Origin of the sequence: Paenibacillus sp. Soil522, from assembly GCF_001428245.1 — a bacterium.
Lineage (GTDB): Bacteria > Bacillota > Bacilli > Paenibacillales > Paenibacillaceae > Pristimantibacillus.
Genome location: NZ_LMRV01000033.1, coordinates 1 through 57,671, shown reverse-complemented (window position 1 = coordinate 57,671; position 57,671 = coordinate 1). Strand labels below are relative to the sequence as shown.

Annotated in this window: 35 protein-coding genes and 8 pseudogenes (1 of these 43 running past the window's edge); 10 read left to right on the top strand and 33 right to left on the bottom strand. The window is 48.2% G+C overall.

The genetic code is table 11. The annotated features are described in order from the left end of the window. Positions 1–1,576, bottom strand: partial view of a glycoside hydrolase family 2 protein gene (locus ASG81_RS09110; RefSeq protein WP_056632250.1) — the 5' portion only. The gene continues 875 nt to the left of window position 1, outside the view; 1,576 of the gene's 2,451 nt are visible here — the first part of the coding sequence; it begins with the start codon at positions 1,574–1,576; the stop codon falls past the left edge of the window. Between the two features lie 151 nt (positions 1,577–1,727). Between ASG81_RS09110 and ASG81_RS09105 the strand changes: the two genes are divergently transcribed. Further along, positions 1,728–2,567 carry a helix-turn-helix transcriptional regulator gene (locus ASG81_RS09105; protein WP_056632245.1) on the top strand — a complete coding sequence of 280 codons (840 nt, stop codon included), beginning with the start codon at positions 1,728–1,730 and terminating at the stop codon, positions 2,565–2,567. Between the two features lie 191 nt (positions 2,568–2,758). Continuing rightward, positions 2,759–3,085: a hypothetical protein gene (locus ASG81_RS30730; protein WP_162255010.1), complete on the top strand. Its 327-nt coding sequence runs from the start codon at positions 2,759–2,761 to the stop codon at positions 3,083–3,085. Positions 3,086–3,431: 346 nt separating this feature from the next. Here ASG81_RS30730 and ASG81_RS32615 read toward each other — a convergent pair. Further along, positions 3,432–3,584: pseudogene (locus tag ASG81_RS32615) on the bottom strand (IS4 family transposase); the annotation flags it as partial. Positions 3,585–3,654: 70 nt separating this feature from the next. Further along, positions 3,655–4,208: pseudogene (sigK, locus tag ASG81_RS31925) on the bottom strand (RNA polymerase sporulation sigma factor SigK). 363 nt (positions 4,209–4,571) lie between these two features. Between sigK (ASG81_RS31925) and ASG81_RS09090 the strand changes: the two are divergent. Continuing rightward, positions 4,572–5,132 (top strand): annotated as a pseudogene (locus tag ASG81_RS09090) (GNAT family N-acetyltransferase). A gap of 154 nt (positions 5,133–5,286) precedes the next feature. On the opposite strand, the gene ASG81_RS09085 reads toward ASG81_RS09090, so the two are convergent. From ASG81_RS09085 to ASG81_RS32610, 4 genes and pseudogenes are all read right to left on the bottom strand, one after another. Further along, positions 5,287–5,856, bottom strand: coding sequence for an SF0329 family protein (locus ASG81_RS09085; protein ID WP_056632240.1), 570 nt, complete (start codon positions 5,854–5,856; stop codon positions 5,287–5,289). Between the two features lie 676 nt (positions 5,857–6,532). Next, a complete protein-coding gene (locus ASG81_RS09075) occupies positions 6,533–7,408 on the bottom strand; it encodes an SDR family NAD(P)-dependent oxidoreductase (protein WP_200961463.1) in 876 nt (291 codons plus the stop codon). 203 nt (positions 7,409–7,611) lie between these two features. After that, a complete protein-coding gene (locus ASG81_RS30720; protein ID WP_155971369.1) occupies positions 7,612–7,779 on the bottom strand; it encodes a hypothetical protein in 168 nt (55 codons plus the stop codon). Between the two features lie 44 nt (positions 7,780–7,823). Next, positions 7,824–8,030: pseudogene (locus tag ASG81_RS32610) on the bottom strand (IS30 family transposase); the annotation flags it as partial. Here ASG81_RS32610 and ASG81_RS32605 point away from each other — a divergent pair. Beyond that, a pseudogene (locus ASG81_RS32605) lies at positions 8,027–8,245 on the top strand (transposase); the annotation flags it as partial. The pseudogenes ASG81_RS32610 and ASG81_RS32605 sit on opposite strands and share 4 nt — an antisense overlap. 86 nt (positions 8,246–8,331) lie before the next feature. Here the strand turns inward: ASG81_RS32605 and sigK (ASG81_RS09070) are convergent. Together sigK (ASG81_RS09070) and ASG81_RS09065 are read right to left on the bottom strand one after the other, a co-directional pair. Then, complete coding sequence (gene sigK / locus ASG81_RS09070) at positions 8,332–8,880, bottom strand: RNA polymerase sporulation sigma factor SigK (protein WP_081417215.1); 549 nt, start codon at positions 8,878–8,880, stop codon at positions 8,332–8,334. After that, on the bottom strand, positions 8,870–10,846 hold the full coding sequence (locus tag ASG81_RS09065; RefSeq protein WP_056632233.1) for an alpha-amylase family glycosyl hydrolase: 1,977 nt from the start codon (positions 10,844–10,846) through the stop codon (positions 8,870–8,872). Before ASG81_RS09065 ends, sigK (ASG81_RS09070) begins: the two co-directional genes overlap by 11 nt. Before the next feature lie 232 nt (positions 10,847–11,078). On the opposite strand from ASG81_RS09065, the gene ASG81_RS09060 reads away from it, so the two are divergent. Continuing rightward, complete coding sequence (locus ASG81_RS09060; RefSeq protein ID WP_056632231.1) at positions 11,079–12,266, top strand: ATP-grasp domain-containing protein; 1,188 nt, start codon at positions 11,079–11,081, stop codon at positions 12,264–12,266. Further along, positions 12,263–13,015 carry an esterase family protein gene (locus tag ASG81_RS09055; RefSeq protein WP_056632229.1) on the top strand — a complete coding sequence of 251 codons (753 nt, stop codon included), beginning with the start codon at positions 12,263–12,265 and terminating at the stop codon, positions 13,013–13,015. Before ASG81_RS09060 ends, ASG81_RS09055 begins: the two co-directional genes overlap by 4 nt. A gap of 104 nt (positions 13,016–13,119) precedes the next feature. On the opposite strand, the gene sigK (ASG81_RS09050) is transcribed toward ASG81_RS09055, so the two are convergent. From sigK (ASG81_RS09050) to ASG81_RS08980, 15 genes and pseudogenes are all read right to left on the bottom strand, one after another. After that, the gene (gene sigK, locus ASG81_RS09050; protein ID WP_081417214.1) at positions 13,120–13,641 is read right to left on the bottom strand and encodes an RNA polymerase sporulation sigma factor SigK; all 522 of its coding nucleotides are present in this window, start codon (positions 13,639–13,641) and stop codon (positions 13,120–13,122) included. After that, on the bottom strand, positions 13,634–13,813 hold the full coding sequence (locus ASG81_RS32600; RefSeq protein ID WP_056632226.1) for a hypothetical protein: 180 nt from the start codon (positions 13,811–13,813) through the stop codon (positions 13,634–13,636). The genes sigK (ASG81_RS09050) and ASG81_RS32600 overlap by 8 nt, the downstream gene beginning before the upstream one ends. 627 nt (positions 13,814–14,440) lie before the next feature. Beyond that, positions 14,441–16,690: an AAA family ATPase gene (locus ASG81_RS09040; protein WP_056632225.1), complete on the bottom strand. Its 2,250-nt coding sequence runs from the start codon at positions 16,688–16,690 to the stop codon at positions 14,441–14,443. A 273-nt stretch (positions 16,691–16,963) separates the two neighbouring features. Next, positions 16,964–17,636: pseudogene (gene sigK, locus ASG81_RS09035) on the bottom strand (RNA polymerase sporulation sigma factor SigK). A 605-nt stretch (positions 17,637–18,241) separates the two neighbouring features. Continuing rightward, complete coding sequence (locus ASG81_RS09030; protein ID WP_056632223.1) at positions 18,242–26,602, bottom strand: GH36-type glycosyl hydrolase domain-containing protein; 8,361 nt, start codon at positions 26,600–26,602, stop codon at positions 18,242–18,244. A gap of 210 nt (positions 26,603–26,812) precedes the next feature. Next, a complete protein-coding gene (locus ASG81_RS09025) occupies positions 26,813–28,306 on the bottom strand; it encodes a GMC oxidoreductase (protein WP_056632221.1) in 1,494 nt (497 codons plus the stop codon). Positions 28,307–28,503: 197 nt separating this feature from the next. After that, positions 28,504–28,857, bottom strand: coding sequence for a hypothetical protein (locus ASG81_RS09020; RefSeq protein WP_056632218.1), 354 nt, complete (start codon positions 28,855–28,857; stop codon positions 28,504–28,506). A gap of 73 nt (positions 28,858–28,930) precedes the next feature. Further along, positions 28,931–29,902, bottom strand: a complete 972-nt coding sequence (locus ASG81_RS09015; RefSeq protein WP_056632216.1) for an ABC transporter permease — start codon at positions 29,900–29,902, stop codon at positions 28,931–28,933. After that, positions 29,895–30,806: an ABC transporter ATP-binding protein gene (locus tag ASG81_RS09010; RefSeq protein ID WP_056632213.1), complete on the bottom strand. Its 912-nt coding sequence runs from the start codon at positions 30,804–30,806 to the stop codon at positions 29,895–29,897. Before ASG81_RS09010 ends, ASG81_RS09015 begins: the two co-directional genes overlap by 8 nt. Then, positions 30,803–31,591 carry an SGNH/GDSL hydrolase family protein gene (locus ASG81_RS09005; protein WP_056632211.1) on the bottom strand — a complete coding sequence of 263 codons (789 nt, stop codon included), beginning with the start codon at positions 31,589–31,591 and terminating at the stop codon, positions 30,803–30,805. The genes ASG81_RS09010 and ASG81_RS09005 overlap by 4 nt, the downstream gene beginning before the upstream one ends. 28 nt (positions 31,592–31,619) lie before the next feature. After that, complete coding sequence (locus ASG81_RS09000) at positions 31,620–32,348, bottom strand: uracil-DNA glycosylase family protein (protein ID WP_056632209.1); 729 nt, start codon at positions 32,346–32,348, stop codon at positions 31,620–31,622. A 30-nt stretch (positions 32,349–32,378) separates the two neighbouring features. Further along, a complete protein-coding gene (locus ASG81_RS08995) occupies positions 32,379–34,160 on the bottom strand; it encodes a glycerophosphodiester phosphodiesterase (RefSeq protein WP_056632206.1) in 1,782 nt (593 codons plus the stop codon). A 235-nt stretch (positions 34,161–34,395) separates the two neighbouring features. Further along, a complete protein-coding gene (locus ASG81_RS08990; RefSeq protein WP_056632203.1) occupies positions 34,396–35,730 on the bottom strand; it encodes a DUF445 domain-containing protein in 1,335 nt (444 codons plus the stop codon). Further along, positions 35,730–37,010, bottom strand: a complete 1,281-nt coding sequence (locus tag ASG81_RS08985; RefSeq protein ID WP_155971367.1) for a DUF445 domain-containing protein — start codon at positions 37,008–37,010, stop codon at positions 35,730–35,732. The genes ASG81_RS08990 and ASG81_RS08985 overlap by 1 nt, the downstream gene beginning before the upstream one ends. Positions 37,011–37,213: 203 nt before the next feature. Next, a complete protein-coding gene (locus tag ASG81_RS08980) occupies positions 37,214–39,535 on the bottom strand; it encodes a glycoside hydrolase family 95 protein (protein WP_056632198.1) in 2,322 nt (773 codons plus the stop codon). A gap of 101 nt (positions 39,536–39,636) precedes the next feature. On the opposite strand from ASG81_RS08980, the gene ASG81_RS08975 reads away from it, so the two are divergent. Beyond that, positions 39,637–40,470: a helix-turn-helix domain-containing protein gene (locus tag ASG81_RS08975; RefSeq protein WP_056632193.1), complete on the top strand. Its 834-nt coding sequence runs from the start codon at positions 39,637–39,639 to the stop codon at positions 40,468–40,470. A gap of 241 nt (positions 40,471–40,711) precedes the next feature. Next, on the top strand, positions 40,712–42,148 hold the full coding sequence (locus ASG81_RS08970; RefSeq protein WP_056632189.1) for a glycosyl hydrolase family 28 protein: 1,437 nt from the start codon (positions 40,712–40,714) through the stop codon (positions 42,146–42,148). Positions 42,149–42,319: 171 nt separating this feature from the next. On the opposite strand, the gene ASG81_RS08965 is transcribed toward ASG81_RS08970, so the two are convergent. From ASG81_RS08965 to ASG81_RS08935, 7 genes are all read right to left on the bottom strand, one after another. Continuing rightward, entirely contained in the window at positions 42,320–43,150 is an 831-nt protein-coding gene (locus ASG81_RS08965) for a carbohydrate ABC transporter permease (protein WP_056632187.1), read from the bottom strand. A 1-nt stretch (position 43,151) separates the two neighbouring features. Beyond that, positions 43,152–44,057 carry a carbohydrate ABC transporter permease gene (locus ASG81_RS08960; protein ID WP_056632184.1) on the bottom strand — a complete coding sequence of 302 codons (906 nt, stop codon included), beginning with the start codon at positions 44,055–44,057 and terminating at the stop codon, positions 43,152–43,154. 82 nt (positions 44,058–44,139) lie between these two features. Then, positions 44,140–45,489, bottom strand: coding sequence for an ABC transporter substrate-binding protein (locus ASG81_RS08955; RefSeq protein ID WP_056632181.1), 1,350 nt, complete (start codon positions 45,487–45,489; stop codon positions 44,140–44,142). Positions 45,490–45,698: 209 nt separating this feature from the next. Further along, positions 45,699–47,294: a response regulator gene (locus ASG81_RS08950; protein WP_056632179.1), complete on the bottom strand. Its 1,596-nt coding sequence runs from the start codon at positions 47,292–47,294 to the stop codon at positions 45,699–45,701. 1 nt (position 47,295) lies between these two features. Then, positions 47,296–49,053, bottom strand: a complete 1,758-nt coding sequence (locus ASG81_RS08945; RefSeq protein ID WP_056632176.1) for a cache domain-containing sensor histidine kinase — start codon at positions 49,051–49,053, stop codon at positions 47,296–47,298. Positions 49,054–49,363: 310 nt separating this feature from the next. Next, positions 49,364–50,938 carry a glycoside hydrolase family 43 protein gene (locus ASG81_RS08940; protein WP_056632173.1) on the bottom strand — a complete coding sequence of 525 codons (1,575 nt, stop codon included), beginning with the start codon at positions 50,936–50,938 and terminating at the stop codon, positions 49,364–49,366. A 30-nt stretch (positions 50,939–50,968) separates the two neighbouring features. Next, positions 50,969–52,159 carry a glycoside hydrolase family 88 protein gene (locus ASG81_RS08935; RefSeq protein WP_056632170.1) on the bottom strand — a complete coding sequence of 397 codons (1,191 nt, stop codon included), beginning with the start codon at positions 52,157–52,159 and terminating at the stop codon, positions 50,969–50,971. Positions 52,160–52,526: 367 nt separating this feature from the next. Between ASG81_RS08935 and ASG81_RS08930 the strand changes: the two genes are divergently transcribed. Together ASG81_RS08930 and ASG81_RS08925 are read left to right on the top strand one after the other, a co-directional pair. Continuing rightward, a complete protein-coding gene (locus ASG81_RS08930; RefSeq protein WP_056632169.1) occupies positions 52,527–53,213 on the top strand; it encodes a response regulator transcription factor in 687 nt (228 codons plus the stop codon). Next, positions 53,210–54,742: a sensor histidine kinase gene (locus tag ASG81_RS08925; RefSeq protein WP_056632166.1), complete on the top strand. Its 1,533-nt coding sequence runs from the start codon at positions 53,210–53,212 to the stop codon at positions 54,740–54,742. Before ASG81_RS08930 ends, ASG81_RS08925 begins: the two co-directional genes overlap by 4 nt. A 1,165-nt stretch (positions 54,743–55,907) precedes the next feature. Here ASG81_RS08925 and ASG81_RS08915 read toward each other — a convergent pair. Together ASG81_RS08915 and ASG81_RS08910 are read right to left on the bottom strand one after the other, a co-directional pair. Beyond that, positions 55,908–56,684, bottom strand: a pseudogene (locus ASG81_RS08915) (transposase); the annotation flags it as partial. Positions 56,685–56,688: 4 nt separating this feature from the next. Beyond that, a pseudogene (locus ASG81_RS08910) lies at positions 56,689–57,549 on the bottom strand (IS110 family transposase); the annotation flags it as partial. Positions 57,550–57,671 lie beyond the last annotated feature (122 nt).

The window sequence follows — 57,671 nt, the reverse complement described above, 5'->3', positions numbered from 1 at the left end:
AACCCATATTAGATGCTATGCTGCCATGATGGAAGCCGCACCATAATGCCTTGCCAGATCTCCAGCGCGGGTTGCTCTCCACTCCGTCCGTATAGCCTGGCTCATATTCTCCCGGCCTTACCGCTATGGCACTGCCGTACTCCGACACGAAGCTAGGGAAGCCTGGATCAATATATAATGAGGCTCCGTCTCCGTTATAGCCTGCGATGTCTCCGAGCACATCGAACCCTTGCCGCTGTGCGCCGCCAACAGAGGCAGGGCGCGACGGATCAAGGCGATGCGACTCTTCTACGAGCCGGACGATAAGCGCGCGCGCGTCATCCATAACCTCGGCATCGCTGAAAAACGGTTCATTGCTCATGCTCCATGTAATGATGCTGGGATGATTGCGATTTGTACGGATCATCTCTTGCAGCGTCCTCATGCAGCTGGCTTCGAACTCTTCTTTATCTTCTTCACGAACCGGATACGCGCTGCTTGCCCAATAACCTTCCGTGTTAGCGCCCCCGATTCCCCAGTAGCAGAGCTCCGACCAGAACAACAGTCCTTGCTTGTCGCACTCTGCTGAGAAATGTGTATGATGCGGGTAGTGAGAGCCTCTTATAAAATTCATGCCGCAGTCCTTGATCAGCTTAACATCGCGTGCAATGCCGGCTCTTGTTACGGCGTCGCCCCACCCGGCATGATCCTGATGCACATTGGCGCCGATGATGTCATAATGCTCCCCGTTCAAGAAGAAACCTTCCTTGGCATCAAAGGTAATCGAGCGCACCCCGAAATTGGTTTCATATTCGTCTTGCAGCGCATCGTCCACATACACATAGCTCTTTAATCGGTATAGGTTAGGCGAATCCGGATGCCATAACATTGGCTCAGCCAACAGCTGTTGCTGACTAAATTCAAAGCTTTGTCCCGTTTCAATGGACTGCCGGCTCCTCATCTCACAAATGTCCGTACCTTGGTATTCCACGACGGATACAAGCAAGCAGTCCGCCGTGTTCGCCGCTTCGTTCACGACTTCGGTTTTGACCTTCAAAGCAGCGCTTTCAGCGGAAACATCGGAAGCCGTAACGAAAGTGCCATACCAAGCGACGTGCACGCGCTCGGTAACAATGAGGCTGACGTCACGGTAGATGCCTCCGTTAAACACATGCTCTCCCGCTCGCGGAGCAAGACGAGGATTCCACAGATTATTCAACCGCACAAAGAGCAAATTATCTCCCTCATGTACGAGTTCCGATATGTCGATATGGAATGCCGTATATCCGCCCTTATGATTGCCGGCCCATTCGCCGTTGACATAGATGTCGGCATCCTGGAACGCCCCCTGAAACTCTAGCGATATTCTCTTGCCTAGCCATTCCGACTGAATGGCAAAATGCTTGCGATAGCACCCGTAGCCTACATAAAATTCATTCTCCATGAAATAAGGAATGCCGAACGAATGCGGAATCCCGATATCATACCAGCTCGAATCATCGAATGAAACTTCTTTGCCCTCGGCAATATCCCCATACATAAAGGTCCAATCGTTGTTGATTAACGTCTGATGCCTTTTGGTCAAGCTTGTTGCCATGCTTTGTTTTCATCCCTTCCAGTAGTAAAATAAATATATGATTTTATGTTTCTAGTATAATTAGAATATGAACCATTTTATATAACTCTATTTTAATATTTTTAAAACTATATTATGATTTGTTTAAATAACTTTATTAGAGGTGATCTCCTTGTCTGAACGAGAATTCTACTTGCCTAACTTCTCTGAGTTTCGTTTCTTCTGCTTTCCTCATTCCGTTGGCAATTTCGTGCAGCCAACGGATCATAACGTAAATCGCCCCGACGGCGTCAGAGATTACAGCCTGCATTATGTGGCAAGCGGAAGCGGGTATATAGAGCTCGATGGCGAAACGTTCCAGCTTCGCGAAGGAGATGTGTTCTGGCATATTCCAAATGACAGAATGCGGTATTATCGTTCGGAAGAGGAACCGTGGAATATTTTTTGGATACAAATGTACGGCAGCACGCTGCCTGCGTTTGTCGCGGAGAACGGCTATCATCAATCGGGCATTTGGAACATCAAGGACGGCAGTCTGCTCGAGAGTAATTTCATAAGCCTTCTCGATGAAATCGAACAAAACAACTTTTTGCGCCCTTCGCGCATATCCGCACTCACTTATAGCGTGCTTATTGAATTTCTTAGCAGCGCCACTCCATTCTCTCATTACCGCGGGGTAGACAATGCCGAGAAAATGCTGGCCTTGCTGCCCGAGATGCAGCGCAAAGCCCATCTTCCGTTCATTCTCGAGGATTGGGCTGCTGCAACCGGCTATACTCCGAATTATTTTTGCAGCTTATTCAAGAAAGTAACGAGGATGACACCCGTCTCCTATATTACGAAATGCAGAATTCAGCTAAGCAAGCATTTATTGGTTAGCCATCCGATCATCCCGATTAAAGAAGTCGCGAAACGAGCCGGCTATCCGGGCTTCAGCTATTTCAACAAAAAATTTATGGAGTCCGAGGGAATGACACCGGGTGAATTCAGAAGCAATCATATGAAAGGATAAATGCTATAGCGTACAAAAAACAACCGATCTTCTCTACTTTTTCACTAGCATTTCGGCATAACAAACCTAGTAATTGTTCGTCCTTCAACTCACATAAACGTGCCTGGCTGAGCATATACCTATAGGCTCAGCTCCTCGCTCTCAATAAGCAATTTGCGCATGCGGACAGCCCTATTGCCGCCGATTCAAAAGTGGTGCTTCCACCGCCGGAATTACCGGCTGCTCAGCCTGCGCTGCCACCATTCTCATCCGTTGAAGGACCTGATTATCTAGACAGCCGGATACCTCTAATACCCATCGATAAAATGGAACAAACGGATTACGACGTGCTCATCGTCGGCAGCGGCGCCGGAGGCGGTGCCGCGCTCTGGCGTTTGTGCGAGCAATGGGGGCGGGAAGGCAAACGGATCGGCGTCATAGAGGCTGGAATGCCTTGCTTCCCACTCATTCAGGCAATATTACGACGCTTATCGGGGAACAAGTCTACAAGCTCAAATTCGGCAATGTCGATGTCGTAGGGAAATACGTTCCGGAAGACCGTGAGGTATCCATCATCCTCGCTCTTGACAACGTTTTCCAGGCCGTAAATTAGAAAGGTCGAACGCCTCTTAAAGATAGCACTTTCCATTTGGATGAATTATGTAAATATATCACGTGAGTAAGTGGTTGGGCGACTAGCCGGTTAAACGATTGCTTCTCTTCGTCGCCTTCCTTTGGATTCTCAGCTCGGCTTTTGCTTCATCCGTCGCAACCACTGGGTGTAGGGCTGCCACAGTAATTTCGTCATCCATCGGTTCAGTTGTAACAGATTATGCTCAACCTTCATCTTCTAGATTCACGAGCAAGAGCATGTGAATCAAGAGGCTCCAAGCATGTATTCCTCTTGAGGCGTATGACAGAAATAGAGATATCTTTCTCGCAATAGCGATCGAATGCCGCGTAGTCGATGTATCCGCGGTCAAACACATACGTGACGCCTGGTTCATCGACAAGCTCGTCGAGCTGCCATCTTCTAGCTTTAGCTATCTAAATTGTTTCAAATTAAAAACACGTCCTAGTCGACGTGTTTTTAATGAAAACTTCAGTTTTACCGCTTCGCCTTATAAAACTCATGATAAAGCTTCATCAACGCCCTTTTCTCTATCCTTGAAACATAACTCCGCGAGATCCCAAGCTCCTTCGCAATCTCCCGCTGCGTCCGCTCATCCCCGCCATGCTCACGACTTCCTTCTCCCGGTCATCCAATATATCGAGGTTTTTATATATCTTGCTTTTCTCAATCTTCAGCTGCACCTTATCGACAATATCATCGGCCTCTGTGCCGAGGATATCTATAAGCGTAATTTCGTTTCCTTCCTTATCCGTGCCGATCGGGTCATGCAAAGAAACGTCCTTCCGAGTTTTCTTAAGCGACCGCAGATGCATAAGTATTTCATTCTCGATACAACGAGCCGCGAACGTCGCGAGCTTCGTGCCTTTGCCGGTTTGGAAGCTCTCGATTGCCTTAATCAATCCAATCGTACCGATCGAGATTAGATCCTCCAGATCTTCCCCTGTATTATCGAATTTTTTGACGTTGTGGACACAACCCGATGTAAAACTAAACGTGAACTCAATCCAGTTCGTCCCTTCTTTCTTCAATCTAACAATACTTTCTTCCAAACTTTTATTCCCTTGTAGAGACTGGAAGCCTTTTAACTGGTCTAGGCTATACAGTTCTGCATTTCCACTCTCCGTTGCTTCCTTATATTCCGTCTCTGAAATCATACCGCTAGCCAACAGTCTAATTAAGCTTGTATTAAGTTCCTTCAACTTTTTAATGCGCCTTTGAAGTAACTGCACTTGCTTTTCTGATTGTTTTCTTGCTTGTAAGGTCTTTACCTCAAGCCAAGCCTTATGCTTTGACAAGATGTAAATAACTACCCCTACGGCTAGGCTTGTTTGCTAGAAAAGGATTAATTAGGTCCTGAATAGAATTATATTTTGATAATGATTTGATTAGAAATGAGGGGGCCAGGAATTGTGTCGGTCAATAGAAAAGTTGAGTTTCCTTCATTAGAAACAGAAAGACTAAATCTTAGGCTTTTAACACTACAAGATTCCAGAGCAGTATTTAAACATTTCTCAGATGAAGAAATTACAAGATTTATGGATATTGAATCATGTAAGGATATAAAAGAAGCTGAGGAAATTATTAGATTTCATCTAGAGGATTCGGGCTGTCGGTGGGGGCTGTTTGACAAAAACAATAATAGTTTAATCGGTACATGTGGATACCACTATTTAAGAAAAACGAATGATGTCTTTATAGCAGAAGTCGGATTCGATTTATCTAAGTGATACTGGGGCAAAGGATTAATCTCTGAAGTAATGAAAGTAGTAATTGATTTCGGATATACAAAAATGGGACTAACGATTATTGATGCAACTGTTGAACCAGAGAATGAAAGGTCAATTAGTTTATTGAGGAAATTAGGATTCAAAAGGGAAATTGAACTTAGAGATAATTTAATATATTTTTATTTGAATCGAAACAGTTTCGAAGATAGCAGGGAAGTAATCTGATTTTTTTGTTTAAATAACATCATTGTACGATAACATTTCTAAAAACAAAAAGAGGGGTTCTTCGCCCCTCTTTACTATTTCCGCCAATACAGATATCTGTATAATGAGTAAAAGAAAAAGCAGCCCCTGGTAAAGGTGAATGAGTAATTTATTTTCATAACGTACTAAGCCGTAGTTCATAAAAATACTGCACAATTGGATGCTTTAACTTCATCTTCTCGCTCATATTTAAAATTCGCTTTTTTCCAGCTCGTCTGTCCACCAAAGCTAGAATATTCAATAAGATATTATTGCTCTCTATGCTTTCCTCTATAGAAATGGATAAAAACTTATTAGCTATAACGATAAAATTTGATTTACTTAATGATGACTGTGCCGACAAAAGCTCCTTTGCATATTCTGATTTTTTTCTACTTCTTACAATTACTTTTAGACGATCCTCCGGAACTATCCCCTTGGTATCTTTTCTGACTGCTTCAATTTCTTCATTGTTGATAGGAATTTGGATATCTGAATCATTCTTAATTTCCAGCTCCGTCTGATACCATCTGATTAAGTTAGTTGTATCACTCATATTAAGTACGTTCTTTTTATCTACTGCAATATAACAAAGCCCTGCTTTATCGGGTAAATAACGGTAGCTCGTTGCACGGTATTCGACCCTTCCATATAACGCAGGACAGAGAAAACTCTCCAGATTTTGTTTCAATTTGCTCCAGGCCATGTACTACTCCTTGTTCTATATTAATAACTACCTATTGAGGCGGTTGTTCTATTATCCATAATACTATAACCAACATCAATCCTCTATGTTCGAATGAAAATACCTCCATCGCTGAGGGGAAAGCAACTTAATGCTTGCTATCAATGTGGTTACCATTCAACTCTTATTTTAACTATTAACTCTTTAGGATAGTTCATAAAAAAAAGCCTGCTTTCTCAGCAGACCTTGTTCAAGCAGTTACTTTTCAATGTCCTCCCGTTATATCCGTACTACACTCAACATGTGTTGAGTTGACAGGGAGTACAGGCTTTTATTACTAACGGAATGGCATTTGCCCACGACTTTATAGGCGCCTTATACGGCGTCTTTTCTTTTGCGCAGGAACGTATTCCCGACGTCCTACAACGCCATATGCGGCGATTCCGGGCGGCTGATAATAAGAAAAACGGGGCAGCTCACGCCGTCCCGTCCCTATGTTTTTCGATATATGCCGCGATTTCCGCAAGTAACGAAGCCTTGGCGCGGCTTTCAGCCGCCGGGCGGTGTCTTCAATCGCCGGAGCGGCGTACCCTCCACGTCTGCCCACTCCAAGGGCGCTTCGCCACCTCTGAGCGTGGCGGGGGAAGGAACTCCGTTCCTGTGCAACACCGGTCGAGTAGGTCGGCTACGCGTCGCTTTACAGAGCCCTTTTCTGAGCCGTTGCAAACTCTTGCCCAGCCTTGGTGCCCCCATCAACCAAGATGTCGACCCCAGTCAGGTAGCCGGGTGCTTCGCTTGCGCAGAACGCGATAACAGCCGCGACCTCCTCGGGCTTGCCGAATCGCTTGATTGCTGCCGACTTCACTAGGTCGCCTGCGCCGTGGTTCTCCTCTAGACGCCCCATCGCTGTATCGAAGCTCCCTGGAGAGATAGAAACAACCCGGGCTCCTCGCTCGCCGAACCTGGCCGCAAGGAAACGGCTGTACCAGTGGACAAAGTTCTTGCTGATCGCGTAGGCCAGTCCGGGTTTCAGCTTTCGGCCGACGAACCTCGCGCGACTGACGATTGCTTTCTCGAAGTCGTCGGGTCGTTGCTCGGCAAGGCGGAAAGCACGGAGCGGGATGAGGAGCTTGGGAATGCTATGCCCGGCGGTTGATGCCACATTGACGAGTGCGTCACCGTCGGCAGCCCGCGCGAAGAATGCCTGCGCAATGTTGACGGTGCCGGTTGCGTTTATGCGGGCAATGCGTTCAGCCGTACCCATGTGCGGACTGATTCCAGCGGTGTGGACTACTGCACGAACGTGACTTCCTTCGGACTCCGCGCGCTGAAACAGTTGCTCGACGGATGCCTTGTCGGTGATGTCGCAAACCACGCCAATTGCTTTAACTCCGGCCATGGCCAGCTCGCGCACCGCATCATCGAGGCGCGTCTGGTCGAGGTCTGCCAGCACGATTCGGTGGTCGTGACCCATGAGTCTTGCCGTTGCTAGCCCCATGCCGCCGGTCCCGCCGGTGATGATTGCAGTAGCCTGCAGCGCATCCGTGGCCGTCTCAAAGCTCCTTTCGGTCATCGGTTCTCTCCTGTTGCGTGGACTTGGCCCCGAGTGTTATATGATTTTTGAAAAAGAGTGCTTAATATACTCATAATATCTATCAACCAACCACACCTCCTCTAATGATTACTAGATTTAGGTATTTCCATAATTGCCAAACAATATACTCGAACTAGTAACAAGAACATGCGTACTAAATCGTATTTTAGTGCCATTAATTATCAGTTCCAAAGGTGCAGCGCATCACCAGCTTGCATCATTTCTATCTGGAAAAAAGGAAACACAAACATCATCGGACCGGCAACGAGCACGGCCAGCGCCATCCATGCGGATAAACCCGGAAATTTGGCGATGTCTACGCTGATGTAGACATCGCCTTGGTAGCACAAGCTTTGCTTTTGCCACGGCTGGATACCACTGTATCGAGTTCCTAATGACCAAACGTTTTCCGTTTACCAACCTCTTTGGGGCGCTGGCTGATTGAAGTACCAACAAGGAAACGGCCTCGTGTTTCCGTAGATTTACGGCTCTTCCCTTTTTGTTGCAAAAGACGAATCTCACCCGATGCAAGAAGACCTGCATAGAGCTATCTGTAGATGGTCTTAAAACAAACGATTCGCTTTGCTTCTTTCCTGCGTCTACTTCGCGGACCGTATTCCTTCCTTGCAACGAGGCTCCAACGAAAACGGCAATGGTCTCCTGTGGGAGTTCTTTCCCAAGGGACACGATTTCACAGAGGTCAGTGATGAGGAATTGGCTGATGCCATTCGCCTAATTAACAACCCTCCTCAAAAATGTCTGGGCTGGAAGTCCGCTCACGTATCTTTAATGGCCGAAGTGTCGCACTTAGCTTGACAAACCGTCATATAAAAAGCCACGTTCTAGGACGTGGCCATCATGCTTAACTTTATAACATAAACGGACATTTTTAAAAATAATTATTATCTCTTCGCCTTATAAAACTCATGATATAGCTTCATCAGCGCCCTCTTCTCAATCCGCGATACATAGCTACGCGAAATTCCCAATTCCTTCGCAATCTCCCGCTGTGTCCGCTCATCACCGCCATGTTCGAGCCCGAAACGGCCGATGACGACTTCCTTCTCGCGATCATCCAATATATCGAGGTTTTTATATATCTTCGATTTCTCAATCTTCAACTGCACCTTATCGACAATATCATCGGCCTCCGTACCGAGGATATCTATAAGCGTAATTTCATTGCCTTCCTTATCCGTGCCGATCGGATCGTGAAGTGAAACGTCTTTCCGTGTTTTCTTCAAGGAACGCAAATGCATAAGTATTTCGTTTTCAATACAACGAGCGGCGAATGTAGCAAGCTTCGTACCTTTACCGGTCTGAAAGCTCTCGATTGCTTTGATTAGACCGATCGTTCCGATCGAAATCAAATCCTCTAAATCCTCACCAGTATTGTCGAATTTTTTGACGTTATGAACACAACCCAATGTAATTTGAGTTTTACAACTGATACATCACCCTAAACACCATCGCCGTACGGCTAGCGAGCTGTAATTCGAGCTTACCAGCCGCCCATTTGAACTGCGAGCGCGGTCCAAAACCGCCAAAACGCGCGTCGTCCGTATCAAAAATCAGTTCAACAGGCGTTGAGTCAAAACTGACAAATTTCGTGTCCGTCGGATGGAAATTGAAAGCAAAGAGCAAATCGCCCTTCTGGTAGGCTAGCAATTTATCGTCGTTTTGAATCCACTTCTGTTGCAGGCTTGCGGTCTTCTGTAAAAATTTTGAATCGTGCTCCAGCGCAATCATCGCATTGTCAAAATCGAGCAAATACTGAAAGCGAAGCTCTGGATTGGTCGCAAGCGACCATTGCCGCCGCGCATGGTCAAACGAGTCGCCATTACCCTCGCGCGGAAAATCGAGCCATTCAGGATGGCCAAATTCATTGCCCATAAAGTTCAAATAGCCCTCGCCTGCAAGCGAAAAAGTGACAAGCCGCAAAACTTTATGCAGCGCGATCGCACGGTCAATAATCAGCGACTGCGAATGAACATCCATCGAACAGTAGAGCTCAGCATCCGCGAGCCACATCATGAGCGTCTTGTCGCCGACAAGCGCCTGATCGTGACTTTCCGCATAGCCGATATTTTTCTCTCCTGGCCGCCGCGTCGTCAGCTCCCACCAAAGCCCCATCAGGTTCAGCTGATCATCCGATTTCGTCTTGAGCTGCTTGATCCAGTAGTCAGGAATGCCCATGGACAGACGATAGTCAAATCCAATGCCACCATCAGCCAGCGGGAGCGCCATACCTGGCATCGCAGACATATCTTCAGCAATCGTCAGCGCTGATGGATTGACCTCGCGGATCAGCTCATTTGCGAGCATCAGATAGACGATTGCCTCGATGTCCTTATCCATTGAGAAATATTTCTCATAGCTGTCAAAGCCCGTCCCGAGCCCATGATGGTGGTAAAGCATACTCGTCACGCCGTCAAAGCGGAAGCCGTCAAAATGATAAACTTCGAGCCAAAATTTCAGATTCGATAGCAGAAAATGAATGACCTCGTCCTTGCCATAGTTAAAAAGCTTTGTGTTCCAAGCCTCGTGCTCTCCGCGATCGCCCTCGTGGAAATATTGCGACGTCGTGCCGTCAAATAAATTCAGTCCTTCGCCCACATTTTTCACCGCGTGCGAATGGACGACGTCTAATAGGACACGCAGCCCCAGCCCGTGCGCTGTGTCGATCAATTCCATCAGTTCGTCAGGCGTTCCAAAACGGGAGCTGATTGCATAAAAATTTGATACCTGATAGCCGAAGCTCGCGTAGAGCGGATGCTCCATAATCGCCATCAGCTGGATGGTGTTGTAGCCAGCCGCCTTGATCCGCGGCAGCACGTCGCGCGTAAATTCCTCGTAGCTATTGATCTTATGCTCCTCTGAAGAGATACCAATGTGCGCCTCATAAATCAGCGGCGCTTCAGTTGACAGGTCGGGCGCGGCATTTTTGAACTGATAGGTTGGCTGCATAATCACACCATCAAATTGATAATTATCATTTTGTATGGCGTAGCTGATGTAACTCGGCACGCGATAGAGCGGCTCACCATCCACGATCAGTTGAACCTTAACCTTCGAGCCGATTGGTAGGCTGCCCGGCATGCGCAGCTCCCAAACACCGCCATTCAGCCGCGTCATCTCGTGCGAAAGCCCATTCCAGCTGTTGAAATCGCCGACCAGATACATCATCTCCGCATTCGGCGCCCATTCACGGAAAGTCCAGCTGTCGCCGTCCTGATGAAAACCGAAATATTTGTAGCCATTCGCAAAATCCGAAAGTGTCTGATTTTCACCACTCAACAGCCGATTTTTCGTCCGCTCAAATTCCGACATCCGTAGCCGCAAGTCTCCCTCAAACGGTGCCAGCCACTGGTCAATCTCCAAAATTTTTAATGATTCGTTTATCGTCGCAACTTCCATAGTCACACCTCACTATTGTATCTATTGTATCTATGGTACATTTGCAGCATCTCTTGGTGCGTTCTCTCTTTCTCTATAAAGAATTATTCGCCCAGTAGTTAAACACTCCTGCCCTTAACATTAATTCAATAAAAACGGGAGCTCATCATATGATCTTTACAATATATTTTCTTGAAATCATGGAATCTTTAGGATAAAATTTCAAAACTGGAGTCTGAGGGGGACAAAAAGGATGAACTTTATTTTTTTCTCGCCGAATTTCCCAAAGTACTGCACCGAATTCTGCTTTCACTTGAAAAACTGCGGAGTGAATGTGCTTGGCATCGGCGATGCAGATTATAACGATCTCAACGAAAAACTGAAAAATTCCCTTACGGAGTACATCAAAATTAATCGTCTGGAAAATTACGACGAGGTTCTGCGCGCGGTCGGTTATTATACCCATAAATATGGTAAAATCGATCGTTTTGAATCACTTAACGAGCATTGGCTGGATCTTGACGCGCGCATTCGAACGGATTTCAACATTTTCGGTACGAAGCTCGATTTTATATCCAATTTAAAACAAAAATCGAAAATGGAAAAGTTTTTCAATAAAAGCGAGGTCGAGTCCATACGTTCCATAACGAAATTCCATCGGGTGAAGGCAAAAAAATTTATCGAGAAGATCGGCTATCCCGTCGTCGTAAAGCCAAATCAAGGCGTGGGAGCGAACATGACTTACAAACTCGCGAGCGAGTCGGAGCTGGAGCATTTCTTGCATACCAAACCATCGGAAGTCGAATTTATTATGCAAGAGTTTATAGACGGCGTCTTGCTAACCTACGACGGTCTTGTCAACAAAGATGGAGAAATCGTATTCGCAGCAAGCCACGAATTTCCGCATAGCATCATGGATACCGTAAATTCTGGAAATCATTTCAGCTATTATGGTTTAAAGGAAGTAAGTAAGGAAATCGAGGAATCCGGAAGAAGGATCATTCGAACCTATGGGATCAAAGAAAGCTTTTTTCATCTCGAGTTTTTTAAATCCAATGCAGATGGAAATATTATTGCGTTAGAAGTCAATATGAGGCCGCCGGGTACGTGGATGACGGATGCGATCAACTTCACTTACGATATCGATATTTACAAGCTATGGGCGAATATGATTGTTAACAATCAGGTGGAAGGACCTTTTGCCGGTAAGTATTATACCGGGTTTGCCAGTAAAAAAAACCACCTCACCTACGCTCATGAGCACGAAGAGATCATGCAGCGATATCATCATGAAATTGTCAAACACGACAGCATTACGGATGTGCAAAGCCAATCTAGAGGAAATTATGCGTATCAATTTCGTTCAAAGGACTTTGATAAAGTGAAACAAATTACAGCTTATATTCATGCAGTGGAAAATAGAATCAAGGTGTTCTCATGAAAGTAACCTATCACAAAGTATATAGCGGCAACTTGCATCGGGACATGGAATACAAAATATACGGACATCAAGGGAAGCCCTTACTTGTTTTTCCGACCTCCTGCGGACGGTTTTATCAGTATGAGGAATCCGGCATGATCAGCACGTTGGAAAGTTATATTGAACAAGGAAAAATTCAAGTTTGGACATGCGACAGTATTGACGAAGAGACTTTTTATGCCAAGAACTCGACGACCGATGAGAAGATGAAACTCCATGACCAATATGATGCCTATGTGAAAGATGAACTCATTTCTTCCATTCTCCGTCAAAGCAAAGAGAACAACGGTGGAGGCACGCAGAAGATCTTGGCGACGGGATGTTCGCTCGGGGCTTATCACAGTACCAATATGTTTTTCCGGCACCCGCAATATTTTGACAGTTTAATTGCTTTAAGCGGTTTGTATTCGACCAATCGATTTTTTGGAGAAGAGGTCCCTCCTTCAGCTTATTTCCATTCACCGCTTCACTATTTAAGAAACTTGGAGGACGCTTTTTATCTGAATCAATACAGGAACAGCAAAATCATCATTTGCACAGGCCAAGGCGCTCATGAAGATTTAATGCGATCGGAGACGCAGAAGCTCAAGGAAGTGCTGCAGGAGAAACACATCCCGGCAAGCGTTGAATTTTGGGGGTACGATGTCAATCATGACTGGTACTGGTGGAGGAAGCAAATCCTTTACTACATGGATCGCTGCTTAAGTTAAAAAACGCCAGTCCTTTCATTACTGCCTCATACCTTGTTCAGACGATGATTGTCGACACCAAAAAAGCTTGAGAATGCTCTGACATTAGCATTCTCAAGCTTTTCCTACTTCTTCGCCTTATAAAACTCATGATACAACTTCATCAACGCCCGCTTCTCAATCCGCGATACATAGCTGCGGCTAATCCCCAGCTCCTTCGCAATCTCCCGCTGCGTCCGCTCATCCCCGCCATGCTCCAGCCCGAAGCGGCCAATAACAACTTCCTTCTCGCGGTCATCCAATATATCGAGGTTTTTATATATTTTGCTCTTCTCAATCTTCAGCTGCACCTTATCGACGATATCGTCGGCCTCCGTGCCGAGGATATCGATCAACGTAATCTCATTTCCTTCCTTATCCGTGCCAATCGGATCATGCAAAGACACGTCCTTTCGAGTCTTCTTCAAAGAACGAAGGTGCATCAGTATTTCGTTCTCAATACAACGAGCTGCAAAAGTCGCGAGCTTCGTTCCTTTTCCAGTTTGGAAGCTCTCAATCGCTTTAATCAAACCGATTGTCCCAATCGTGCTCTTACCGCTCCCATTGTTCCCCGCAAACACAAACATAGTTGCGATTGGCTCACTCATGCTCAAGATCCTGTTCATTAATCCGTTCTATTTCACCATTGCTATACTCTCTTACAAATTGGCCGTCATTCGTTTTGTATACAATATAAGTGCCGTTTGCTTTAGCATCAAGCTTTGCTCGATCACCAGTAAGCTTGATGAACTTACTTAAATCTTGTATTCGACGATTCATTCTTCATCCCCTCCATTTCATTATGCAATTAATATTAAAACCGGAGCATTTCTAATATCACAAGTATAACACAAACCGTTTTACACTAGTACATTCGAGAAGCCCACATAATGTGAATATAAAGAGGTTACCGATGTGTCATAGCTGCGAATTCAATACTAACGACCGGAATACAACATGTATCGGAATATCTATTCTAACAAAAAACAGACGTCCTCCTGACTGAGAGGTCGCCTGTTGCACATATATACTCCATCAAAACAACGACATTTGCCCCATTCGCGAATCGATCCGCTCCAGCGTATCTGGCGTTAATGAAAAGAAATCTATCTCTCATTTCTACCTATCGGAACCACCGGATCAGAGGCTCGAAAGCATAGTTTTAACAAAATATAATCTTAATGTAACCTTTCATAAGTGCGCCATTATTCCGTTAGCATCCCAATCGTCATGCTGAATAGCTCCCTGAAAAAGGACTATACCATGGTATACTTACTCGATCATGAAACCGCGGATGGAATATATCGATTTACGATTTAATCTGTTACAATTGGAAGACAACAAAGATTTTCGGACTTTTATCCGATTACCTTCTGTTTTTAAAAGCCTCTTTCCGTTCGTTGAGAGTTACTCTGTTGCACCAGCTGCTTCTCTCATCCCAGCAGTTACTTCAGAAACGACTTGAGATTGTGAAGTTGCATCAAACTCAAATTCCTTCATCATCATACTATAGTGAGCAAGATGATTTTTCTTTTCAAATATGCTCTTGAAGACACTCAAATATCTGCTTGCTATGTCCAGGTTACTTTCTACATATAAATCCTCACTAATAGAATGAGATCCATCATTTATCCAGGAAAGTAATGAACGACAAATCATTTTTTCTTCATTATCAAACTCATTTTCAAGATCATCAATGTTTGAATCGCCAAAGAATTTAAAATAATTCTCAAGAATTCGTCTCATTGTATTTTGGATTGATACAAAATTATAATTATTTGGATTCCTTAGTTCCTTCCAGAGTAATTCGTAAGATGTCCTAATTGGATTCTTAGGAAATGGCTCAATTGTTGTTGTGTCATCATTCTTTCTTAATATCCAATAAGTTGCTTCTCCGAAACCTTTATTCCCTTGGTTGAAGGTAACTTCTTTGTGAAAATAAATATTATGCGTTAGAACAAATAATTGTTTGATATCGGACGAATCCTCTTTTATTTCAAAAATTATTTTTCTAATAAGACTACTAACCATAAAGAGAACACTACTATCCAGACTGGAAATGGGGTCATCAATAACTACAATTTTCTCGGACTGTATATCCTTAATTTCATTACTACCTTTTAACAATTGGTAAAAATAAAGAAAAGTGATGAACGTTTTTTCGCCTTCACTAAGGGTGTCATGAGCATCTTCACCATTCTCTCGAACAATCCTATAATTACCTTTTTCAGCAGCGGAAGCCAAACGAAATGATTTAAAGCCAAATGAATGTAATATCTTATTAATCTCGGCTACGGAGTGATCAACGCTTGTTACTTGCTGTTGCTTTAGATATAAATCTTCTTCAAACTGATTCTTGAAATTTGTTTTTTGTTGTTTACTATTTTCTAATCCTAATACTACCCTTTCGATATCTCCTTTCTTTTTCATAAATGCTTGATAGTTCGAGTTATTTTGTTCGATTATGTATCTCCATATATCTCTGGACAGATTTTCTTTTTCATTTTTTATATTTTCAATTAGTTTATTATGCTTATCAATCTTTTGATTGGATTCGTTTACTTCTTGATTTATTTCAAAAATCAAAGCCTCTATCTCTGCCAACTCAATACTTCTGCTGGGCTCCTTTATTTTACCTTCAATTAACAATTTGTTTTCTTCAAGCTTCGATTTAATTAATTTTAGACTAATCTCGATTTTTTGTTTATTAGTGAACTCACCTTTAGAGTAATCCAACAAGGATTCAATTTGTATGATTACATTCTCTACATTCTCAATATATTTTTTTGATATCAACTCTAATCGTTGAATGTTAGCAATATAAGATTGATCAAAATATAAATTCAGCTTCTCCTCAAACATAGATGGAAGTGTTTGCTGGCAGAAAGGGCATACGTCATCTGTCTTTTTCACAATAATTTGACCTTGTTTAACCCAGTCACTTATTTGTAATTTTGTAATCAACTTAGCAATATCTACATCTTCTTTTCCGATGATTTTTCTTCTGAAAATATGGTCATCATCTAATCGTTCCTCTAGTAATATTCTGTTATTTTTTTTGATCATTTCACCTTTCAACTCGTAGAGACTGCTTTTGAGTTTTCCCAATTCTTCTAGCGAACGAATTTCTCTTGAATTATTTGTGGCTTCCTCTAAAAATTTAGCCATAAATTTATCTCGTGAATTTCTAACTCCTTCAATCGACTCTTTAAAAGAGTCATCTATTCTCTTTTTTATCTCCCAACATGAATCTTTAAAATCATCACTAATGCCAATTAAAACGGATTTCTTTTCAGAAATTGTCTCTTTTAATTTTAAAATTGCTTCATCATGTTTTCTTATTTTCTCTCTAAGTTCAGTAATCTGAGACTGCAGCTCCACAGACTCTTTACCCAATGTAAATATCCCTCTAATGGAATTACCTATCCTAAAGTTTTCATCCACAAAATTTCGATTGTAAACACAAATCTTAAGTACCTTACCATTCCAATCCATGGTACTTTCAGGATACACTTCTGGTCTTCGTAGATATTCTGTTAATGTAGTTTTTCCAGTACCATTGTTTCCATAAACGAAATTGACCTTCTTTAAACTATCCATCGTAATACCTAAATGATTATATGTAGCTGCATTTTTAATACTAAGTTTTTTGATCATACTACATGCTTGCCCCCCATCTTTCTCAAGTTTATATAGACTCATTTTATTCATTCGAGATTGAGAAGTATGTCGAAAATTGTAGACAAATGACTTATATTTATGAATTGACCTTGCCCTGAATAGATGGACACTGACATAGCCTCAAAACTTTCATTGTATATAGAATCAAAAAAACCCTTGATTCCCAAGGGTTTAAAAGTTTGCATATGGATGAGCAAAATATATTACATGAATATCTACACCACTGATTATTCTAAGTTTATAACTTTGTTACCGCTTCGCCTTATAAAACTCATGATAAAGCTTCATCAGCGCTCTTTTCTCTATCCTTGAAACGTAACTCCTCGAGATCCCGAGCTCCTTCGCAATCTCCCTTTGCGTCCGCTCATCCCCGCACGACTTCCTTCTCCCGGTCATCCAATATATCGAGGTTTTTATATATCTTGCTTTTCTCAATCTTCAGCTGCACCTTATCGACAATATCATCGGCCTCCGTGCCGAGGATATCTATCAGCGTAATTTCATTGCCTTCTTTGTCCGTACCTATTGGGTCGTGAAGAGATACGTCTTTCCGGGTTTTCTTTAAGGAGCGCAAATGCATAAGTATTTCATTCTCGATACAACGAGCTGCGAACGTAGCGAGCTTTGTCCCTTTACCGGTTTGGAAGCTTTCAATTGCTTTAATGAGGCCGATCGTGCCAATGGAGATAAGATCCTCCAAATCCTCCCCTGTATTGTCAAATTTTTTGACGATGTGCGCGACCAACCGGAGATTATGCTCGATTAGCAGGTTGCGCGAGCGTGCGTTACCCTCCGCCATTAGCTGAAGATGCTTCGTTTCCTCGTCCTCATGCAGCGGCTGAGGAAATGCATTATTTTTAACATATGACACAAGAAGCGACAGTTGCTTAATGAACAGTGCGATAGCTGCAAACAATCCCATGAACCGGACACCCCCAAGCTGAATTGCTGGATGCATTCGCTATTGCTCCAGCGCACAAGTAGCATAGTTCTACATTGTATGTGGGCAACGGCCTAGAAGTGCATGTACGAGGGTGAAGGAAGCAGGAAAACAGTTATTATTTAAATCATTGAACTTGTTACTTTATCATAAAGTTCATCCTCGCACTACATTGCATCGTCAGGCGAGCTTTAATGAAGGAGCCTAAGATAAACAGCTATATTGTATCGTCGCAGGATAGGAGCTCGTTTTCAGTGAGGTGGTGCGTCTATCCTGCATCCCGTACAACATAGACGCCTACTTTTTCATCATACTGCCGAAATACTTGGTTTTATCATGCAAATGTGCAGGATAGAGCAAGGCTTGGCGCTTATAAGGGATAAGTTATTGCAATTATGCAGGATAGAAATACAGCTCGTGCTTTTTGTAACAAATAAACCAAAAAACAAAACGAGCCATTAGAATCGCTTCTAAGGCTCGTTTTGTTTATCGGGAGTCCTATTCGAATCCCCTTAAATCTTTGATTTTACCAAAAACAATACTTTTTCAAGGCCCTCAGATAAGGCTCTCCTCTCCCTCTTTCCTTCCTAAGCCATACCAACCGAGGTCTTAAAGCCGCTAAGCGGAAAAACCGCTTCAACCTTGTGTTCTTGTCCGTCATCGACGAGCTGAATATAGAATCCGGCAGACTTCCCGGCTTCATTCACGGCTGGCTCTTGCTCTGCCTGCCTGCCGTCGACCGTAACGCCTTCGTCCTTATCCTTCGCAGCGCCGTTCGCCTGCACGGTTATGTGATATACAGAGCTGCCGTATCGGTACTTCACGGAGTAAGACGGCCAATCCTTCGGTACGTTCGGACGCACAAACAGCTTGCTGCCCTCGCGGCTCAAACCGAGTATCCATTCGATCCCCGCCTGATACATCCAACCCGATGCGCCGGTGTACCACGTCCATCCCGCTCTGCCTTTCACCGGATCCCGCGTGTACACATCAGCGGCCATTACATAGGGTTCGCCAGCGTATTTACGCACTTCCGACGGACTTTGGGCATGGGTGACCGGATTCAGCAAATGAAACAGCTCAACTGCTTTGTCTCCTTCGCCGAGCTCGCACCAAGCAACGATGCTCCAGATCACCCCATGCGTATACTGGGCGCCATTCTCCCGGATGCCCGGCGGGTAGCCTTGAATATACCCCGGGCTCGGATCGGTCCTATCGAACGGCGGCGTAAGAAGCCGCGCAACGGAGAGGTCACGATCAACCAGCTCACGGTCGAACGACTGCATAGCTTGTCTCGCCCGCTCCTGCGGAGCAGCTCCGGAAATGACTGACCATGACTGGGCGATCGCATCGATCCGGCATTCCTCATTGCGCACCGAACCAAGCCATACGCCATCATCCGTACGTGCCCGGCGGTACCATTCGCCATCCCATGCATGCTTGTTCAACGCTTCAGCAATGGAAGCCCTCCGGGCACGGTAAAGGTCCGCGCGCTCGATATCCCCTTTCCGCTGACATACATCGGCGAATTTTCGCAATACCTCGCATAAAAACCATCCGAGCCACACGCTCTCGCCTTTGCCTTCGTCACCGACCGAGTTCATTCCGTCATTCCAATCGCCGATACCCATTAACGGGATGCCGTGCTCTCCGAAGCTGGATGCCCGCTCAATGGACCTGATACAATGCTCGTAGATCGAAGCGGTTTCTTCCGATACGACAGTCGCCTCGTAACGTTCGTGCTCATCATCCAGCAGCATTTCACTCTTCAGAAACGGCGCCGTCTCATCAAGCACGCCGATGTCGCCGGTATGCGTGATATACCTCGATACGGCATATGGCAGCCAAAGCAGATCGTCCGAATACCGGGTGCGAATACCCCGTTCCGTCTCCTCATGCCACCAGTGCTGAACATCGCCTTCAATGAATTGATGCGATGCATGCAGCACAATTTGCTTCCTTGTCAGTTCCGGCAGCGTATGCAGCAGCGATAATGAATCCTGCAGCTGATCCCTGAAGCCGTATGCACCGCCTGCTTGGTAAAAAGCGGTACGGGCCCACATCCTGCACGACAGCGCCTGATACAGCAGCCAGCCGTTCAGCATCAGATCAAGCTCACGATTTGGCGTCTTAACCTCGATCTGGTTAAGCGTATGGTTCCAATAATTGGTTACATCCGTCAGCGCCGCCTCACAGCTCTCCGCCGTGGCGTAGCGCCGAATAAGCTTCTGGACCGCTTCCTTATTCGCGTCTGCCCCTACAAGAATGTACACCGTGCGTACAGAGCGGGGAGGTATCGTCAGCTTCAGCCGAATTGCTCCACAGCTGTCAGCGAAAACACCGTCAGCATTCGAGAGGCTCTCCTGCCGCATCCCTTCAGGGAAAGCTAACGAGCCGGAGCGGCCGATGAACGCCGACCGGTCCGTCGTATAGGTGACGCTCGAACTATCGTAATCCGCTCCCCCCTCTTCCTTCTCTGCGTGCATTTGAAGGAAGGCGACCGCATCACGGAACGTTTCTTGGTACGCGTTGCGGGCAAGCAAGGTATGGGTTTCAGCATCCCATTCGGAAATAATATACGGCGCATTCATCTGTTTTCGTACGCCTAGCACCCAGTTGCAATAATAAGTGACAGACAAGCTGCGCGGATCATCACTTCTATTTTCCAGCTCGAGAGTTACAAATTTGACCGGATCCTCTTTGCTTACGTAGACCGTCATACTTTGTTTGATCCCTCTCGTCTGCCGCTTGAAGCGTGTGTACCCGAAGCCATGGGTCGCATCAAACGCGTCCTTGCCCAGCTCCGGAGAAGGCGCTCCCGTCCATAGGTCTCCGGTTGCTTCGTCACGGATATAGCATACCTCGCCGGGCAGATCGAGTACCGGATCATTCGACCATGGCGTCAGCTTGAACTCCCGGCTGTTGCGCCACCAGGTATAACCTGTCCCAAGCTCGGTAATGAGACAGCCGAAATTTGGGTTGGCCATCACATTGCTCCATGGAGCAGGCAAAAACTTCCCTTTTCTCATCGCTATAACATACTCGCGCCCTTCATTTGCAAACCCGCCAGAGCCGTTATATACTTCGAGCGATTCAGGCGCGTAATCCGCAGGCTCGCTTAGAGTCGAGACTGCTTCAGCCACCCGCTCTGGACGAAGCCGAAATTGCGGCGGAAGTCCTCCAATTGTTGGCAGCGACTCCGACTCTTTCGAATTCATTTTCTCAAGCTCCCTTGCTCTATGCACCGCATTTGCTTCACCTGATAATCCGGCTGGCTTACGGCTTGCTGAGCGAATGGAAAGCTGTGCTTTAAAGCTGGGCCCGTCAGCCCGGAGCGTCATGCGGGCAACGGATTGGAGCAAATGAAGCTGCTCCTGCGACAGCCTGTCGGCCATAACCGGATACACGCCGCCGGGCGTTGACGAACCGCTTACGGTCTGCTCTGCGGAACGGCGCAGCGCATCCTGCACCTCCTGGTAATAACCTCCGGCCTCTTCAATAAGGAACACAAGGTCGAAAGCTATTCCCTTTTGCCTTAAATACGAGTGGCCGATCAGCGCTTTTAGCGCAAAAGGCATTTGTGTTTTATCTTGTATTCGCACAAGCGCAATCGGCAGATCGCCCGATATGCCCATCGGCCACAAGCTAGACTGCCCGGTTTGATTGGCGGCAATGCTGATTGCCCGCTCCTCTCGAAGAGGCGACTGGTATAGCAGCCGGCCTGCCATCGTATGATACTGAGCAGCTTCCATAGCGCTGAGTCGTTGATGCCTCAGATCGATCCGGCTGTGCGTCCATGCCAGCTGAAATGCACGCTCCACTTGCTGTTCGCTGCACAAGTTTGCCGCCACGTCCAAAGCTTCCTCACGGCTGTCAGCCACACCGGTAGCCGTGAACAGCTTGACGGTCTCTCCCGGTCCGATCGATATGCGGCGGCGCATAACAAAAGCGGGATCGAGCACAGCGCCGACTGTACCGGAGAGGCGGCATTCCAGGCTCGCCGGGTAGGCGAGGGTGTGACCTCTTCCGATAAAGCAGGAACGGTCCGTTTCAAATTCGACCGATCCAAGCGCATCACAACCGATTGACAGATTGTGCACCGCCCACTTCGGCCGCTCCTTCATATCGCGGGGCCGCCGGACGGCGAGCAGACATTCAGCCGCAGCGTCATATTCGGTCTGGACAAACAGCTTGCTGAAGGCGGGATGCGCCTCGTCCGCAGCGGGAGGAGCAAGCGCAATTTCCAAATAAGTTGTCACCTCAACGACCCGGGCATCCTCTCCTGTATTCGTCAAGGACAAGCGGCGAAGCTCGGCGTTTTGATCGGGCGGTACGCAAATTTCCAGCATCGAAGAGATAAATCCGTTCCGCCTTGTAAAGGACGCTTTATCGAGCGCAAACTGGGCTTTTTGCTCCTCCGCAAGCACGCGGCAAGGTTCAAAGGCTGGCGACCATACGGCATTTGTTGACACATCCCGAATATAAATGCAGCTTCCGGGTGTCTCCGCAATAGGATCCTCATGCCAGCGGGATACCGCCATTCCGCCGTACCGCGTGAACCCTCCCCCGGTATCGGATATAACGCTTGTAAATGACCCGTTGGATAACACGCATACTTCGGGAACTTCGCGCGGCTTGGTAAATTCCCTTAGAGGAACGCGGGTGCCTGTAAGAGGCTCCTTCGTCCGTTCCAGCATCGGCTTGGCCGCATTTTTTATAATAGCAGGGCGCTCTGGAATACGCTCCTGCAGCAGCAGCTCTGCGGCCTGCATGCGCTTATCTGCGTGAAACCGGTCAATCATTGTGCGCGGCAGCAGCAGATTGCCCAAGGTAAGAAAGCTCATCCCGATATGGTGAGCCATGAAGCTGCGCACGATGATATACCCCGTATCCTCCGGCATGCGCTGGGCGGTGCAATCAATCGCCTCGTAATAGCCGTATTTTCCTTTGGCGCCCATCTCTTCCATCCGTTTCAGAGAAGCCAGCGAATCCCCCAGTTGAATGGGAAGCGCCATAATCGCCGCGTAAGGCGCGAGAACGAGATCGTTCTCAAGCCCCCGCTGAAACCCGAGCCCCGGTACGCCGAAAGCGCGGTATTGGTAATTCATTTGATAATCGAAGGCGAAATAGCCTGATTCAGAAATACCGAATGGAACGCCCCGCTGCCGCGCATATTCAATCTGACGCTTGACGACTCCACGATAGGTGGCGTCCCAAACCGAGTGACGATAGGTGCGCATCAAGAGAGACGGCATCAAATATTCAAACATGGTGCCCGACCATGATAACAGCGTCGGGTGCTTACCCGACTTTGCCATCGCCCTTCCGAGCCTAAACCAATGCGATACCGGCGCTTGCCCGAACGCAATCGCCAGAAAGCTCGCCTGCCGGGCTTCGGATGCAAGCAGGTCGTACAAAATATCCTCCCTGCGGTCAAGCGCAGCATGATACCCAAGCGTAAACAGCTCGGCGCGATCATCATACAAGGGACGAAAGTCGGTGCCCGCAACGATCGATTCGATGCGGCCGGCGAGCGCTTCGGCCCAGTGCAGAAGCTCGCTTCCGTCGCCATTCGCCCCGTCCTTCTTCGCCCATTCAAGAATGCCCTGCTTCAGCGCAATCAAATAGGCGACAAAGTTGCCGGAATCAACGGTTGAGACGTAGAGCGGAGGCAATGGCCGCAGCGTCTGCGTATCGTACCAGTTGTACAGATGGCCGAACCTTTTCTCCATCTTCTCGATCGTTCCAATCGTTCGTCCAACGCGGTCAAGCATGCCTCGCGTATCAATGAAACCGAAATCGCGGGCAGCAACCGTACAGGCGAGCAGCAGTCCGATATTGGTCGGCGATGTCCGGTGCGCAATACCGTTCGGCGGCTCCATCTGTACATTGTCCGGCGGCAGCCAGTTGTCGTTCTCCCCCGCAAAGTCTTCATAATAAGCCCACATCTGCGCCGCCAATTGCCGAAGCTCATTGGCTTCCGACTCCGATGGAGCGATATTCGGGATGGAAGGCGGGCCGTTAAGCCAGCGCACCGCAAAGGGAGCGAGCAGCCAGAGCACCGCGATCGCCAAGCCGAATGCCCTTAAAGTGCCGGTAGCGTACATCAATGCCGCAGCCCCGAACAAAACACTTAGCGCATGGCCGGACCAAATCCCTGAAATGGCCGAAGCCGATGCGCTGCGGCTGCGCCGCTCCACTTCGGCAGAGCTGGTCCATTCCAGCAGGTTTCTTTTGCTAACGGCAAGCCTGTATAACGTTCTCGCGATGGCGTCAGCGAGCACAACGGATTGATAGGGAAGCGCAATAAGCTGAACCAGCGATTGCAAGAACGCCGTCAGAACCAGGGCCGGTTTACGATTAAAGCGCCTAAGCGCTAACAAGGCCCGGATCAGCGGCAGCCCGAGCGTCACCAGCCCTGCAGCCATAAGTACGGCTCCTGCAGCACCGGAAATAAACATGCTGACTGCGAGCAGGATGAATACGGCGGGGTGAACGAGACTGCGCCGCATATTGTCGATGATCTGCCAGCGGGTAAGCAGTGATAAATCTATTGGCTGCAAATTGCCGCAGCGGTCGTGCTTGCGGGAAGCAATCCAGCAAAGCAGCTGCCAATCGCCACGAACCCAACGGTGCAGACGCTGCTGGTAAGCTTGAAAGGTAACCGGGTGGCCGTCCACAACCTCGATGTCCGACAGCAGCCCGCCCCTCAGGAAGCCGCCTTCCAGCAAATCATGGCTGAGCACGGAATTTTCCGGAATCCGGTCATTAAGCACCTGCTTGAATGCGGCGATATCGAATATTCCTTTGCCGGTAAAAATACCTTGTCCGAAAGCATCCTGGTAAGGATCCGACATAGCGAACGAATAAGGATCGATTCCCGGCTTACCCGACCACAATCTTGCCAAGCGGGATGACGATACCGATTCGTAGCTGATGCCGACACGCGGCTGAAGCACCCCGTAGCCTTCTAAAACGCGTGTTCCGCCGGCATTTAAGCGCGCACGGTTATAGGGCAGATGCATCGTGCCGATCATCCGGGCCGCCACCCCAACCGGCAGCTCCGTATCCGCATCAAGTGTAATGACATATTTGTAGCGTGTAATCGCAGAGCAGTCGCCGACGATGCAAACGCAGCTAGTGTCGCTGCGGCCGCTCAGCAGCTCGACAAACTCGACGAGTTTTCCCCGCTTGCGCTCCCATCCCATCCAGACTTGTTCCGATTCATTCCATTTGCGGCCCCGCTGAAAAAGATAGAAAGGCCCCGTTCCGGTATCGGGATTACCATATAATCGGTTGAGCGCCTCAATCCGGCGGCGCGCCGCCTCAGTAATCCGCTCATCTGCCTCTGCATGCTCAGTTGCAGCATCTGCAAAATCGCCAAGCAATGCAAAGCCCATATGAGGGTCCAGGTTCGCCAAATAATGAAGCTCCAGCCTGTCCGCCATTTCCTCGGCTTCCTCCGGCTTCGACCAAATAACAGGTATAACCGTGATCGTAGCGGCGTCCTCGTCTATGCCGCTCGCATAATCATATCTAAGCAGCGGCTGCGTGACGGATAGTTTGCCGATTAATCCATGAATGACGGTAACCGTCCATTCGCTAACCGGAATTACCAGTACAAGAGCGGCAGCCGTCCAAGCGCCGATACGGATAGCCGTATCATTTACAGCCGCTGCGCTCCAAAGAGAAACAAAAAGAAAAGCAGCAAAAATAACAGCCATTGTCCCTAAATACATTCCAATTCTTGGACCAAGCTGAATCGGCCTCAAATAACGTTTCGGCTCGGTACATTCACGCGCGGAATCCAGCAGCTTCCTGTTCCCTTTCCGGTCAAGCAAATAATAAGCAGCGTAAGCTTGACGGGGCGGCAAAACATCTGTTTGAGCTGCGGCCCCTTCGGATCCGGCAACATCCGTGAGGTATGTATCTTCATTGTAATATTTGCTTGCCAAAGCGATTGCCTGCTGCGCAATCACATTTTCCGGCATGCCGGATGAGCGGGATAACCGCTCGACTTGCCCTCTCAGCGTGGCGCGGCTCTTCCCGTCCATAAGCGGATAGGTTCCGGCATGCTCCTCGGACAGTGTGCGCTCCACCACACTCATCCTCTCGAATAGAGAGTCCCATCTTGTGCGGGACAATGTGCGAAGCGATTGAATGAGGTGACCGGCTGTTAATTCATAAGATGCTTGCAGCTGATGCTCGTAAAGAATGATGCGGCTCAGGCTTTCGACGCCGTTGTCCAGCTTGCATAGCAGCCAGCTGCGGACTTCTCCCGCTTCCTCCGCCCATTCATTCAAATGGCTGACCAAATGAACGATGACCGGAGCTGACAGCGGCATTTGCAGGCCGGCATTTTCCAAAGCATCTTTTATTTTACCGGCATCCGGCTTTGTATTTCCTTCTGTGAAAGGCACAAGCAGTTTGTCTACTTCGAGACAAGCCCGCCGCCGCTCCCTGACCTCCTCCATCACTTCGGCCAGCTTTCCGATAACGGCAATGCGCAGCATCAATGGCATCGACCATACTTCGGCGATCGACAGCACAGTGACCTCTTGATAGGCATTCGAAAAACGCGCAAACGCATCGGCTTCAAGCAAGCCGTCGACCAGCTTTACATATTCGGAGCACATCGCCAATACGCGAGGCTCCGCTCCGGTCTTAAGCCGCGGCAATTGACTGGAAAATCGTCTCGTCAATTCAGACTGAACCGTAAACGCTTCGGATTCGACCAAATCTGCGTGATCAATCAGCCATTGCTCAGCGGGTTGAAAGCATGGCGCGCCATCCTGCTTGAGCTCCGTCGCGAAATCCCGCAGCACATCCAAATTTCGGCGAAAGGCATGCCACATTGGGGCGGACGAACGAAAGACAGCTTTTCCGGGATGATGAATAAGAGCCAGTTCACGCGCTTTCTGCTCAAGTTGCTCGATTGTTGGAATCATAGGCTCCCCCTTAATCCGTGAGTCATTACTTTAGCCAAGGCAGCTTACAAACCTTGACTAACCTTGAGCTTAGCCGCAGATTCAGTCACGGTGCTCAAGGCTTACTTAAGTAATATCACCAAATTAACGGAAAATTATGTGAGTAACGCCTATTTAATCCTCTAATGCTTGAACACGTGTATAAGCGGGATTAACGCCTGCCTCTACTTTCTATTTCATTTGCTCGATGATATAATCCGCCGTCCGAATGGAAAGGGCCGTTATAGTAAGGAACGGATTTGCAGCTCCGCTGCTTGGAATCATGCTGCTGCAGGCGACATAGAGGCCGGATACTCCATGTATCTGCCCATAAGGATTGGCTGCCGAAGTAGAGGGATCAGTACCGATGCGGCAGGTGCCCATATCGTGCATGACCAGCCCAAGGGGCAGAGCACAAATGGGTTCCACCGTAACCTTCATGGCTTCCGCTGCCTGCTTCATGCCCTGTTCCATTTGCCTGATGACTTCCAGATCTGTACCGCTGAACGAGAATAAAGCTACTGGTTCGGGTACCCCGTATTCATCAACCTTCAGGGGATTCAGGGTGACTCTATTTTCATACCGCGATTCCAGCACACCCAAAGCAAGAATATCAAACTCCTGGCCAAGCGGCGGGAAGCCGCGCATTTGCATCTGATACGGCCGGTCGGCCGTACGGGGAATATAAACAGCATAAAGTCCCGGAATTTGCGAATAATCACTGGGCGCAACTTTAGCTGTCGTATATGCAAAGGAATGGTTCGTTAAGTAATGGCCGATAGCTTCCCCGCGAATCGCCGAGTTAAGCAAAATCCGCGGCGTTTCAAATGTGCTCGCGGCCAAGACAACGGCCTTGGATTTCAGGAAATACGGTTTCTTATCCCGATCCATGACCTTGAGGCCTTCCACTTTTCCTCTTTCGGCGTATACTTGAACGGCGCGGGCCTTGATCGCGATATCGAACGGCCGTCGATTCGCGGCGTTTGCGAGCAGCGAAATAGTACTAAACCGGGGAGTGGAATTGTACTCTCCATTTGCGGTTGGCCGGATATTGATCGCCACCGGCTTATTAGCCGCTTCAGGAAAGCCGTTTTGGCGAAGCCGGTCTAGAAGAAATTCAGCTGTTCTATAAAAAGACCGGTTGACATTCATGAGTTCCTCGGCAATGTTATAGTACATGTTCATCTCTTTTTCGGTGACGGGCCAGCCTGCAAGATCGACTGGACTCATACGGGGGCTTACCATGCCCCACTCGATTGACCTGCCGCCTAAAGCGAGTATTTGTTCAAAGGTTGTAAGCAGGGGAGACGGAGGCGCCAGACGGTCAGACGGAAAAATCGGAATCGACTCCCAGTTCAGCGGATTAGGCGGTTCTACATTGGCCCAAAGAGGAAGCCAATTAGGCAGATCGAACTTATTTGCCGGCAGAAGATAGTCTCCGGCTTCAATAACATCGATACGTTTTCCGTTTTTTCCCCACTGTTCGGCCAATCGCCAAAGGACCGAGCCTCCTCCAGCCCCGGTGCCAACGATGATCACGTCGTAGTCGGTTTTCTCCATTGTCTCAAGCGGCGTCCAAGGATAAATAATCTCAGATGAAGGAATTGGGCAAACAGGAATATTCAGTGACTGATGAGCTGGAACGGATGACGGAGAAGGGCTAAACGGTCTTCTGGTAATGTTCAATGATTTCACTCCTTTCTACAAACCATTCATATCCCATATTTATGCGACCTTTGATGCCGTATTCGTGTATGACAGAAAGGCACTTATAAGTGGAACCTCCATAGCTAGTTTTATTAGGCCTCACATAAAAAAAGCATCTGCTTGTACTTCTTACAGAAGTACAAGCAGATGCTTTATAGAAGATTCTCTCGTTTGGTCTACTTCTTATCGACCTGAAGCAGCTTTACCGTTTTCGTGGAAAATGTGTTCTTCAGCCTTTCCTCCGTAATGACGTTCAGCTTAAGCAGGCTTGCGATTTTGGAAGTATCCGGCTTCGAAAGCATCCGCCACAGCTCCGGATCCGGCAGCGCCTCGAACAGCTTGTTTTCATCGTATTCTTTCCGCTCCTGCACGACAATTTTCACTTTATGGCTCCCGATCTCCAGCTCGCTCGCGTCCTGCTCTGTAAAATAAGCCATAATTTCATTGCGCAGCCCGGTCAGCTCCTGCTCTATTTCTTTTTGCTTTTGTTTTTGCTGATAATATCTCCGCACAGTCTTGTCCATCATCATCACGCTCCTCTTCTGCTACATGCTTATGCGGAAGAGAAAAATTTTACGACAAGATAGCCATACCGGACGTTAATCAATAAATGTCCTTCCTCATAAACACCGTAAACGAAACGAGCAGCGAGCCGATCATCCATGCCGCAAGCACCGCAAGCGAGAAGCCGAGCGTCATGCCCTCGATTGGCGGAGCCGATCCGCTAACGTAGTCCATTAGGCCAAGATTGACCATGAACAAATACTTCGCCGATTCCCACGAGGACACCATATTGCTCAGTATCGCTCCCGAAATTAAGCAGGCAAACATCGTGCCCATGCCGGCAGCGCTGCTTCGCATCAGAATGGACAGCATAAAGGATAACGTCCCGACGACCAAAGCAATAAACCATGCGAGCCCGAATTGCTGAATGATGTACTGCCACTGCGATACCAGACGAACGCCCGATATGTCGAGCTCGCCTCCCTGGGAGGAGAAGCCGGTCAATACCGGTGCCGACCAGCCCTGGTTGCCGAACATCATCGCGGAGATCAAATAAGAGAACAAACCGAATAGAAATATGACGAGTGAAACGGACAAAACAAGCGCGATATATTTGCTGAGCAAAATGTTAAAGCGGCTTACCGGACGGGTGAGCAGCAGCTTAATCGTTCCCATGCTCCGCTCCGATGACACCAGATCAACAGCGATGATCATGATCAGCAGCGGCAGAAACAGCTCCGCGGAATTTTGAACGAAGCCCCTTATAAAGGACGGAGCGCCTGGCTCGGCAGGATTTATGTCATGGTCCAAATAGTACTGCGACTGCTTGATTTGAATTTGAATTTGCTCGCGCCATTGCCCTGCGCTGCTTAACCTATTTTGCATATCGACGATTTCCTGCTGCAGCTCGGTACGCCAATCGACGGTGCCTAACCGCTCCTTTGTCGACTCTGACTGCTTAGCCTGCGCATACGAAAACATGGAGAGAAGGACGATAATAATGACTGAAATAATGATAAACCGGCGTTTCCCGATCAGCTTTGTCATTTCATTTTGAACGAGATTAATCAATCGAATCGCCCCCTGTCAGCTCGAGGAATAAATCTTCAAGCGCCGGAAGCTTCCGGTTCATCTCCAGCACGCTCACTCCCGCTTCCACAAGCCTGCGGTTCCACTCGCCAACAGCATGCTCCGAGTAAACCGTCGTAACCGTATCCTCTGCCTCTTCTACGACAGCCGTTAGCTCGTTAAGAATTGATTTGCCGAGCGTATGCGGCATCATGCGCCAGATAAGCCGTTCTTCACTGGACAATAGATCATTTACGGAATCGACTCGAATAATTTCTCCCTTGGAAATAATCGCTACCCGATCACACATCAATTGAATTTCATGGAGCAAGTGACTGGATACGAGTACAGTTAGTCCTTCCTCCTCCGCCAAAAACCGAATAAACGCGCGCATTTCCCGGATGCCGGACGGATCGAGTCCATTCGTCGGCTCATCCAAAATCAGGACGTCAGGCTTGCCGAGCAGCGCCTGCGCGATTCCAAGCCGCTGCCGCATCCCGAGTGAATAGGTGCTCACTTTATCGTTCACCCGATCCTGCATGCCGACCAAACGAACGACCTCATCGATCCGCTCCTGCGAAATCCCGCTTATCATAACGGCAAAGTGGCGAAGATTTTCCATGCCGGTTAAGAACGGGTACAGCTCCGGATTTTCAACGATACAGCCCAAATGCTTCATTGCCCGCGTGAAATGCTTCGATATATCCAATCCGCATATTTGAATCGTTCCGGAGGTCGGCTTAATCAAGCCAACCAGCATTCTGATCGTCGTCGTTTTCCCTGCTCCATTAGGCCCCAAGAAGCCGAATACTTCACCGCGCTTCAGCTCGAAGCTTAAATCCTTAATGATCATGCGCTTGCCGATAACCTTCCGCAGTCCCTGAACGGATAACGTAATGTCGCTCATCGTTGTCCTCCTGTTCCGGTGATCAATGCGGCCGCCCGCTCAGCCATCAGCCGATACCCTTTTTCATTCGGGTGAAAATGATCCGTAAACAAATAGTCGGCCGTATTCTGCTGAAACAGATCATAGGTCGGCACGAATACCGACTTGGAATCCTGCGCCAGCGTCTCCGCCGTGTTGTAGTTCCAGTCCCTTACGACGCTGGACATGAGCTCTCCGTTCTGAAGCTCGCTGAACGGATTGTACAGACCTAATAAGTAAACGCTCGCCTCCGCATTGACTGTCCGAATGCCCGATATAATCGTTTTTAGGTTAATCAGGTACGACTCCTCCAGATCCTTTATGCTGGCCTCGGAAAGATCCGAAAGCGTCTGCCCGCCAAGGAACAGATCATTGCCGCCAATCGTCATCAAAATAACGTCTGCTTGTCCGATTTGACGCCCGATTTCCTTCTGCTTCATTTGCTCCGCAAGCTGAGAGGAGGTCAGTCCCTTAATGCTTAAGTTGATCAAGGAAACCTCCGTGCCGGCCTGCTTAAGCTGATCGCTGACATAGCCTGCATAGCCCTTGCCCTCAATGTCGCCGGTTCCTCTCGTTAACGAATCTCCGAGTGCGATGATTTTCAGCTCACCGGACCGCCCGGCCGATTGCTCCGCAACGGCCGGCCGCGCCGAGACGTTTTTTGTTCCGAATAAATAATCCTTTACCGACCAGCCTAATCCAAACAGCCATAGGAGACAGGTGAGAACGGCGAAGGCGGTAATGAAGCGGACCTTTCTGCTATGCATCAAATATTACACCTCTCTTTCGTTTCGCTTAACGGCTAAACCAATTGATAACCTTCTGCTGCATGCCGGAGCCGCTTTGCTCAAACTGCTTTTTCCGATGGCCGTTGGCTCCGGACGGATGCGGCATTTCGAATAAGCAGCGTTCACCGGCCAACCATCCTTTATTAACGAAGGCTTGTATAACGTCCGAAACCGACTTGCCGAGCGGAATGACAAGCGCATCCTTCACCTCCTGCAATTCCGGCAGGAGGATGCTTTCCGCGTATCGGTAAAGAGTTTCCGATTTCAGAATAGCGGGACTATGACCCGTATAGTTTTTGCCTTGCCGAAACACGGGGTAGCGAATGACAGAGGTCGTATGCAGCAAATCACTGCGCTTTTCAAACAACAGCTCGCTGCTATCGATCCCAGTGGCGCCAGGCAATCCGATTTGATTTAACATTTCGATCAAATTTTTTCTCATCGAGCCCGCGAAGCTGGCGAGCTTCTTTGCCCGTTGATCGATTAGATCAGAAGGCACTACCTGCAAAAGATCTTCACGCGCGCTTCTGATCGCCAGCTCCATTTGGGTAAAGCCGGGCGTAATGCCGATGATCATCACCTTAGCCCGCTTATTCACGTATTCATAAGGCACGTAATAAATGGACATATCCTTATCTTCTTGAATAAGCAGCTCCTTAACGAGCAGCTGCTCTTTCGACAAGCTGCCCGGAGGGAGCGTCATAATAAATGACCTGTATTTCTCAATTTGTGTCATACTGATCGGCGGCTTCCCTTCCCCTCCCTGCTATAAATTGAGCTCCACCATATTGTGCGCGCGTGCGGGGTAATCCGTAATGATGCCATCGATTTCGAATTTAAGCACCTCTTTCAAATTGCGTTCGCTGTTAACCGTCCACACCCATACCTCACGGCCTTTTTTATGCGCGCTCTCAACGAGCTGCTCTGTCAGCATCACCTGCTCGACCGTGTAGAAATCAACATCGAGCAGCGAGAGATCCCCTATGGCAAAATAAATAATTTGACCGATCTTAATGTCAGGGTTCAGCTGCCTGATTTGCTGCAGCGTCTGCCTGTCAAATGATTGAATATAGCAGTCCTGAACCATGTCGAATTGTTCGATTAGCGTTACGACTTGTCTAGCCAGCTCCTCGCCGGGCCCGTAAGACTTAAGATCGATAATAAGCTTCGCCTTCCCCTGCACCTCGGCAAGCACCTCGGCAAGCATCGGAATACGCTCTATTTGATCTAATTCGCCGCCCCGATTGCCGATGTTCAGCCGGGCGACCTCATCATAAGTCAGCTCGCTCACCCGTTTCGCTACCCCCGCCATCCGCCGCAAATTATAATCATGATGCAGCACGACAACGCCGTCCCTCGTAAGCTGAACGTCGATCTCGACGGCATCCACGCCCTGATCAACGGAGCTGCGGACAGCCTGAAGCGAGTTTTCCGGTGCGCTCTGCGTATCGCCGCGATGAGCGGATAACAGCACGCTCCATTTGACATAAACCAAATTATCGTTGGCTGCATAGCTGACGAATAGCGCCAACGCTAAATAGGAGACTAGTATAGTTACGTACAACATACGCTTTCGGGTTCTTCCTTTTATGAACGCCAGAAGACGCTTCTCAATAGAGCCCGCAAAGCGGCTTTCGTAAACCCGCAGCTGATCGCGCGGCATAACGCCTTGCCTGAGGCTGAAATGATAAAATAATCTAGTCAAAAAAATGATATTGACCGGTACGAGCAGCAGCGTAAACATATACGTAAGCACGGTGGATAACGTTAAGGAATAATGATCCGTCATCGCTTTAAGCACGTTGATGTCAAGCCAGGATGGCAAATAAGCGACAGAAGAAATCACCACAAAGCCAAGTGTGAACACAACGGCGTTAAGAATAAATAAATGAATGAAGATGACGAGGCGCTTGCCCTTCGTTAACACAAGGCTGCTTCTGATCGCCCTACGAATCGTTTTGCCTTCGATCATAATGAAATGCAAAACGAAAATCCACCGCAATATGATATAGACGCCCGCTAAAAACAAAATGCCGTACAAAGCCAGCATCATAAAGGAAGAGTTCAATATACGGCTGTTGAAAAATATCGGTACATTGAACAATGCAAATAAAGATGACGACAGCGGCGAATCGATAAAAGGGACGAAAAACAGCAGGAAGAACAGCAGCTGAATAATACCGAAGCCGAACAGCTTAGGCGTTTGCCGCAGCGTCGTCAGCACCGCATCTGATATCAGCACTTCCTTGCCGAAATAATGCTGCTGGGCAATCGTTATGACGACGCCAAACTCGATAAACAGCGCAAGCACAGCGACTAAACCAATCGCGATTAAGCCGGCTGCTCCCGTATAGCTAAGACCAACCTGATATACCTCGCCATTCAATACGGAGCCGGAGCCCACCACGCGGATTATCCGGTTAAATATAAACGAAATAATCGGCATGATGACAGAGCTAGTCAGCAGCAAAAATAAATATTCAAACAAAAGATGTTTCTTGTACGTGTCGCGAAAGTCGCGAATACTTCTTTCAAATAGTTGAATCATGGCCATTCATCCTATTCTTCATAATAAAGGAGCGAGGCGGGGTGTGCCCCGCATCTCCTCTTCGTTATTATAACGTATGACCCTCCCCCCAAGTCGAATCGGCGCGCTGCAAAAAAAACATCCTCTCTCTTCCAAAGGAAGAAAGATGTCCTTCAAATGGATCGGCGGGCATATCCGAAATAAAAAACAGCCGCCCCGACAGGTATCAAACACCTGCCGGGACGGCCGCTTCTCGTTATAGCAGGCTCAAGAGCGGCTCATACACCCCATATAAGAGGAGATAAAAAGCTGCGCCTAAAGCAGAGCCGATATACGCTCCATTCAAGCGGATACGCTGCAGGTCGGTCTCGACCTTGCTCTCGATAAAATGCACCAGCTTCTGCTCCGTAAAGCTGTCGAGCGTCCTGCGCACGATGACCCCGATGATCGCATGCTCCGTCTCGATCATTTTATGAACGAATTGCTGGGCATATTGCTCCAGCCAGCCCTTCGTTTCCTCATTGGCTTTGAACCATTCCCAGTATGACGCAATAATCGGATTGATCAGCTGTTTAATATCCGCTTGATTGACGGAATGCTTCTCCTGCACAGCTAGCTGCATCCCCGGCTCTTTTATCAGCAGCTGTCTCAAGTTGCCCAATAAAGCTTCAATGGACGGCAGCAGGGAGATCTTCTCGACCATCTCATCCCGCCATTCGTTAACGGCGGCGGAAACGTCCTCGCGATGCTGCAAATTATCGGCAAGCTGATACAGCATATCCTGAAGTAAAACCCGAAGCTCATGCTGAGGATTTCGCAAATCGTTGATTAAATTTTGCAAATCATCATAAAGGACCTCCGCAGCATCGTCGAGGTTAAGGGAATTGGTTGATTCTGCGATTTCCACTGCCATTTTTTTGAGCCATTTGGAGAAAACGCTTCCTTGGTTTACGAACTTCTCCTTTTCCTTCCCCAGCATTTCCCGAATAACAAGCTTCGTCTGTTCATCTGCTGCGCGGGCAGCCGCAAACTCGACCACAAGGCCGAGCCAGCTTTGGAAATTGCCCTTATCCATTACCCATTTCAGCGCTTTGCCGGCGTACGGCGACAAGTTGACCTTGCCTAAGCTTTTGCGGGCTTGCTCATCCAGCTTAATGGATAAACCTTGTATATCCAGCTTAGCCAGCAGCCCCGACACCAGCTTCCAGCCTTGCTCTGCAAGCATGCCGCCAGGCCTTCGGTCGACCCAGGCAATCGCGATCTCCACAAGTGAAATCTGCTTCACCTTTGCCTTCAATAAATCCTTGCTGAGCAGCTGCTGCTCCACCATATTCGCGACGCCTTCGATCAGCTTATCGCGATTTTTCGGAATAATTGCGGTATGAGGAATCCATCTCCATCCAAACGGATGGCGGAATAGCACCGTTACGGCAAATAAATCAGCCAACGCGCCAACAAGTCCCGCCTCGGCCGTGTAGAGCAGCAAGCGCGTCCACCATTGGCCCTGAAAGGCATACAAGCAGAATGCGGCGCAAACAAACAAGACAGCTAACAAAATCAGGCTGCGATTTGCTTTTTTTCTCATTGCCATTATGCCTGCCCTCCTATCCAAAAGGTCGCTAGATACAGCACCACGCCTATAAGCGCTCCGACTCCGATTCCGTTTATCCGAATGTATTGCAAATCACGTCCCGCTTTCTCTCTCACCAGCTGGGTAAGCTCCATCTCGGAGAAGCTGTTCAGCTTATCCGTTACGAGCTTGCCGATGTATGAATGCTTTTGCTCCATCCACTTCAGCAGAGTATTCTTCACGTATTGATCGAGGCGAGTGAGCAGCTCTTCATTTCCCTCCAAATAGGCAATGCCTTCATGCACCTTCGCTTTGATCCAAGGATAGCGCACCAGCTGTCCTTCCGCATTCGCTGCCGCAGCTTGGCGGATAACCTCAAGTCCGCGCTGGATGTATTCGTCAAGCTTGAGCTCATCCTTCAATGACGCCAGGAGGCTTGTCTTGCCCGCTTCAATTCGGTAACGCAGCTGCTCGTCCGTACGGAGCCTGCCGGCGAACTGCGCAATAAACGCTTTGATTTGCTTACGCTGCGGATGCTCCTCGGAATGGAATTTCTCCAGAAACGATACGATCCACTGCTGCAATCTACCGCTAATATTCGCCGATTCCAAGCCGGCCGTAAAATTAATCAGTTTTCTTCTGAATTTATCTCCCTCATAGGAACGAATCGCGGAATTTACAATTTGATCTACGACGGAGCCAAATGGCGCTGACTTTACAATCCTAATAAGCTCCGGAATGATAAATTCGATGATGCGGTCGTCATAACCGTTTTTGATCGTCCAATCACCGGCATCGGCAGCGATATCCGCAACCGGGATCGAATCGGCATGCTCGAGCAGGAAGGTTTGCAGTGTTTTGGAGAGCTCCCGCAAATCGATAGTTGTAATGACATCATCCGCCAGCTGCTGCAAAATGTCGTTGACGCCCTCTTCCCCGCCATGCTGCTTCAAATAGGTCACGAGAACGTCGGCAATATTGTATTCGTCCAGCCTTTCCTTAATGTTCGTAATGGTCAGCAGTTCATTTTGCACCATCTTAACCAGCTCGCCAATCAAGCGCTCCCGATTGCGTGAAATAATGTTGGTTCCCATCCAGGCGGGCCAATTGATCCGCAAAGGGTTTCCGAACAACGCGCTTACCGCGAAGGAATCAGCCAACCCTCCTATCGTTGCAGCGCTAAAAAGAGAAAAGAAAAGTCCTCCAACGAACGTATGGTGAAAGGGAAAAGCAGCGAATATTCCGATAGCTGAGAAGAGCAGCGCTAAATCCGCTTTTTTCTTCATACTCAATTTGTTCATAGATAAGCTCCATTCCTGATGATCGTTACCTTCATAATTATCCCATATCTTAAGGGTATGAAACAATGGAGCTTCCTTTCCGCGTATTTTCCCGTTCTTACTCCGTAAATCGCATAAGAAGAGCCTCCCTTACCGGGAGGCTCATGAGACTGTAGACTTAGCTTATAAATTGATATCGAATGCCGGAATACGGCAGCAGCTTCTCATACATCGGCGATGAAGGGTGATGCCACCACATACTCGCTTCCGGCTGCGGCAGTCCATGAAACCAGTCCGTCCCTGTTCTCTACGTCATCTACTTTAACGCCGTTCTCCGTTACGACAAGCGGAACGCTTGCCTGAACTGCGCAGGCAGCAGCAGCATTCGAACGGATGCGCGCCTCTACAAGCTTCCCTTGCGACCAGCGGATATCGACCTCGAAGCCGCCTCTCGCACGCAGGCCCGTTATCTCGCCGTCCGCCCATGCGGCAGGCAGAGCCGGAAGTAAATTTATGCTTCCTGTATGACATTGAAGCAGCATTTCCACGATACCTGCTGCCCCGCCGAAATTGCCGTCAATTTGGAATGGCGGATGATTGTCAAACAAATTCGGAAGCGTCGAATGGCTCAGCAGGGCTTGAATATTTTCGTACGCCTTCTCGCCATCCTCGAGTCTGGCCCAGAAGTTTATGATCCAAGCACGGCTCCAGCCCGTATGTCCGCCGCCGCTCTCCAGCCTGCGGTCAAGCGTCACCCGGGAAGCGGCCGCCCACTCCGGAGTCCCTCTCACCGTAAAGCGCTTGCCGGGATGAAGAGCAAACAGATGCGAAATATGGCGGTGACCCGGCTCCGCTTCCTCGTAGTCTTCCATCCACTCTTGTATTTGACCGTGCCTGCCGATCGCCGGCTCCGGAAGCCGAGCACGCAATTGCCGCCACTGCTGCTGCTCCGACAGATCCTTGCCGAGCGCTTCTGCCGCTTCCGCGCAGGCGGTGAACAATTCATACAAAATTTGGCTGTCCATCGTCGCTCCGATGCATAATGTGCCCGATTCGCCATTTGGCAGCAAATACGTATTTTCCGGTGACACGGAAGGATTCGCAACAAGCAAGCCCTCTTCCGTCTCGGTCAAGAAATCCATGAAAAATTGCGCAGACTCCTTCAAGGTCGGATAGACCCGCTCGAGAAACGCAAGATCCAGCCCGTACTCATAGTGCTCCCACAAATGCAGGCAAAGCCAAGCAGCGCCCATCGTCCAATAAGAAGCCGGCAAATAAATGTCCTGCGGCGCCGTATCCCCCCAAATATCGGTATTATGATGGGCAACAAAGCCCCCGCAATTATACATCGCCCGCGCGGTTACTCTGCCGGGCTCGCGCATCCGTTCAATCAGCTCGAACAAAGGCTCATGGCATTCAGCCAGGTTACCCGACTCTGCCGGCCAATAATTCATTTGCGCATTAATATTTATCGTATATTTGCTGTCCCAAGGCGGGAGCATCTGCTCGTTCCAAATGCCCTGCAGATTGGCAGGCAGCGAGCCCGGCCGGCTGCTTGATATGAGCAAATAACGGCCGTACTGATAATATAACGCTGTCATTCCATTGTCCGGCTTGCCCGCTTGAACACGCTTCAACCGTTCATCCGTCGGCTCATTCGCTAATGCTGCATCGTCAGCAGCCGTTAAGCAAAGCTTCACACGCTCCGAAAGCGCAGCGAAATCGCGGACATGACGGGTTTTCAACGTCTCATAACCGGCTTGGGCTGCTTTCGCGCCCGTGCTGAAGACGTAAGCCTCCGGATCGGTATAGCGAAACGACGTGGCCGCCGTGAGCAGCAGCGTCACGCTGTCTGCTCCCTCTACGACGAGATGCTCGCCGATAATCTTCACAGAGCCGCCATCCGCAACCGCACGCAATGCCGTTCGAAAATCCGAGCCGCCTGAGCCGCCGCTTACGCCGCGCATCAAAATCGTGCACTCGTCGGCCTTCACCAATTCATCATAGTAACGATTGTTTCCGCGCAGCAAACGGGCTGTGAAGCTGATGCTTCCCGGCTTATCGGCTGTCAGCCTTGTGACGAGCGCCTCATCCGGGAAGCTTGCAAACGTTTCGCGGCTATAGACCGTTCCGCCTTTGCTGTACGTAACCGTCGCGATGCCGCTTAATAAGTCAAGCTCCCTTGCATATCCTTTTGTCTCGCTCTCGTTGCCGTAGCGGAATTGGAGCTGCAAATCGCCAAGCGGCATGTAATGGCGCTGCGTCTCCGGAACGCCGGAAAGTGCCATTGCCGATAAAGTATGCGCCTCGCGCAGCCGCCCTTCCTTCAGGAGCCCGCGTATTTGCTCCAAATGAGGCAGCGCATCCGGGTTATTGCGGTCCCGGGGACCGCCATACCAGACGCTGTCTTCATTTAGCGCAATCCGCTCGCGCTGCGTATCTCCGAACACCATTCCGCCAAGCTTTCCGTTGCCCACGGGCAGCGCTTCCTCCCACACCGAGGCCGGCTGTCTGTACCAAATACGATTTTCTGCATGCAAAGTCATCTTCTACTCCCCAATTCCGGCGTTAGCCTTTTTTTTGAATGGACAATCTATTACTATGAAAGGAGATATTACAAAAATCTTTCGGATGCAGGTGCCCCCACATGATGAACGGTAGCGAACAACACGCCTTATCCGATTTGCTGCAATCGCTACAAATTGAGCTGTTGATTGCGCATCGGACTCAAGTATCCAGCAGCTGGGGCGAAACGAATTCCATTCCTGAGTACAATAAGCTTTACTTTATTTGCAAAGGTGAGGGCTGGATTCGAATCGGCGATAACGACTATTACCCGCAGCCCGGCCAGCTGTTTCTTACGCCCGCTCACACGACAGTATCCTTTTCTTCGCTTAACGATCGGCCTTACTTAAAATACTGGTGCCATTTCAACATTACGGCAGGCCCGTTCGACCTCTTCCAATGGATCGGCGTTCCGCTTTGCATCGGTGCAGACGATCCCGAGCAGATGACTCGTCTGTTTCAGGAGATGATTAGCTGGCGCCAAAAGGACACGATCGTTGCCCGGCTTCGCGAGAAAGCGCTCTTGCTTGAAATCGTAAGCGAATTTTTACGCTGCGCCCCTGTTCGCGTGCTTCAGCACCGTTCCGAGGAAATGAGCCGTCTGAGCATCATTCAACATTTTGTGGACAGCCGTCTGCATACGGCGATCAGCATTGACCAGATGGCTGAAGCCGTTCATCTTCACCCGAACTACTTTATCTCCTATTTCAAAAAGCATTTCGGAGTGCCGCCGTTAAAGTACGTTAGCCGTAAACGCGCCGATCGCGCCAAGCAGCTGCTGACCGCAACACCGCTGAGCATCAAGGAGATAGCGGATCGAACCGGCTTCAAGGAAACGAATCATTTTACGAAATTTTTCCGCAAAGAAACGAATCTGACGCCGACCGAATATCGCACAGCCAATACGTTAACGTGATATTCATAAGCGCTACCCCGATTATAATAGCGCTTTCCTTGCAGCGCGATGGTTGAAACTAAGATTAACATGCCAAAAACTAATGAATCCGGTTTGGCCATTTTTTATGAATGGTATATTTTTAAGATTTTATAGCGTTTTTTTAACAACTTTGGTCCGTGCACCCGAAAAAGGCGCAAAATGAGTTACTATTGGGGATAGTCGTTCAAACGAAACGATTATCCCTTTTTTCTGGAGGCTAATGATGACTATCCATACTTACCCCGAACTGACAGGCATCCCGCTTCGCAGCGACTTTTCCGTCCGCATCCGCAAGCCCGAGGGACAATGGACCGCGCTCCAAACGTTTGAAGTAAACGTGGACATGCATAACGTCCGGCAAGCATCGCTCGCTTCCTTCGATATGGACGATAACGTCGAGGTTGAAGTGACGTATCACGGAGGCAGCATCGATACGGCCGTTATCCGCCCGCTGTCCTATAACGTCTTATACCAGCAGGACGGCAGTACGATCCGCTTTCTGCTTGACCGCCCGCGCAAGCTTTCGATTGAAATCAACGGCGAGCGCTTTTCTAATTTGCACTTATTCGCGAACCCCCTGGAGCAGGACGCTCCGAATCCGGAGGACAGCAACGTGCTCGTTGTAAAGCCCGGCATTCACCGGACCGAGCATCTGCTGCGGCCGCTAACGACTCCTTTACAAGAAACGGGAGCGGAGCCGGACATCCTCTATTTCCTGCCGGGCGTTCATTATATTGAGGAGACACTGCTGCGCATACCGTCCGGCAAAACCGTCTATATCGCGGGCGGTGCGGCCGTAGCGGGCTCTATGGTGTGCGATCATGTGGAGAATGTGACCATTCGCGGGCGAGGCATGCTTTACCTTGCTGATTTCCACCGCTTCTCCGCCTTCCGCGGCGTTCGCATTCTTTTCTCCAGCAATATCGAAGTAGAGGGAATCACAACCGTGAATCCCCCACATTACAGCATCTATATCGGCAAATCGGACCATATCCGAATCCGCAACTTTAAATCATTCAGCTGCAAAGGCTGGAGCGACGGCATTGACATGATGGCCAGCTCCCATATCGATATCGATGACAGCTTTCTTCGAACCTCCGATGATTGCATCGCCATTTACGGCAGCCGGTGGGATTATTATGGCGATTCGCGCAATGTAACGGTCCGTAATTCGAGCTTCTGGGCCGATGTTGCGCATCCCCTCATGATCGGAACGCACGGCGATCATCATCATAACGGAGATACGATCGAGGGCATCCGTTTCGAAAACATCGACATTCTTGAGCATCATGAGCCTCAGCCGAATTATCAGGGCGCCATGACAATCAACGCAGGCGATCTTAACACCGTTCGAAACGTCACCTATGACAATATCCGCATTGAGCATTTCGAGCTTGGCCGCCTGTTCGATATCCGGGTCGTCTGGAACAAGGATTATAACCCCGTACCCGGCAACCGCATCGAAAATATTGTTTTCCAAAATATTTCATACAATGGCCAAAACGCTAACCCGTCTCGCATTCACGGATTTAGCGGGGAACGGCCGGTAGTCGGCGTCACCATTCGCAATTTGACGGTCAACGGGCAAGCAGTCACGGACGCTTCGCATCCATCCCTGGATATAAACGAATTCGCTCAGCATGTAGCTTTTGAGTAATCAAAATCATTCATGCTTATTACTGTAATAACAAACGAACCGGTTAGGAGAAATCCCGACCGGTTCGTTTTTTTTCATATAAGCGGCTTAACGCTTGAAATCGAAAAAAGCCGGTGATCACCGCATAACCCAAGGTTATGAAGAGATGCACCAGCTTTATTTTTTACCGGACTAGCCTTTAATCGCACCCGACGCGATTCCTTTAACGAAATATTTTTGCAGCGACAGAAAGATGATCAGAATCGGCACGATCGACATCGTCGTACCTGCGAAAATCATATCCCAGCGGGAAGAGAACTCACCTACATAATAGAAGATTTCTACAATCATCGTTTTGGTGTGGCCGGACGGCAGCACCAGCATCGGCATAAGGAAGTCGTTCCAAATGCCTAGTCCGTTCAATACGACGAGGGTTGCCGTACATGGCCCGAGCAGCGGAAATACGATGCGCCAAAAGATACCGTATTTCGAACAGCCGTCAATTTCCGCCGATTCCTCGATTTCTCTCGGTATGCCCTTCAGGAAGCTTGTGTATAACAAACAGCCGAAGCCGACAGAACCCGAAATATAAATGATAACCGGACCAGCCAGATTACCGTATAACCCAAGTATTTTGAGCTCTCTGAAGAGTGGAATCATATACGCTTGGAACGGAATCATCATGCCTGCCAAGAAGAACACGAAGACGAATCTTGTCCATTTCGTATCATGGCGTTCGATCGCGTAGCCGGCCATCGGGATGAGCAGGATCATGAAAAGTATCGATACCGCCGTCAAAATAAGGCTGTTTAATATGGCTTTCGGATACTCGGTTTCCGTCAACAGATATTTGAAGCTTTCCAAATAAACCGTCTTTGGGAACGCAATGGCATCCTTCATAATTTCCCCGTTGCTCTTAAAGGCTGACATGATATTGAAGAAGATCGGAAAGAAAAACAAGACAGCGAGCAGCAGCGTACATACGAGAATAATCATATCGTTCAATCGTCTGCGTTGTTGCATGTTACAGCTGCACCTCCCTCTTCCGGAGAAACTTAACTTGAATAACCGTTACGATAAGAATAAGGACAAATAGAAGTTGGGCAAGCGCTGTACCGAAGCCTTGACGCAATTCTCCAAAGCCTACTTTGTAAATGATATAGGTTAATGTCTCGGTTGCGAATCCTGGGCCTCCATCGGTCATTACGGCAATTTGATCGAAAATTTTGAGTGCGCTGATCATGGACAACACGATACATACGGTCATCGCGCCTGCAAGCAGCGGAAACGTAATGTGGCGGAACTGCTGCCAGCGGTTTGCTCCGTCGATGCCCGCCGCTTCCGACAAATCCTGCGGAATGCTTTGGAGTCCTGCCAAGTAAATGATCATGTAATACCCTGCGGATTTCCACACCGTAGACAAAATAATCGAAATGAGGGCAAAATCGGGATTACCGAGCCAATCAGCCTTGATGGATCCTAGACCGATATGATCTAGCAGCTGATTAAGAACACCAAAGTTGTAGTTCAAAATAATGGTCCATACGAAACCCATTACAATGCCGCTAAGCAGGACGGGAAAATAAAAGATGCTTCGAAAAATGTTGCGGAACCACTTCACTTGATCGACAAGCATGGCGAGCGCCATGGCCACAATATTTTCAAGAATAACAAGAACGACAGCCATTAACAGCGTATTTTTTAAAGCGTTATGGACCCTTTCACTGTTCCAAATTTCAATAAAGTTGTTGAATCCGATAAAACGCACATCGCTGCTTACTCCGTCCCAAGAGGTAAAGCTAAGATATAAACTGCTTAAAGTAGGAATAATGACAAATCCTAAATATAACAAGAAAGACGGCAAGATGAACAAAACCGCATAGGTCTGCCATTTTTTCTTTTTCTTTTTGTTTGCAAGCGGCATTGCCATGGTGCTCTCCTCCTCCTATTGAATCCTGATGAATAGGAAACCTCCACCGGAGCGGAGGCTTCTCATATCCGTCGATTTCTATTTACTGTTGGTTTGCTTTCACTTGCGTGTCATATTCAGCATCCGCTTTTTTCATATATTCTGCAACGTCGCCGCCACTCAGGACAAGCTCCTGCATCAATTTGTAGTACCAGTTGCGGAATTGCGGAGGAATGAGATTCTCTCCCCACCAGTTATTGATTGCGAGCGATTTCGTTACGTTAGGATCGGCCATAAGTTTAAGCACTTCCTGCATTTGCTCGGTCGATTCGTACGTCACTTCCTCTTTCGTAGATGGAACGCCGTTTGCAGCTTGCAGGAATTTGGAATATTGCTCTTTGCTGAAGAAGAAACGGATGAACTCGCTCATTGCCGCCGCTTTATCCGCATCCTTCGCTGCTTCAGCGGACAATGTCCAGCCTGCAGGAGACGGCAAACCGATTACATTAATTTTGCCTTCTCTGTCCGGTAAAGCATAGAAACCAAATTCAAAGCTTGGATCTGCTTCTTTGATTTGAGTGAACATCCAAGGACCAGAGAACAGCTGTGCCGCTTTTCCCGATACAAGAATGGAAGCCGTTTGGTTATCAGCCGTGCTGAGCCAGCCTTTGTCTACATATTTTGTGAACAATTCTTTATAATCTGTCATCGCTTGAACTGGGGCTGCATCTGTGAAGCTGACGGATTTAGCCGTACGCTTAGAGTTCCAGTCCCCATCCTTCGAATATACCTGGTCAATCAAAAATTTGTTAAGCCAAAAGCCCATGTGGAAAATGTCTTTACCGCCTACTACTATCGGTGTAATGCCGGTAGCGGCTAATTTTTCCTGCGCTTGGAGAAACTCGTCGTATGTTTTCGGAAGCTCAGTGATGCCGGCGTCCGCATAAGCTTTTTTGCTGTAAATAATACCTTGAGGTGCGTTTAGTGTTAGCGGTGCATTGTATAATTTTCCATTCACTTGCGGCATTTCTTTGAACAGTTCTACCAAATCTGTAGGAAGCTCAGCAATTTTACCCGCATTTGCGAACAGCTCCGTGTCGCGCATTTCCACTAAATCCGGGAATTCGCCAACCGCATCCTTCGTTTTCAACCAGTCGAGGTAAGAGGTTGTGGTACCTTCGCTAATATCTACGATTTTAATATTCGAGTTTGCATCCGTGAAGGCTTTGATAGCATCCGTAATTGCTTTTTTGGTAGCAGGATCGCCTGTCGCATATCCGATCGTGAAGCTGACTTCTTTCTTTTCTTCGGCTGCAGGCGCCGAGCTTTCCGGTGTCGTTCCTTCATTTTTGCTGCCTGAATTGCCGCCGTTGTTGTTGGCTCCGCATGCTGTCAATACAAGAACGAATGCCATCACGAGGACGAATAGCTGTGTGAATGATTTTTTCATCATGTGTCTAAATGCCTCCCCTTATATGTTTCAAAGATTGGGATGAAAGATACGATGTGCGCAGCATTGATCGTAACCGCTTTCCCTGTACTTAGATTAACACCGATAAGATATGGATAGAATGAACTTTTTTAAGCCGCATATGCGGGTATTTTAAGAACTATGAGACAGGCAAATTGGCCTATAAAAAATGAAAATGACCGGCAGCCCGGTCATTCTTGTTTTTTCCTTTCCTGACGGAAATCATGCGGCAATTGCCCATACTGCTTCTTAAACATATCGCTGAAGTGACGCGCGTTATTATAACCGACTTTCTCTGCTATTTCATAAACCATTTGATCGGTATGGATGAGCAGCCGAACGGCATGCTTCATTCTGACTTCCGTCACGTACTGCTTAAAATTTTGTTTGGTATGCTTTTTAAAGAAGCTGCTGAAGTAATACGGATTGATGAAAGCAAGCCCCGCGACCGACTCAAGCGTTAACTCTTCCGCATAATGCTCATCGATATACTGCTTAACTTTTGCCATTAGCACCTTGTCCTTGTTGCCGCTATCTACTTCCTGCATGGAAAAGATTTGCTCGATGGCACGCACGGTCTCTTCTTTCATCTCCTCAAAGGTTTCATACGCGCCCAGCCTATTTTGCAAATCATGCAAATCCACGCTCTCCGCCGCCAGGGTCATACCCGATTTCGTTAGCTCCTGTATGATAAACAATATGGAAGAGAAACAGGTTGAGACCGCTAATGTGCGGTTTCCGTATGCCGCTGTCCTTATCGTTTCGAGCAGCTTATTCATCGCTGTTTCCGCTTCCGGCCATTGATTGACCGTCAGCCCGCTGACAACCGCCATTTGCAGGGCATACAGTTCCTTATCGAATGGCGGCTTGGATTCCAGAGGCTTAAAGAGATGAATGCGGTTCAACCCGTTAAAATATTTCAACTGAAGCGCCTGCTCTGCTTGCTTGCCCGAATACTCCAGCTCCGTAATGAGCTTCACCGGCTGGCCTATTCCTATTGAAACGCTCAGCTTTAAAAAAGCGTTGATTTTATCCCGGATATCCTGAGCGATGTTCACAGAAGTATGAACCTCTTCATGATTCATAACGATGATATATTTCCCATTTTTATGCATGACCTGCCCATTTCCAGAAGCAACGACAAGCTCTTGTAAAATGTTGCCGATAGCGAACGCAATTAACCGCCGCTCCTTCTCTTTCCAGCGGTCCGGGCTCTCAGTTATATGGTCGGTTTCGACGATGACAGCAGACAGCAGCGGTCCACGCAGCTCTTCTTCAAGCTGCCTGCAAGCGTCCGGATTGGCGGGGAGCGTACCGTCTATGAGACCGAGCAGCCACTCCTGCAGCTCATCGCTTTTGCTTTTTCGCTCGAGATGCTGAAGCTTGCTCTTGCGAATGGTCTGTTCATGCTGCTCCGTTATGAGCGAGATGGCTTTAGCGAGTACATTCTCAAGCTGCTGCTTAACGACAGGCTTCACTAAATAATCAACGGCACCGTAGGCGACGGCATCTCTTGCGTAGGAGAACTCCTGATACGCGGTAATAAAGATGATCTTTGTAGCTATTTCTTTGCTTTTAAGTTCCTTGAGTATATCAATACCCGTCCGGTGGGGCATACTAATGTCGCTAAAAACAATTTCGGGCCTATGCTCCTCAATCAGCTCCATTAATTCATTGCCGTCATAAGCTTGTCCAACAATTTGAGTGCCGAACGCTTCCCAATCGATCAGCTTGCGAAGACCTTTAATAATGAGCGGCTCATCATCGGCTAGTACAATTCTTATCAAGCTACATGCCCTCCTTTATCGGCAAAATCATATGGACAGAAGTCCCGACATGCTTCCGGCTATTGACCGTTAATCCATATTCCTTGCCGCAGACGGATTTAATCCGTTCGTGAACATTTTTAATGCCGACATGTTTAGACGGCGCGACCGGATCTGCAAGCATTTCCTCCAGACGCTGCAGCTCCTCTTTCTCCATTCCCACGCCATCATCATATATCGTTACGGCCAGCTTCTCTTCCGCTACCTCTACCGTAATGCCGACCGTACCTTTTCCCTTTTGACGAACGCCGTGCTGTATCGCATTTTCCACAATGGGCTGCAGAGAGAGCTTCAGAATCGACCAATTCAGCTGCACCTCTTCTGAAATGTCGACCCGGAGCTCGAACCGGTTCTCGTAACGCACCTGAATAATATAGAAATAGTCTCTGAGATGATCAATTTCACTTTGGAGGGGAACCCAGTCCTCCCCATAATCAATGACATATTTGAGCTGATTGGACAAAGACAGAATCATGTCTCCTACTTCATCCGCATCATTATGCACGGCATTCATTCGGATCACTTCAAGCGTATTATACAAATAATGAGGCCGGATTTGGCTTTTTAAGGCGTTTAGTTCAGCCTGCTTCTGTTTAATTTCCGCCACATAAGCTTCATTAATGAAAATTTGCAAATGCTCTACCATCCGGTTAAAGCCATGGCCGAGCCGTCCCATCTCGTCATTCCCTTTAATTTCAACCTTTGCGTCGAGATTTCCCGATTCCACCTTGATCATTTGTTTAATGAGGCGGCTGATCGGCTCCGCCAATTTGCGCGAAAACCAGCCGCCCATCACGATTAGCACAATTGCTGAGATGGCAATCGCCCAATAAACGGCAAATCTGGTCGTATCGAGCTGCTCGTAAAGATTTTTTTTCTTGAATAAAGCTACGACCCGGCCATTCAAGAAAGATACCGGATCATTCAGCACAAGCGTCTCCTCGTCGGAATCCGTCAAGACGTCTTGCTTCGCGCCTACCATATTTAAATTGCTGAAATAAATATTATCCGCCTCGTCCAGCACATAGAACTCATCGTTTTCTCCTAGTCTCAGCTCCTTAAAGAACTGATCGAATACAGCCACGTCGACGTCAAAAAAGAGCGTTCCGATCACCTTAGGCTTGCTTGTCAGCGTACCGGAAACATCAATTAAATTCCGGCCAATCGTTATGACCGATTTATCTGAACCGTAATAATAGTTTTCGGGATGCATCGGAAAGGAAACGACACGGTTCGGCTCCTTGCGGAGCGGCTCCAGCCATTTCCCGACCGGAAGCTCCTCGGGCTTAAAAGCGAGATTCTCCTTCGCCTGATAATAGAGCTTACCGTCCATCGCCCTCACAAAATAAGTGCTTCTAATAAAGGAATCGCTGTAAAGGATCGTTTTCAAAAAACCATTGATCGGTACCGAATTAATTTGCTCCAGCTCATTTACATTGCGGGTTTGATTATTTTTAGAGCTTTCAAAAATGGCATCATACCGTCCCGTATACATGAGCTTTGATATTTCATCATATTCCTTGAACACCGAATTCAAATTATAGCTCATGTACAAAATCATTTGCTGCAAATTGTTAGATGTATACCGCTCGACATGGCCCGTAAATGTTCGCACCGAAAAGAAGCTGAGTGCAAGCAGTGGAATAAGTCCTACAAGAATGAACGCTGCCGAAAATTTGACGAACATGCTGCGCCATTTTTGCTTCCATCCGTTTAACATAAGCCTGCCCCCTTTCTCTAACTTTAACATAGCCATTTCCATCCCAATCTCATTTTTTTAAGCAATAATATCAGTTTTTATAACTTCTTACCGATCTGCTGCTCCAATGTTCATTATAGTGGTTTTCTCCGAGTCCATCTATCCAGGGCAGGAAAATCTACATTAGTTCGACCAAACCGACTTAAACGCACAGCTCCCCTTCATACATGCCTTAATAAGCAGCATAAAAACGGCGCCCAAACACCAGGCTCCATATCACAGCCAGGCATTGAGACACCGTTTTTTAAAAAAGATATGATCGCGTCTTAGGTTAACCAATCGAATAAGACAAATAATCAAAATCCGCATGCTTCTTCGTACCGTTTATGTCCTGCGCGCATAAGCCGATCATCGCGCCGGTGAAGCCAAGCTTGCCGCCGTATTCATCTGACAGCACGCCCATATCCAGCTCACCGCCAACTGCTTGCCACTGCCCGCCGTCAGGGGAAACATAGAACTGAAGCGATTGCTCCTTGACGATTGCCCGCAAATAATAGGTCGGCCAGCCTTCAACGTCAAGCTCGCCGGCTCTGTCCTCCTGATACTTCCCGCTCTTCGAGCACACGACACCCAGCTTCCGTCCATTCTCTCCGTCCCGGGTGACTCTTAAATAATAATAATCCTGCTCATCGTAGTAGAAGACAAGCCCGGCCATTTGCATAAAATGGTCCGGCTCATAATCCATACGCGTCTCCACCGTACAGTTAAAATGCTCCAGTCGACGCGCAACCATGCTTTGACGATGCCACGAATTCAGCGATTCCCGGCCGCGAAGGCGCAGATAGCCCGGACGTTCGCTAAGGCTAAGCCATGACTCCTCTGCTGGAACGCGAAGCGTTTGATATTGAAGCCCTAGGGCCGGAGCATCAAAATCATCCTTCGCCGGCTGTTCAGGGAATGGATGCGGCGCAAGGTCCGGCGCAGGCGCCGCAAGGGCCGGTAACCTGCCTTCATGCGCCAGTCTGAGCCATCCGTCCTCCGTCCACACACAGCGCTGAATCGACGTTTCTCTGCCGAGCGGATTAAGCTTCGTTCCCGCGAAAGGCCGGCTGCAAATATGCGTCATATACCATTCGCCTGTTTGTGTTTCTACTACCATGCCATGACCCGCATTTTGCAGCGGATATTCCGGAGCGCCGCGCGTCGTCATGATCGGATAGTCCGGATCCGTTTCATACGGCCCTTCCAAATGACGCGAGCGGGCTAACGTAGCCGCATGATTGACGCCTGTTCCACCCTCTGCCACCAGCAAATAATAATAGCCGCCGCGCTTAAATATCTGAGGTCCTTCGGTTACGCCGATGTCCGTGCCTTTATAGATGGTTTTAACCGAACCGACAAGGCGCTGCTCCCCCGGATCATATTGCTGCAAAACAATGCCGCCGAACCTGGAATGGTTGTCCCGGAAATCCCACTGCATATTAAGCAGCCACTTCGTTCCATCCGTATCGTGAAATAAATAAGGATCAAAACCGCTGCCATTCAAGTAAACGGGCTCGGACCAAGGCCCGTTGATATTCTCCGCCGTTACCAAATAATTGTGCAAATCCTTGTAGACGCCTTTCCGTGCCTTTACATCCGTAAATAATAAATAGAAGAGCCCGTTATCGTAAGAGAGCGCGGGCGCCCAAATGCCTCCCGAGCTCGGATTGCCTCTCAAATCCACTTGCGACGTGCGCGTCAATGCATGCGGAAGCAGCTCCCAATTCGCCAAATCCTTCGAGTGATAGAGCTGAACGCCTGGAAACCATTCGAAGGTTGACGTCGCAATATAATAATCCTCGCCGACGCGCAGGAAGGATGCATCGGGATTAAAGCCGGGTAAAATCGGATTGTTTATAAACAAGCTGTGTTGCCTCCTTTGTGTTTTGAACGATTACCAATATAGCTGCCAGTCCTTCGATATCCTTACCAGCGCCTCAAAGTAATAATAATCGCCCCAAATATTGCACTCGTCGATACCCATTCCCCGCGGTTTGTTGTATACACCGTGCAAAAGAATGCCGTTTGATTCCGGGGCGGAAGCCGCCGTATAATTTTCGCTTAAAGCTTTTAAAGTATGGAGCGCCGCATTTTCGTAAATTCGCTTGGAAGGATCAAGCATAGGCAAATGCTTCGCAAGCTCAAGAAGGCCGCAAGCCGCTACCGCTCCGGTAGAGGTGTCGCGCTCTTGCTCCGTCCCTTCTTGGAATATCAGATCCCAATAAGCTACAAGATCATCCGGCAGACGGTTTAAGTAATAATTGGAAAGTTTTTTCGTCAGGTCAAGCAGAGATTCATCCCCCGTATAAATATAGCTGAGCGGAAAGCCGTAAATTCCCCAAGCCTGACCGCGCGCCCAGCAGGAATCGTCGGCATAGCCCTGATGCGTACGTCCGAATTTCGGACCGCCGCTGTTCACATCCATATAGAAGGTGTGGTAGGTCGAGGCATCCTCGCGCACGATATAACGTGCCGCCTGCCCGATATGCCTGGCTGCGGCCTCCGCATATGCCGGGTTGCCCGTAATCTCGGAAGCCCAATAAAGGAGAGGCAAATTCAAATTGCAATCAATGATCATACGCCCCTGCTGCTCAGGATCATCAAGCGCTCCCCATGCCTGCACGATGCCTGCTTTGTCAAAATAACGCTCCATGAGCAAGTCGGCAGCAAGCAGGGCAATCCGCTTCGCCTCTTCATTGCCCGTTAATTTATAAGCGGCCACGCAGGATAGCGAATACAGAAATCCGAGATCATGCGTATCTGTGTACAGCCTCTGCTCGGCACGCTCCCGATAGCTGCTTAGCTGTATTTCCGCTGTTTGGCGGTACTTTTCGTCACCTGTTACCTCGTAGGCAAGCCACAGCATTCCTGTCCAAAAGCCCGAGGTCCATTCGATGTTGCCAATAGCCGGATAGACATTTCCGGTGCTTGCCGCATCGGGAAACTGCTCGGTAAAGGTGTTCAAATTGCGGTCGATTTGACTGAGAACGAATTGAATCGCTTTCTCTACGTCAGATTGCTCCCATTGCGGCGGTTTATTAAAAAGCTCCAGGTTATTTATAGGCTCAAAATGAACGTTTGACATGGCTGACTCTCCTTTTTACGTTTTACTATTTTTCTTCCTATGCACGCCTATATCTCACATTTTCCAGACAGCTTGAAAGCTACATTAATAATGAAGCATCTATTCTCTAAGCAAAAGTGCAGATATTAACGATTGATTACAAATTTTTCGAATATCGTATTTAAAATCTAACGATTCTTTAAATATTAACTATCGTATCATGATCAAAAAAAAATCGTATGCAGGTTTCTTTAGAATGAAGTGCATAAATTTAATATATTTCTCTAGACCGGGCCGCTGAAAGTTTGCTGAATCATCGCGCAAACAGGTGCATCTTTTCTGAAAAAGGCCGATAATAGAGTGGTATACAGCGAAAGGGGATTTTGACATGACATCCTTTAAGGGGATTAAAATATTGCTCGTTGATGACGAACCGAACATCGTCCAGTTTTTGGAGCTGGGACTTATAAATGAAGGATTTGACATTCGGGTCGCTTATGACGGGGAGGCCGCTCTGCAGGAAGCGTCCGTCTTTTCGCCTCATGTCGTTATATTGGACGTTATGATGCCGGGCATGAACGGGTTTGAGGTGTGCCAGGCGCTCAGGGCAACGGGAGACAATATTGCCGTTATCATGCTGACGGCCAAGGATGAGATCGAGGATCGCGTGAAAGGGTTAACGCTTGGCGCAGACGATTATCTGGTTAAGCCGTTTAGCTTTAGCGAGCTGCTCGCGCGCATTGGGGCAAGGCTTCGCAATCAGTTTCCCAATTTGCTTGGTGAAGTCGTCTATGGGCCGTTTCGCCTCGATGACCGGCGCAAGGAGCTGATTTACTTGGAGCAGGTGCTCGAGCTGTCGCCTACCGAATACGAGCTGCTCCGGTTCATCATTATGAACAATGGCGTCGTGCTTAGCAAATCGCTTATTTTGGACAAGGTGTGGGGCTATCAATTCGGCGGTGAAGAAAATATTGTTGAAGTGTACATCCGCTCCCTCCGGGATAAATTGAACGATAAGGAGCATCGGTTAATTCGTACGCTCCGGGGCGCAGGCTATCGGATGGATTTTCCATGATGAGGCCAAGGCTAGCCGCAATCACTAGGCTCTTTGCCCCCCGTTCGCTCCGTTACCAGCTATTGAACCGCTCCTTGCTTATTTTAGCCGCCTTGTTCCTGCTCATCGGCGTTCTGCAATACGTGATAATGAAAGATTTTGTTTTCAAAAATAAAGCCGAGTCCTTGAACACGCAAATGATGTCCATGCCAATGGATTGGTTTACAGATCGAACGAATCCCGATATGGGCAATAATCATCCTGATTCCGTATATCAGAATGGCTATACCGCTCCGGCTGATCGACCGCAAAGAAATCGCCGGGATTCACCCTTGTTCTATCAACCAGGTTTATCCATCGTATTTATCGATCTGAACGGTACCGTAACCGACGTATCGAAGGATACCGGGGCCAATGCTCCGCTCTTATCGGCGGAACAATATGAGCAAATTAGATATCAGCTTCAGCAGCATAAGCAAGTCGGCTACAAAATAGTAAACAATGCGCAAGGAACGGAGCAGCTCGTCGTCTACCGGCTCGCAGGTCCGCCAAACAATCCCGAGGGCATCATTCAAGTGAGCACGGAAACGGATTCACTTAAGCAGCTGCTCATGACCCAGCTGGCTATATTTGCCGGTTTGTCTGTTTTGGCGCTCGCTGCAGGGCTCGCGCTCTATTTGCCTCTGCTCCGCCGGACGCTAAAACCGTTATCCCGAGTCGTATTGGCCGCTCAACAAACCGATGCGGGCAGCTTAACGAAGCGAATTCCTGCCAGCCAGGGACAAGAGGAGATCGATCGATTGTCGAACGCTTTTAACGGAATGCTTGAGCGATTGGATGCCTCCTTTGAGACCGAGCGGAAAACGACAGAAAAAATGCGCCGGTTCGTTGCCGATGCCTCGCATGAGCTTCGAACGCCGCTCACGTCCATTCACGGTTTTCTGGAGGTGCTGCTGCGCGGGGCGGCGGCAAATCCCGAGCAGCTCCATCGCGCGTTGAACAGCATGCAGCTTGAATCAAAGCGCATTAACAAGCTTGTCGAGGATTTGCTCGCACTGGCAAAGCTGGATCAAGACCCGCAGCTGCAGCTGGCCGATATCCGGCTTGATGAGCTGCTGCTGGAGATGGAGCCGCAATTGCAGCTGCTTGCCGGCAGCCGAAAGGTAGAGCTTGCGCTTGTCCCTAACGTAAGCGGACGATTCCATGCCGACAAGCTTAAGCAGGTTTTATTAAATTTGTTTCTTAACGCTGTGCAGCATACCGATTCAGAATCGGGCGTGATCACAATTTCGCTTGCCCGGAAGGCTGACCAAGCCGAATTAACCGTTGCCGATAATGGCGCCGGCATTCAGGCCGCGCATCTGCCTCATTTGTTCGAACGCTTTTACCGCAGCGAATCGTCCAGAACGCGCAAAACCGGCGGTGCCGGACTAGGTCTTGCCATCACGAAATCAATCGTGGATGCGCATATGGGAACGATCGAGGTCGACAGCCAGCCCGGAGAAGGCACGACGTTCCGGATATTACTGCCGGTTAACCTGCCACGGTAGGCAATCCATTCCGGTGAGAAATGACTGACAATCCCTTTCACTTGCAAGCGAACCTAACGAATAGAGAAACCATTTTTCTCAATTTTCGAAAAAATGGCTGCATCCAGGCTATCCCGAGGGACGGGTCTCATAATAGAGAAACAAATTTTCTCTATTCCCATCCTTCGGGCTCGTTTTCTCGAAATAGCGAAACCATTTTTCTCTATTTACAAAAAAATCGCTTCAATCAGCTATCCCGAGGGACGGATCTTATTATAGAGCAATTATATAATTATCCATAAAATTCCATTTTGCGCACACATTCTCTACGATGCCCTTGGAGGTTCTCACCATCTATTCCGGTCAAAACCGTTTTCCATTTCATTTGTTCCACCAAAAAATATCCGTATTATTATTTTATGTGAACATGATACAGCCAACTTTATAAGAAGCTTGTACCAAAGTTGAACTCCCTCGGTAAGATATGATTTTCTCACGAATGCTCGCTTATTCGCAGGATTTCGCCCGGTTGGTAAAAGGTGAAAGATAAGAAGGGGGACTCCNTTGAACTCCCTCGGTAAGATATGATTTTCTCACGAATGCTCGCTTATTCGCAGGATTTCGCCCGGTTGGTAAAAGGTGAAAGATAAGAAGGGGGACTCCGTGTTAGACTTCGGCAACATGAGGGCGTACGGGAATAGAGGGGAATATATACTGCCCCATATAATTCCATTTACTGCACGCTTTCTCCACGCCGCCCCTGGAGGTTCTCACTCCCATGTCTCAACGGGTCTACGCCCTTTCATTCCTTCGTTACGCCTGTCCAAGGGGTGGAGGCCGGTCTTGCTATCGTTACGGGTCAGTGCCCTTTGGTTGAACACATCCGGTACTCCGTGCTTTCTTTGAAATCCTGCGAATAAGCCAAAANAATAGAGGGGAATATATACTGCCCCATATAATTCCATTTACTGCACGCTTTCTCCACGCCGCCCCTGGAGGTTCTCACTCCCATGTCTCAACGGGTCTACGCCCTTTCATTCCTTCGTTACGCCTGTCCAAGGGGTGGAGGCCGGTCTTGCTATCGTTACGGGTCGGTGCCCTTTGGTTCAATGTATCCGGTACTCCGTGCTTTCTTTGAAATCCTGCGAATAAGCCAAAACTCGTACAACGAAACGGTAAGTATAGGTTAAGCTGCTAGCTGAGTAGGCATCGTTTTAGGTGGGTTGTAAGCTTCGCCGCTGCGAGCCATTCCAACTAAGATTCTAGCTAATTTGCCACATAGTTTCATAATGGACCTCATTTTCTTCATCTTCTTCACCTGTACATTGTAGGTATGCATGGCTTTGAACTCCGGATTGTTTGCGACTAAACTCATKGTCATCATGAAGATGAAACGTCGGAGACGAGAACGTCCCCGTTTGCTAATCTTCATCTGTCCGGTCCATTTACCTGAGCTTGCTTCTGCAAGGTTGAGGCCAGCATGACGCAGCAAGGCATTACCGTGCACAAAGCCGCTTAAATCCCCCGCCTCACCTAGAATACCGGCTAGTGAAATGGCACTAATCCCTTTGACAGCAAGCATGGACCCCGCAAATGGAATGCGTTCCAAAACGGCGATAATCTCCGTTTCTACCGTTTGCAGTTGCAGGCAAGCAAGATCGTACTCATCGAGCAGCTGCTTCAGGTGGAGCTTATAAGCATGTGTGGCTTGCTTAGAACCCACAGATTTGCAAGCCAATGAGATAAGAGCTCGAGCTTTTCGATCACCAGAATGCCGTTTCATAAGCGATTTCCAGCCTCGTAAGATATCTTGAGGCTGTAATTTACACAATTCTTCGGGCGTTGGGAAAAGACGAAGTGTGGCCAATGAACCGATACACATGATGTTTTTGAARACTTGTCGTAGCTCAGGAAAAACAATATCGACCCAGCGATGAATTTGGTTCTTCGCACTAACGAGTCTCGTGAATGCGTTCCAAAACGGCGATAATCTCCGTTTCTACCGTTTGCAGTTGCAGGCAAGCAAGATCGTACTCATCGAGCAGCTGCTTCAGGTGGAGCTTATARGCATGTGTGGCTTGCTTAGAACCCACAGATYTGCAAGCCAATGAGATAAGAGCTCGAGCTTTTCGATCACCAGAATGCCGTTTCATAAGCGATTTCCAGCCTCGTAAGATATCTTGAGGCTGTAATTTACACAATTCTTCGGGCGTTGGGAAAAGACGAAGTGTGGCCAATGAACCGATACACATGATGTTTTTGAAAACTTGTCGTAGCTCAGGAAAAACAACGTCGACCCAGCGGTGAATTTGGTTCTTCGCACTAACGAGTCTCGTTACGACAGAGTCGCGGTTTGAGAGAAAGACACGTAGTTCTTCAAATGCTTCTGGCGTGTTTCGAGTGAAAGAGTAGTAGCCATTTTTAACCATGTCTGCGATAACGAGAGCATCCTTTTTGTCACTCTTGGATGGCGTATTGTCGCGGTTTTCCTTGTTCTTTTTTACGAGATGTGGATTAACTAGAACAACTTCAAACTGACGATTTGAGAGCCACTTGGATAGGTTAAGCCAGTAGTGACCGGTCGGCTCCATGCCAACAATGGCTGCCGTTAAAGCGTGAGCGGTTTGCAGCGATTGGATCCACCGAAGAAGGCTGTGAAAACCCTCTTCATCGTTTGAGAAAGATAGAGGATTACCGACCACAATTCCTCGGAAATTAACAGCACGAGCGACATGCGTTTGCTGCGCAATGTCGATTCCGACGACTAGATGTTGAGCGGTAATTTTTTCAATGAGTTGATTTTGTTTCGCTTGCGATTTAAACTTCATAGTAGAGCGTCCTCCTGGATGATGGGATTTAAAGGGCTATGACCCGTTTCGTACTTCCATCGTACCGAGGCGCTCGTTTTTTTGCAAAGCGGAAATTTAACGCTCTACAGGAATGCTATCGT

Excerpts from the sequence above, each read along its gene's own strand:
- ASG81_RS09065 (WP_056632233.1), bottom strand. The coding sequence starts at position 10,846 with ATGGAAGTTGCGACGATAAACGAATCATTAAAAATTTTGGAGATTGAC.
- ASG81_RS09040 (WP_056632225.1), bottom strand. The coding sequence starts at position 16,690 with ATGATCAAAAAACTTAGTATTAAAAATGCAGCTACATATAATCATTTA.
- ASG81_RS08955 (WP_056632181.1), bottom strand. The coding sequence starts at position 45,489 with ATGATGAAAAAATCATTCACACAGCTATTCGTCCTCGTGATGGCATTC.
- ASG81_RS09020 (WP_056632218.1), bottom strand. The coding sequence starts at position 28,857 with ATGATGATGGACAAGACTGTGCGGAGATATTATCAGCAAAAACAAAAG.
- ASG81_RS08965 (WP_056632187.1), bottom strand. The coding sequence starts at position 43,150 with ATGCAACAACGCAGACGATTGAACGATATGATTATTCTCGTATGTACG.
- ASG81_RS08970 (WP_056632189.1), top strand. The coding sequence starts at position 40,712 with ATGATGACTATCCATACTTACCCCGAACTGACAGGCATCCCGCTTCGC.
- ASG81_RS09075 (WP_200961463.1), bottom strand. The coding sequence starts at position 7,408 with ATGACCGAAAGGAGCTTTGAGACGGCCACGGATGCGCTGCAGGCTACT.
- ASG81_RS32600 (WP_056632226.1), bottom strand. The coding sequence starts at position 13,813 with ATGAATCGTCGAATACAAGATTTAAGTAAGTTCATCAAGCTTACTGGT.
- ASG81_RS09000 (WP_056632209.1), bottom strand. The coding sequence starts at position 32,348 with ATGACACAAATTGAGAAATACAGGTCATTTATTATGACGCTCCCTCCG.
- ASG81_RS09030 (WP_056632223.1), bottom strand. The coding sequence starts at position 26,602 with ATGATTCCAACAATCGAGCAACTTGAGCAGAAAGCGCGTGAACTGGCT.
- ASG81_RS08945 (WP_056632176.1), bottom strand. The coding sequence starts at position 49,053 with ATGTTAAACGGATGGAAGCAAAAATGGCGCAGCATGTTCGTCAAATTT.
- ASG81_RS09005 (WP_056632211.1), bottom strand. The coding sequence starts at position 31,591 with ATGCATAGCAGAAAGGTCCGCTTCATTACCGCCTTCGCCGTTCTCACC.
- ASG81_RS09055 (WP_056632229.1), top strand. The coding sequence starts at position 12,263 with ATGAAAGTAACCTATCACAAAGTATATAGCGGCAACTTGCATCGGGAC.
- ASG81_RS08985 (WP_155971367.1), bottom strand. The coding sequence starts at position 37,010 with ATGAACAAATTGAGTATGAAGAAAAAAGCGGATTTAGCGCTGCTCTTC.
- ASG81_RS09060 (WP_056632231.1), top strand. The coding sequence starts at position 11,079 with ATGAACTTTATTTTTTTCTCGCCGAATTTCCCAAAGTACTGCACCGAA.
- ASG81_RS08935 (WP_056632170.1), bottom strand. The coding sequence starts at position 52,159 with ATGTCAAACGTTCATTTTGAGCCTATAAATAACCTGGAGCTTTTTAAT.
- ASG81_RS08925 (WP_056632166.1), top strand. The coding sequence starts at position 53,210 with ATGATGAGGCCAAGGCTAGCCGCAATCACTAGGCTCTTTGCCCCCCGT.
- ASG81_RS09010 (WP_056632213.1), bottom strand. The coding sequence starts at position 30,806 with ATGAGCGACATTACGTTATCCGTTCAGGGACTGCGGAAGGTTATCGGC.
- ASG81_RS08975 (WP_056632193.1), top strand. The coding sequence starts at position 39,637 with ATGATGAACGGTAGCGAACAACACGCCTTATCCGATTTGCTGCAATCG.
- ASG81_RS08995 (WP_056632206.1), bottom strand. The coding sequence starts at position 34,160 with ATGATTCAACTATTTGAAAGAAGTATTCGCGACTTTCGCGACACGTAC.
- ASG81_RS08930 (WP_056632169.1), top strand. The coding sequence starts at position 52,527 with ATGACATCCTTTAAGGGGATTAAAATATTGCTCGTTGATGACGAACCG.
- ASG81_RS08990 (WP_056632203.1), bottom strand. The coding sequence starts at position 35,730 with ATGGCAATGAGAAAAAAAGCAAATCGCAGCCTGATTTTGTTAGCTGTC.
- ASG81_RS08960 (WP_056632184.1), bottom strand. The coding sequence starts at position 44,057 with ATGGCAATGCCGCTTGCAAACAAAAAGAAAAAGAAAAAATGGCAGACC.
- ASG81_RS09085 (WP_056632240.1), bottom strand. The coding sequence starts at position 5,856 with ATGGCCTGGAGCAAATTGAAACAAAATCTGGAGAGTTTTCTCTGTCCT.
- ASG81_RS08980 (WP_056632198.1), bottom strand. The coding sequence starts at position 39,535 with ATGACTTTGCATGCAGAAAATCGTATTTGGTACAGACAGCCGGCCTCG.
- sigK (WP_081417214.1), bottom strand. The coding sequence starts at position 13,641 with ATGAGTGAGCCAATCGCAACTATGTTTGTGTTTGCGGGGAACAATGGG.